Raw genomic sequence first — 57671 nt, forward strand, 5'->3', positions numbered from 1 at the left:
AGCTTTCTTGTCCCGGTTGCAGCCGGCGAAAGCGAGCCTATGCCTTTCGTTCCGTGACCGCCGTTTACCGGTATCACGACGTGGTTCGACAAGCCATCATCGCGGCGAAGTATCCACGGAACTCCGCCATCACGAGGGAGCTCGCCGTGCGATTAGCAATTCGGTTCCGCGAACAGGTCGCTGCAAATGGGGAGGCTCACGCGGTGGAGGCGACTGAAACGAAGCTGTCCGAATTGACGGAACCCATCGTAACGCACGTCCCCAGTCCGTTTTGGCGTCAATTTCGACGCGGGGGTGTGGGAACCGGAGCTTTGGCCAATCGGTTTGCGGGCGAAATGAATTTTCGATGTGGATCGGTATTGAAGACCACGCGTTCGATGAAGAAACAGGCTTGGTTGGACGATGAGGCGCGGCGGGCGAACGTGCGAGACGCATTTCGCGTGCGAACCAGTTGGAAAGAACGTGTTCGAGGCCGTGATTTTCTTTTGGTCGATGATGTGATGACAACCGGAGCGACCGCCGATGAAATCTCTCGGGTGTTGCTCGATGCGGGTGCGGCAAACGTCGATTGTCTCGTCATTGCCCGTGCGATCCGGGATCCGCACTGATTTGGACGCACCAAAGTGCCTCGGCCGCCGTAGGCTCTCTCGATGAATGACGTTCCCCGCAGATTGGCGCGGTTGGGACGAGTTTGCGGGTTTGTCGCCCGGCATTACTTGGTAAAGTTTGTCGGGCGGTTGGACGTGGCGGCGGAAACAACGTCCCTTTTCACGATGGCTTCTCTTCTTCGCAAACGGAAGCTCCTTTGGCGAGCAATTGCCACTCCGATAATCTCATCCGGTTTTCCCGCACGATGACAGAATCGACCGACACTTCTTCTGAAGATCAAATCGAAGTCCCTGCTCAGCACAAAGGTGGAGCCCGCCGCGCCGTCGTGCGTGGGTTGGGAGTCGTTCTGCCTCCACTGTTGACGATCGTGGTATTGATCTGGGCGTGGAATGCGATCGAAAACTATGTGCTGCTGCCGGTGGAAAATGGAATCCGCCGGTTTGTGTTGATTCCCGCGGTCAGTGAGACGTACGACCGTCCGCCAGAAGGCGCGATCATGAACGACGCTCCGGAAGGATCCGTCGGGGGCGGTCAGCAGCGAGGTTTCACCTACAAGGGGTTGTCATACGTTCCCGATCCAACCGGTCGACGCTATTTACCGGGATATGTGGTCCAACGTGTGGATTCGGAGATTGACGCGTTTGGTCCATCGGCTGTGCCGCCCAACAGTGCGAATGCGTACTGGGACCGGTTCGTGCAACTGCAATACATGCCGCGATCGGTGGTGGTGCCGGTCTTTTTGATCCTGTTTTTCATGCTGCTGTATTTCCTCGGGCGATTGTTCACCGGAGGAATCGGCCGTTGGTTTGTGACCACGTTTGACGCGGCAATCCTGCGCATTCCGATCGTCAACAAGGTTTACGGAAGCGTGAAGCAAATCACTGACTTTGCATTCGACGATCGCCAGATCGAATTCAACCGAGTCGTTGCGATTCAGTACCCTCGCGATGGCATTTGGTCGCTGGGATTTGTAACCGGCAATAGCATGCGAGAGATCTCGGAAGCCGCCGGCGAACCGACCTTGAGCGTGTTGATGCCCACCAGCCCGATGCCGATGACGGGGTTCACGGTCACGGTGCGTCGCAGTGAGGCGATCGACCTGAATCTCACCATTGATGAAGCGTTGCAGTTCATCGTCAGTTGCGGTGTCGTGGTTCCAATGCAGCAACGCTACGACTTGGCGGCGGGCCAATCTGCGAAACAGATCATTGTTCCCGCGATTGGCGATTCGGTCGCTTCTGAAGGTGCCACCTCGACCAGCAATTGACGGGCGAGGTCACCGGGTCGCTCAGGCCTTCCAAGGCAGTCGGCAAACTCCCCATTGGCCGCAGTTTTCATCGACCGCCACTTCAATCCAGTTCAATGCGTCGCCAAATTGCTCCTGGGTCTGTTCGCGCACGGTCTCGGCGATCACGCGAGCGATCTCTTCGGCAGTGGTGTTGATGACTGGCAATAGAATGCAGTCTTCGTTGGGGAACACCCAGCGTCGTTCGCGAAACCGGCACGTGGTTTCGGTTTCGTCTTGAGTGACAATGATCTCCGCGTGATCACTGGGCAGGATCACGTGATGATCCAAACGCTGCGTCTCTTTCAACACCGCGTCGCGAAGTGCGATGAAGTCGACGACATATCGGTTTTCGTCAAGCGGGCCTTCAACGCTGACCCTCACGCCATAGTTGTGTCCGTGAATCCGCTCGCAAATATCGCCCGCGAAAGTGATGAAGTGTGCGGCGGAGAAAACGAACTGTTCTTTGGTGACATCAACGCGAAAAGTGGCGGACATAGGAAGTCGAGTTGTTCAGAGAAAGTGGCTGAAGTGGATCGGTTCGGTTGTGGCTGGATGATAAAGCAGTTTGATTCCGACTTGGATGGTGGAACCAACGAAGTGGTGAATCCTGCGACGCGTCCCATGGTAGATTGCTGACCATTGGCAATCGAATATGTGGGGCTGAAAGCGAGTCATCGAGTGATGGACGGATGGTGGGAGTGGTTGGTCGAGATGGAATGGCAGCGAGTCATTCCCGAAGTCGTCGGCAAGGCGGCTGGAGTGTTGTTGGGGATCGGAATCAGTTGGTGGGTGTTGTTCCGCAAGCGACTGAAGTATCTGGATCGCCTGCGTCGAGGTGATTCCGATGAGCTGCTGTTTCAAGCTCATTACTTGTTGCCGGTTGATAACGACGTCGATGCAACGTCCGTCGCGTCCACGAAAGAACCCGCATCGAGAGAGTCAATTGCCAATTCACAAGGATCCGCTGACCAAGTAGTGCAGTTAATTTTTCGCAACGTTGCACCGCGACGCACGATCGATGATGCGTATGACAATCCATCCGCGAGGGAAACGTTGCGGAAACTTGCGACTCAAACCACGCTGGACGCTCCCATCGTTCCGACCGAAGGTCGCGTGGGGTTTGAGATTCTGAATGACGCGGCCAGCATTTTGACGGGCTGGTTAGCCACGTCATCGATGCCCCGACGTGTGTGGTTGTTTTGCATGACTTGCGAAGATCGAAACGTGGTTCGCAAAGAGTGCATTCGGTGTTTCTTATTTCAAGAAAACGAACTGCTGCGGTTTGCCGATTGGGAGTGGTGTCGTCGTTGCGTTCGAGTTGAGAAACCATGGCATTGGCTGCGCGTGGTGACGTTGCACCGGATCGCACGTTACTACCGCGACGAACAAATCGCGCTGCCGCAGAGTGCGGACCGCAGCGTTCCGTTTGTTGACGACCAAAGACAGCACCACCGAATCATGCGGCTTTCGTTGGGAATCAGCCAAAATGAGGTGGCAACCAACTCTCCCTGTCGGGTGGATTGGGACGACAAAGAGCCACTGTTGGTTGCGCGAGGTGTGCAGATGTTCTCGGGGTGAGCGAGTCGCGAAAGATGAGACCGATCCCACCGGTGCTCAAATTACTCACTACAATCTCGGGTTCATCAGGAGCGCACAACACCTCTCGAATTCGAGGAACACCGATGAAGCCCACCCAATCCGCCCACCTCAACGCGGCCAGCCCAATGCCGGTCCAGTCTGGCACCACTCGTCGGCGATGGATGCAAATGGCGGGAGCCACACTCGGCGTGGCTGCTGCATCGCAGTGGCAGCCCGCCACCAGCAACGCCGCCGAGAGCACGGACCCAGATCGACCGTTGAACCTCGCGATCATCGGTGTTGCCAACCGCGGTGCGTCCAACGTTGCCGGGGTGAAGTCGCAAAATTTGACGGCGTTGTGTGACGTTGATGAAAACTATCTGCAAGCGGCGTCGAAGCAGTTTCCCAAAGCACGTCTGTATCGCGACTACCGCGAAATGATTCGGGAAGAAGGCGAGTTGGATGGCGTTGTGATCAGCACCCCCGATCACCACCACGCTCCGGCAACCATTCGTGCTATCGAAAGCGGCTTGCATGTTTACTGCGAGAAACCATTGACGCACACCGTGGCCGAAGCGCGAGCGATTCGCTTGGCGGCGAAAGAGGCGGGCGTCGTGACACAAATGGGGACTCAGATCCACGCCGGCAGCAACTACCGCCGCGTGGTGGAGATGATTCAAGACGGCGTGATCGGAAATGTGACCCGCGTTCATGTGTGGGTCGGCAAAGGTTGGGGAGCCACGGAGCTTCCATCGCCAAAAGGCGAGGCACCTTCCAACGTGGATTGGGATTTGTGGTTGGGCCCCGCACCTAAAATCGCTTACACGCCCGGTCTACACCCCGCGTCGTGGCGTCGCTATCGAGCCTATGGTGCTGGGACGTTGGGCGACATGGGATGCCACTATGTTGACCTGCCGTTTTGGGCGTTGGGACTGCATTTGCCATCCAGCATCGTCGCCGACGGGGCACCACCATCGGACGACTATTGTCCAACAGGTTTGAAAGTTCGCTATCACTTCGATGCGACCGATCACCACGATGAAATTGATTTGACTTGGTACGACGGTGATCGATCGCCAAAAGAACTCGAAGGGATCTCGGTCCCTGGTAGCGGCGTGTTGTTCGTTGGCGATAAAGGAATGATGATCGCCACTTATGGCAGCTACACGTTGCTTCCCAAAGAGAAATTTGCTGACTTCAAACCCGCAGCACCTCGTATCGCTGAATCGATCGGACATCACCAAGAATGGATCCAAGCCATTCGAGGACAAGGCACACCGCTTTGCCAGTTCGATTACTCAGGGCCTTTGACAGAGACCGTTTTGCTTGGCACTGTGGCGCACCAATGCGGTCGTGAATTGAAGTTCAATGCAAGTGACATGGTCTGTGTTGGCGACGATGCCGCGACGGCTTTGTTGAGCAAGGACTACCGCGAAGGTTGGTCCGTGGACGCCGCTGCCACGGCCAAAGCCTGATTGGCACATGCACCGAAAGAGTCTCGTCACGACACCGGCTTTTGATCTGTGGCGGACGAAGAGCCGAAGCTTTCCATCACGGAATTTCGGCTGAAGTCACTGGCAGAAGGCTCGTCAGAAAATAGATCTGTCGTCATGTTCACCGATGCAGGCGACAGGTCGATGTCCAGTGGCGTCGACACCCCTCCCACCATCATCCCTCCCAAACTCCCTCCTTCTTTGATGAACGCTCCCGATTTCTCGTCGGCCGCTGACGGTCCGTCGACTCTGTTTCAAGATGGCAATCGTTTGCGCGGTATTGTCCCGCCGCTAATCACTCCACTGTCTGCGCGAGACGAACTGGACCATGCGGGTTTGGAACGACTGATTGATCATGTGATCAACGCGGGAGTGTCCGGTGTTTTCATTCTTGGAACGACCGGTGAAGCTCCCAGTTTGAGCTATCGTCTGCGTCGTGAGTTGATCACGGAAACCACGCGGTTGGTCGCTCAACGCGTGCCGGTATTGGTTGGCGTGACTGACACCGCGTTTGTGGAGTCCGTGGCTTTGGCCCGACATGCGGCCAACGCCGGAGCTGATGCAGCGGTGCTCACGACGCCGTATTACTTTCCGGCGGGACAAACGGAGTTGACGGCTTACGTCCAGAAAATCACGCCAGAAATTCCGCTGCCGCTGATGCTCTACAACATGCCAGGATTGACAAAAGTTTGGTTCGAGATCGAAACACTGCGCAAGCTTTCCGACATCGACTCCATTGTGGGTGTGAAAGATAGTAGTGGCGACTTGGACTACTTTGGCGAGTTGTGCAAATTGCGAGAAGAGGTCCGCAACGATTGGTCCATCCTGATCGGGCCGGAGGCGATGCTGCCCGAAGCTCATCGTCTGGGTGGCGATGGCGGAGTTGCCGGCGGCGCGAATGCGGTGCCGAAGTTCTTTGTCGATTGCTACCAAGGCTTGATCGACAATGACGAGGCAAAGACGGAAGTTGCGATCGAAGCGATACGGCGATTCCAAGACGTGTATGACGTGGGCAAATACGCATCGCGGCACATCAAGGCTACCAAGTGCGCCGCGTCATTGCTTGGTATTTGCAGTGATTTGCCGGCGGACCCCTTTCATCGTTTCTTTGAACCCGAGCGGGAACGCGTTGCGGAAGTGTTGCGTGACTTGGGGGTTCTATGATCGCGGCGATGGCGTTCACCGGCCTGGACTACTTTGTCTTGGTCGCCTACTTCGTTGCCATCATGGCGTTGGGGTTCTACTTCTGGGCTCGCAACCGTTCGGCCGATGACTTCACGGCGGGCGGCAGATCGTTGCCGGGATGGTTGTGTGGTCTGTCCATTTTCGCGACCTACCTGAGCAGCATCAGCTATCTGGCGTTGCCCGGAAAAGCATTCGTGTCGAATTGGAATGCGTTCATGTATTCCTTGGCCATTCCCATCGCGGCGGCGATTGCTGTTCGGTGGTTTCTGCCCCTGTATCGAGAAAGCGGAGAGGTTTCGGCTTATTCACTGCTCGAGCGTCGGTTTGGTTTGTGGGCCAGGCTTTTTGCCAGTGGTTTCTACTTGCTGTATCAAGTCGCACGCATCGGCGTGGTGATGTACCTGATGGCACTTCCCATGGCGGTGTTGTTCGGCTGGGACATCCGATTGGTCATTGTGTGCACCGGAGTCGTGGTCACGGTGTATTCGTTTGTTGGCGGGATTGTCGCGGTGATTTGGGCTGACGCGATTCAAGCCATTGTGTTGTTGGCGGGAGCGTTGTTGGCACTGGCAGTGTTGTTGATGGGAATGCCCGGAGGTCCGGGCGAAGTGATCGCCATTGCCAACGAGGCTGACAAATTTTCGCTAGGAGACACCTCGTTTGGAACATTCTCTGAGTCGACCGTTTGGGTTGTTCTAGCGTTTGGTTTGTTCGACAACCTCCGGAACTTTGGCGTGGATCAGAGTTACGTGCAACGTTACATCGCATCGAAAACGGATCGCGAGGCCGCCAAGAGTGTTTGGTTAGGAGCATTGTTATATGTGCCGGTCAGTGCGTTGTTCTTGTTCATCGGATCCTCGCTGTTTGCCTTCTACCAGGGGCATCCCGAAGACTTGAACGAAGTCAAAACGATTGTTGCCGAGCAACAGTTGATGCAGGCGGGAGTACTTCTTGATGATCCGTCTTATGGCGAACAATTGTCGAAAGCCAAGGCTGAGTTGACCAATGAGAAGTTGGGCGACCGCGTGTTTCCTCATTTCATAGCAGCACAACTGCCACAGGGTATCCGAGGTCTTTTGATCGCGGCGGTCTTCGCGGCGGCGATGAGCACCGTCTCCACCTCGCTGAACTCATCGGCGACTTTGGTGATGAGCGACTTCTACAAGCGATTGTTTCGTCAGGATTCCACGGACGCGCAACATATCTGGGTGCTTCGTGCGTCAACCATCGTTTGGGGAGCACTCGGCACCGGCATGGCTTTGGTGTTGGTCCGACTGACGGATAGCGCGCTGGATATTTGGTGGACGCTATCGGGCGTTTTGGGCGCCGGGATCGTTGGGCTGTTCCTGCTCGGGATTACCAATCCGAAGTTGAGAGGGACACCGGCGGTGTCCGTGTTCGCCGCTGGCGTGGTCGTGATCGCTTGGATGACGATTTCTCAAACGGCCGTTTGGCCTGCCGATTGGACGGACTTTGCGAATCCGCTCCATCAGTTTCTGACCATCGTCGTGGGACCAAGTCTGATGATCTTGCTGGGATGGGTGCTGGTGCGGATCGGTTGGACCGGCAATCAGGCTTCGCGAAACGATTGGAGCGACAGTTGAAGGCCTTTCAAAATATGATTCGAGGCCGCTTCATGAGCCGCTTCCGCATTGCCATTTTGGATCGCGGTGAAGATCTTCTCGTGTTCGTTGCACGTGTTTTCCATCACGTCGGCACCTTGTCGGTGCATCCAAATGCCAAAGACCCGCGTCAGGATATTGGACTGGGTCGACGTGCGAACCAGGGTGTGGTTGCCGGTCGCTTCAACCACCCGCAAGTGGAAGTTGTGATCGGCTTGGTTGAACTTGTAGGCGATTTCCTGCGTTTCTTCCGGCGACGAAGAGTTCTTTTCCTGCTCCACCAACGATCGCATGGTGTTGAATTCATTTGCAATCAGTTGAATATCTTCCGACGTTGCACGCTCGGACGCCCGAGCGGACGCAAACGGTTCGATCAGGTTACGAACTTCGTAGAGTTCTTGGATTTCCGGTTCGTTGATCGATCGGACAACCGCACCAATTTGTGGCACCAACTCGACCATGCCTTCGGTCGCCAACTGCCCGGCCGCCTCGCGAACAGGGGTCGCGGAGACACCAATTTCTTTTCCGATCGGTCCATACAGCAATCGCGTTCCAGGCTTGAATTCGCCCGAGATCAATTTCTGACGCAAGTGTTGGTAGGCACGACTGGCATGCGTTTCGACTTGGTGACGACCTGGAGTCATTGTCGCAAGAATTGGTTGGGAAGGGATGAGACGGGTGTGGGGGAAACGCGGCGGACCGCGAACCAGCCCCACATTCTAACAGCGTCGTTATCCCGATCCTATGTGTCTATAGATGCGGTTGTTTTGAGTGCTGCTCGCAGCCGAATGGTCGATCGATGCCAGGAAATGCTGAGCCGCGAGCCTCTTCTGTTGACGCAGCTTCCATTCAAGCGAGGCGACGCGTGATGCAGGAACTGACTTGTCGCCCGCTGCATCATCACCTGACCAACACGAACGTCTGGTCACATGACGGGCAATGGATCTACTACGACGTGCGGAGTGACCCGTTGGGAGCGGTCTTCGATGGTCCACAAATCGAACGCGTGAATGTGCGGACTCGTGAGGTGGAGGTCATTTACCGTTCGTCAGACAACGCTTGTGTTGGCGTGGTCACCGCAAGTCCGACAGACAACCGAATTGCCTTCATCCATGGACCTGAACATCCGACGGAAGCATGGTCTTATGCGGCTTATCACCGTCGCGGCGTCGTGATGCGGCCGGGCGAATCTGGTTTGCCCAGCAACCTTGATGCGCGAAATGTCGTGGCGCCGTATACCGCCGGTGCGTTGCGAGGGGGCAGTCACGTTCATGTATGGGACGGACGCGGCGAATGGGTGAGCTTCACCTACGAAGACCACGTGCTTGCCACTTCGGCGGGCGATACACAAACCAATCAACGCAACGTTGGGGTGTCGATTCCTGCTCCTTCGGTCGTGGTGCCAAAGAGCCATCCCAGGAATCATGACGGGACGCACTTCAGTGTGGTCGCGACGCGAACACATGACCAACCGACACCGGGTTCCGATCAAATTGCAAAGGCATACGAAGACGCGTGGGTCGGAAGCGATGGCTATCTGAACTATTCTGGCACGCGGCAGTCCAAGGCCCTCGCGTTCATTGGTGATGTGGCTGGTGATGATTCAGGTGAATGGATCCCGGAGCTTTATCTTGTCGATCTGCCCGGCGATCTGACGGTGGAAGGGGAGGGGCCGCTGGCGGGCACTGCGAGCACACGTCCGTTTCCTCCCGCGGGTGCAATGCAGCGGCGTTTGACTCGAACCACGCATCGCAAGCATCCGGGACTGGCAACTGATGTCCGGCATTGGCCACGTAGTCGCCCGGACGGCACCGAAATTTTCTGCTTGATGCGAGATGACGAGGGTGTGATCCAATTGTGTGGTGTTTCCACCGCGAACGGGAGCCTTCGGCAAATCACATACGGTTCTGAATCAGTGGCATCCGCGTTCACCGTGCATCCCAGTGGCCAGTTTGTCGCGTGCGTGATTGGCGACGAAGTGTGTGAAGTGACCTTGGATGGCGGCGTCAGTCGCTGTTTGGCAAGGCAAGACGCTGACCAAAGGTTTCTGCCCTTCGCGGTGGTGTACAGCCCTGACGGAAAAAAGGTGGCTTTTGGTGCTGCTGCAAAACACGGCGAGGATTGGTGGAACCAGGTTTACGTCGTCGCCCGAGAATGAACAACTGCAGGAAAACAAAGTTGAAGAAAACGTCTGCACATACTCTGAATACCCCACTTGAGAAAATGACGATGAAAAACCTCTGCCGATTTTTTGCAACGAAGAAATTGGTCTTCGCGGCCTTGATGTTGTCGAGCTTGTCACCATCCGATGTCCACGGCGAAGACTCACCCAAACTTGTGCCTTTGGAATACAACCATCCAGGTTTGGAAGTTGACCTGGGAGTTGGTTTGTGGGCATACCCGTTGCCGATGGACTATGACGGTGATGGTGACTTGGATCTGGTTGTTGGCTGCCCGGACAAACCTTCCAACGGCACTTACCTGTTCGAGAATCCGACTCAAGATGCCTCAGTGAAGAAACCCGTTTTCAAATCGCCCGTGCGAATTGGCCGGGGATTTCACAACATGATGGCCAGCCAAGTGAATGGCCGAACAAGGGTCGTGATTCCCGGAAAGTACTTTGAGCAAAATCCAGCGACCGGCAAGTTTGATTTTGATGAGCCGCAAAACATCGCCGCTCCGGCCAAACCGCTGAACGAACCGGGGGCTCGGATTCGCGGCAACATGTGGCGGTACGTCGACTATGACGGCGATGGCGATCACGATTTGATTGCCGGGGTAGGGGATTGGTCCGATTTGGGATGGGACCACGCCTATGACGAGCAAGGCCGATGGCAAAATGGGCCGCTGCATGGCTATCTGTTCTTGATGCGCAATTCAGGCGATGACGCATCACCGAAGTTCGAAGCTCCCCGACAATTGAACGGCGGTGAAGAGCCAATCGATGTTTATGGTTGGCCCTGTGCCAGCTTGGTGGACTTCGACGGCGACGAAGATTTGGACATCATCGTCGGGAACTTTTTGGATTACTTCACCTACTTCGAGAACGTCGGGACTCGGAAAGACCCAAACTATGCCAAAGGCGAAGTGTTGTTGGACGAGGAAGGGCAACGTTTGACGATGCACTTGCAGATGATCACCCCAACCGCAATCGATTGGGATCAGGACGGGGACGCGGACTTGATTGTTGGGGACGAAGACGGACGCGTCGCGTTGATCGAAAACACAGGCGAGCTTCGCGATGGAAAGCCGGTCTTTCGCAAGCCAAGCTACTTCCGACAGCAGGCGGACACTCTGAAGTTTGGTGCACTGGCAACGCCTTACATCTCTGATTGGGATCAGGACGGAGATGACGACATCGTTTGTGGCAACACCGCCGGGAACATTGGATGGTTTGAAAATCTTGGTGACGGTGAAAATGGTTTGCCGAAGTGGGCGGCGCCCGTTCTGCTGGAGGTCCGCAAGCAAGACGGATCAACGGAGCCCTTCCGAGTTTTGGCTGGCGACAATGGGTCCATCCAAGGGCCTTGCGAAGCCAAATGGGGCTACACCACCTTGAGTTTGGCAGATGTCGATGGGGATGGAGACGACGACATTGTTTACAACTCCATCCTTTCAGAGGTTGGTGTTCTTCGAAACGACTCAGGGACCCTTGTCGAGCAAGACCTTTCCTCCAGTCCCATCGAATCACCGCCGGCATGGTACGAATGGAAACCGTCCACCCACGGTTCGTTGACTCAGTGGCGAACGACGCCTGTCGCACTGGATTTTGATGAGGACGGTAGTTTGGATTTGGTGCTGATGGACCAAGAAGGTTATCTGACGCTGCGTCGATCATTTGGGAAAGCCGAACGAATCTTCGTCGATGAAGACGGCTATCCCATTCGATTGACATCCGGCACCGCGGGACGATCGGGGCGAGTGAAGGTTGCCGTTGCGGATTGGGACAATGATGGACGCACCGACGTGTTGATCAACTCCGAGAATGTCACCTGGTATCGCAATGTGGCGGATCAAGACGAACATGTTGTTCTCAAACGCATCGGCAATCTGGCTCGTCGAAACGTGGCCGGGCACACCGCCAGCCCAGCCGTTTGCGATTTCAATCGAGACGGCAAGTTGGATTTGATTGTTGGAAGTGAGAATGGACGGATCTATCACATTCACCACGACGACTGCATTTCGTTCGAGCCGGATCAGTTGGCCGGAAACGTCCGGTTTGATCGAGCGAAGCCGGCCAAGGTGGACCCGCAAGAACCAATTCCAGCGGATGCGATGACCTATCGTTCGTCGCGCGGGAACATTGCGGCGTGGATTGAACGCCGTGGCGATTCTGGGAAGCCCGATTTGATTCGGTACCGATATCACGATGGCATGAAATGGTCCGGTCCGATCACTGTCCTGTGGGGAGCACCCAGTCGATCGTCGGTCGCCTATTTCGACGTGAGGTTCAGCAGCGAAAGCAAAGACGATGAAATTGTTTTGCAGTTCAACGTTGCGATGGATTATGAAAAACGTGAGGTCACGATGGTCAGTTACGATCGTGGGCGAACCTTCCGACAACCTGAGTGAGCAGGTTGCGTTGGAAGTCAGGATTGTTTCTCGATTGCTGTCATTGAAGTGAAAGTTGGTATGTCTCGCATCGCTCTTGGATTGGACTTTGGAACGGAGTCCGTTCGTGCCATTTTGGTTGACGCCGAAGGGAACGAACTCGCTTCGAAGGTCGACGCGTTTCGACACGGGCAAATCTTAGAGTGTTTGCCGGGTGGAAAAGAAACCTTGCCTCCTCGAACCGCGTTGCAATGCCCGGCGGACTGGTTGGAATCCGCTTCTGTCGCGACCCGAGACGCGGTGGAATCGGCGGGGATCACGCCGGAAGAAGTGGTGGGCGTCGGTGTCGATTTCACCAGTTGCACAATGTTGCCGACCAAGATCGACGGGACGCCGCTTTGCGAACTGGATGAATTTCAGGCTCGTCCGATGGCGTGGCCCAAGTTATGGAAGCATCACGGTGCACTGACGCAAGCCGAACGCATGACGGAGCTGGCTCGAGAGCGGGGCGAATCATTCTTAACGCGATACGGTGGAACCATTGGTTTGGAATGGTTCTTTCCGAAGATGTTGGAGACGATCGAAACGGATCCCGACGTGGCCGAAGCCACCGACGTTTGGTTGGAAGCGGGCGATTGGTTCGTTTGGCAACTGGTCGGCGTCGAGGCGGCTTCGCTCACACGTTCCACCTGCCAAGCAGGCTACAAGGCGATGTGGTCGGCGGACGAAGGCTACCCATCGCAGGAATATCTCGCCGCGGTGCACCCTCGATTGGCCGAAGCGGTCGCGAATCGGATGCCCGGCCAGATGCGGTCGCCCGGTGAACGCGCGGGCAACCTTTGCCAGGCAATGGCGTCAAAGTTGGGCTTACCAGAGGGCATTCCGGTTTCGACGGCAATCATCGATGCTCACTCGGGAGTTCCCGGTGTCGGCGCGGCGGAAACCGGAACCTTGGTGATGGTGTTGGGCACTAGCAGTTGTCACATGTTGAATGCAACCAACATGGTCGATATCCCCGGAGTCGCTGGTGTCGTGAACGGAGGAATTCTTCCCGGATTGTATGGCTATGAAACGGGACAGGCGGCGGTGGGAGATTCCTTCGCTTGGTTGCTCAAATTGCTGAACCTCGATTCGTTTGATCAGCTTGCGGATGATGCCTTGCAGTTGCCGCCCGGTGCGGACGGCGTGACCTGTCTGGATTGGCTCAACGGATGTCGAACGCCGCTGATGGATGGAAATGTTCGCGGTGCATTCACCGGATTGGGCATGAATCATGGGCCGGCGCATTTGTATTTGGCAATGATGGAAGCGTCCGCGTTTGGTGTCCGCTGGATCATCGAGCTGTTGCGAAACGGTGGGGAATCGAATGATGCCGGTGAAGGAGTTGCGGTCGACCAACTCATCGCCACCGGCGGATTGCCGCACCACAATCGAGCTTTCGTTGAGGTTTACGCAGATGTCCTTGGCATGCCTATCGAGATCCATCCATCGACGCAGGGACCGGCCGTCGGCGCAGCGGTGCTTGGGATGGTGGCCGCCGGAAGCGAAGTGACCGGATTCACGAACATTGCCGATGCCGCTCGGTCGATGGCTGCTGTGCCAGAAGCAAAGCGTGACCTGGTGTTGCCTCGTCCGGAACGTGTCCAGGCGTACCATGAGCTATACCAACGCTATCGAAGACTGGCCAAGGCTGTCTCCGAAAATCAAATCTGAATGAAACGCATTTGATAAGTTCGCGACCCAACGTTTTGATGTTGAACCATTGAGGAATCACCCATGAAGAACCAAGCACTCACTAATTGTCTGTTGACGTTGGTCGCAATGATCACTGTCTTCACCAAGCCGGTTGCGGCGGACGATTCTTTCATCGCGATGACTTACAACGTGCGGTATCTCAATACTCACGACCGCGAAGATCTTTGGTCCGTGCGTCGGTCGAAGGTCGCCGAAACGATCGAGATCGCGGATGTTGTTGGCTTGCAGGAAGTGACGGCCGAGCAACTTCGCGACGTGCAAGCTGCGACGCCGGATTGGAGTTGGTACGGATTGGGTCGGGATGATGGCAAGGAAGGCGGCGAGTTTGCTCCTGTCGGATATCGACACGCCCTGTTCGAGGCAATGGACCACGGAACGCTTTGGTTGTCGGATACGCCGACGGAGGCTGGGTCGAAGGGGTGGGATGCAGCGCTACCACGAACGATGACCTGGATGGTGTTGCGACGCAAAGTGGATCGCAAAGAGTTCTTGGTCATCAATTCGCACTTTGATCACCGCGGATCGAAGGCTCGCGAAGAGTCGGGCCGATTGATTGCGAAGGAGGTGGGCCAGCGGGCTCAAGGCCGTCCAACGATTGTGATGGGCGACTTCAATGCCAACCCCGATTCGGCTCCGCTTCGGGCGCTGCAATCAGGCAGCGAAGTTGCGTTGAGCGACGCTCGGGAAGTTTCGGTGACTGATCCGGAAGGACCGACCGGCACTTGGAACGGATTCAAAGCGATTCAAGCGGATCGTCGTATCGATCACATGTTGGTCAGTGACCAAATTGTGGTGCAGCGGTATCGGGTGTTGGACCCGAAAACCGAGGCAGGGCGTTTTGCAAGTGATCACCTGCCGGTGGTGATTCATGTTGGTTGGAAATGAAATCGACTGCGACTCGCCACAAAAAAATAAGCCCGCTCGATTGAAGCGGGCTTTGGTGTTTCGGGAAGTTGCTGCAGTGATCAGCTGAAGTCGGGCAATCGGACCAGCTCGCCGCCCTTCAACGCTGATTCGTGTGCACACAAGCCGGTGCAGGTCCAGTTGGCTGCTGTCGGAGCGTTGGGCCACGGATCGCGATCTTCTTTCACCGCCGTCACGAATTCGTGCACCATGTGTGGGTGCGATCCGCCGTGGCCGCCGCCTTGAACGAACGACAAGTGTTCGGCGTCGTGAATTTCGGCGGGCAACGTGAAGCGACGAATCGGTTCTGGGAGCAAGTGAGCGAAGTCCGGGATTTCGATCTTCTCTGGAATCTCGTTCTCTGGTTTCTTTGCGGTGTGCAGCACGTGTGGCTCGTCTTCAATCAGAGTCCACTCAAAACTGCGTTTGGTGCCGTAGACGTCAAAGCTTTCGCGGTATTGACGAGCCACGTCGAACAAGAATCGCCAGATGTGAGCCGTGATGTCGCTGTCCTTCAATTTGATGTGGCAGCTTTCAACGGCAAACTTGCTGCCCGACTTTTTCGCGATGTCATCACGAACGGTGCCAGACCCAAAGCAGCTCACGGATTCAGCCAAAGCGTTGGTCAAACCGAGGCAAGGGCTGACGACGTGAGTCGCGTAGTGCATGGGAATCATCTCTTCCCAGTAGCTCGGCCAGCCGTCCATGTCTTGCGGGTGCGAAGCCGCCAGATGCTGGATTTTTCCAAGCTCACCCTTTTCGTACATGTCTTTGATGAACAAAAATTCGCGGCTGTAGACCACGGTTTCCGCCATCATGTATTTCAGCCCGGTTTCCTTCACTTTCTCGCAAATCTGCTGGCATTCTTCGATGGTGGTGGCCATCGGAACGGTGCACATCACGTGCTTGCCCGCGTCGAGGGCTTTCAGTGACATCCAAGCGTGATCGGCGATGGGACTGTTGATGTGCACGCACTGCACCTCGGGATCCGCCAAGACCTGATCGTATTCGGTGTACCGGCGTTCAATTCCGAACTGATCACCTGTTTTGTTGAGTTCCGCTTCGTTTCGTCGGCAAATGGCGACGACTTCCGCGTCCGGGTGAGCTTGGTAGATCGAAATGAACTCCGACCCGAATCCCAGGCCGACCATCGCCATCTTTACTTTGCCATCACTCATCGAAAGGGTTTTCCTTTGCCGTCGAATCTACTCATGGGGTTGGATTGGCCCGTCAGTATAAAGGCCCGTTGCGCGGAAGCCACGAGGAAAACAGAAGCCGGGTTGTGTTATTTCACGGGCTCGGCCTGCACGCTCGGGCTCGCACCTATCGAAATAGAAACAGCGTTTGCCGCTCACGGGTGAGGCATCGTGGCGTGAGTGTCATGAGTCGCATGCAGACTGTGCAACGAAGTCGTCAGCACTCACTGATGTTCACCGCCAATCCGCCGCGAGAGGTTTCCTTGTATCGGGCTGACATGTCCGCACCGGTGCGTTTCATCACGCGTATCACTCGGTCGAGCGAGACGAAGTGTTTGCCGTCGCTGCCCATCGCGAGCCGACTGGCATTGATTGCTTTGACGGCTCCCATTGCGTTGCGTTCAATGCAAGGCACTTGGACCAGCCCCTTGATGGGATCGCAGGTGAGTCCAAGGTTGTGTTCCATGCCAATCTCGGCGGCTTCTTCGGCTTGATGGGGTGTGCCGCCGAGAGCTTCCGTCAACGCACCGGCAGCCATCGAACAAGCCACACCGACCTCGCCTTGGCAACCAACTTCTGCGCCGGAGATTGAGGCGTTGCGTTTGTAGAGTGAGCCAATCACCGAAGCGGTGAGTAAGAAGCGATGGACGGTGGTGTCGTTCACATCCGGGCAGAAGCGGACCAGGTAATGAAGAACGGCCGGGATGATGCCAGCGGCTCCATTCGTCGGAGCCGTGACGACTCTTCCACCCGCCGCGTTTTCTTCGTTCACGGCCAACGCAAAGAGATCAACCCAATCCAGCAGGCAAAGAGGATCGTGATCGGTTGGCGTTCCTCGTTCGGTGAGTTTGCGGAACAAGTTGGGAGCGCGCCGTTTCACGTCCAGTCCGCCTGGTAGCGTTCCTTCGGTGTGGCAGCCTTTGTCAACGCACTCCTGCATCACTTGCCAAATGTGTTGAAGGCCATCATGGATTTCTTGTTCGCTTCGAAAGCTCACCTCGTTCTGCAACGCGACTTCGTGAATCGCGAGGCCGTGTTGATCGCAGTGTTCCAGAAGTTCGCTGGCAGAGGTGAACGGGTACGGGACGTTGTCCATCTGTGGCGAGTCCTGGGAAGGAGCTTCACCTTCTTGGACGACAAAGCCACCACCGATCGAAAGATAGGTTTGTTCGAGCGAAGCGGACCGAGAGTCGCTTTTTAGAAACGCCGAGAAACGCATCGTGTTGGGATGCAGATTCCGGTCCGTTCGCCGGTGAAAGATCAGGTCGGTGGACTCATCGAATGCAATGGGCGTGGTGCCACCAAGCGGCAATGTTTGCGACTCGCGAATGGATTGGAGTTTGGTCGGAATGGTTTCGGTGTCGATTTGGTCTGGGACTTCACCGCACAATCCCATTAGCAACGCCACGTCGGTTTGGTGCCCAAGACCCGTCAGGGCCAATGAATTGTAGAGATCGACTTGAACGCGGCGGACGTGTTCAAGCTGGTGGAGCGATTTCAGCGTTTTCAGGAAAGACTCCGCGGCGCGCATCGGCCCCACCGAGTGAGAGCTGGACGGGCCAATGCCGACTTTGAACAGATCAAAGACGCCGAAGAAAGGGCCGAGAGGCGGAGACACACCTGCCGAGGTCATCATGGGCGAAGAGCGACGGTTGCATGGGAAGAGAATGGTGAGGCGACGGTGTGGGGGCCCTCATCATCTCACAAAAAAAGCCCCGTCAAAACTGGTGTTCTGACAGGGCTTTTTGCTTAGCGGAGGACACGGGACTCGAACCCGCAGCCCCTTACGGGGTACCTCAGTTCCAGTGAGGCCGCTCACCAATTCGCTTATCCTCCGAAGCGGTTCAGCAGTGTCGTTGATCCGCTCGTTTTTGGCAACCGTGCCTGATCAAGCCAGTTTGGCACCGGAGATCAGTTTGAGGAAGCCTTCGTTATCATCAAATCGACCGAGTTGTTTGGTCAATTGTTCCATTGCATCGACTGGGTGCATTTCGCTGAGTGTGCGACGCAGCATCGATACGGTTTCGTAGGTTTCTTCATCCAGCAAAAGTTCTTCGCGGCGTGTGCCGGATTGCGAGATGTCGATGGCGGGATAGACGCGACGATCGGCCAAGCGGCGATCAAGAACGACTTCCATGTTTCCCGTTCCTTTGAACTCTTGGAAAATGGCATCGTCCATTCGCGAATTGGTGTCGACCAAACAGGTGCCGACGATGGTCAGCGAGCCGCCTTCTTGGAACGCACGCGCGGTCGCGAAGAGTTTCTTCGGAACGTCCATGGCTCGGATGTCCAAACCACCGGTCCCGGTCGCTCCGCCGCGTCCTGACTTGCCAACCCATTTGTTGAAGGCACGAGCCAGACGCGTGATCGAGTCCAGCATCAAAAAGACGTCTTGTCCCATTTCGGCCAAACGCTTGGCTCGATCGATGACCAGTTGACTGAGTCGGACATGGCTTTCGATGTCCATGTCGAGACTGCTGGCGATCACCTCACCGCCGCGAATGCTGCGACGCATGTCGGTGACTTCTTCCGGGCGTTCGTCGATCAGCAGCACCATCATCGTCAGTTCGGGATGGTTCGTGGAAATGCCTTCCGCGATGTGCTGAAGCATGATCGTTTTGCCGCTGCGAGGCGGAGCGACGATCAGGGCACGTTGGCCTTTGCCCAAAGGAGCCAGCAGATCGATTACACGGTTGGTCAGCGGTAGCTTTCCGTGTTCAAGTTTGAGTGACTCTTCAGGGTTGATCGGGGTCAGTTCATCGAAGTTGCTGACGTCTGCGAAAGATTCCGGAGACATGCCGTCGACGTCAAGGATTTCGCGAACGCGAGGTCCTTGTTGGCGTTTGGCCTGTTGCACCATGGTCTTGAGCATCAGGCCTTGTCGCAGCCCGAATTTCTCGATCATCGTTCCGGGAACGAATGGATCGGTGCGTTCGCGGGAGTAATTGTTTTTCGGGCTTCGAAGAAAACCGTAGCCGTTGGGGTGCAGTTCCAGGATGCCATCCCACTCTTCCAGCGGTGCATCACTGACGAAATCCGCTGGTTCCCCATTGTTGCCGCCGTTGCCACCGCCACCGCCTCCACGGCGTCGACGACGGGAGCGTGATTTGCCCCCGCCACCACCTTGGCCTTGACCGCCATTTTGGGAACCAAAACCACCTCGACCACGCGGGGCACGTTTTTTCTTCGCCATCTGTTATTCCTGTTGCCGTTCACCAGAATCCACGCGGGGATCAATTGGGTTTGTTCGCCGGGAAGGATTCAATCGATCCGTCCTCTGGGACTGAGCCCAGGAAGGCATCCAAGCACCAACTCGCTTCGGCAACCAATCAAGAGTAACCGCGTTTGAAATACGAGGCCTTATGCGTCGAAGGTTGCGGTAACACCAACAACGCGACCGTTGGACATTGCTTGTGAGTCAAACTGCGTTTGAGTCGAACTCAATGCGACAGGCAATTCCTTGCCGTGGGGAGATTCCCGTGGGGCGAACCCTTGGTACGCCTTGATAAACACAAATTTGGCGAGGCAAACGGATTCGACGAATTTGTCCAATCCAACCCCTGCCCGTCATGCGGAGTGGCGACCCAATGTTCAAATGATCTGCTAAATCGACTCGTACGAGGGCTTCTTTCGAGAGCGAATGTTACCGCAACTGAAAAGAAACCGGCCTCGCACCACATGATTCATTGGGGGGCCAGATGAAGGGGATGCAGTGTTGAAAAAGCTCCTTTGCGAACGCTTTTTCAGGGGCTGAACCACCCAACTTTGTAGCGAACTATAGGCCCTCTTCGTCGCTTGTCAAGGGAGTTTCACTCTGGGGTGACTTGGCAAGTCGAACCGCCACACGGCCGGGAATGGGCTGCCAGGGCCGTCCAGGCGAATTCGCCAGCACTTCAAAAGTTCGCAGGTGGAGTCTTTTTGACTCGTTTTCCTCGGCTGGCGCGCCCGGCGTGCTAACTTTTGACTGCCTGGGCTATGTGATTGGCCATTTGTTCACGTTGTATCGAGTTTTTTGATGAGTTCTTCCTCAAAACAGAATTCCCCCCTGGATTCTCCGGCGCTGAAGCGTCTGCTTCGTCAGGGGCTGATCGGAACGGCCGGACTAGTGCTGGTCTGCGGCGGTTTGCTCGCGGTGTTTTGGTTCTACATGTTTTGCCGCATCGAAGTTCCCAGCGGCCACATCGCGGTGCTGCTGAAGAAAACCGGTGCGGAGATTGAGAACGACATGGAAGTGGTGCCCGAATCCGAATTCGGGAACTACAAGGGGCTCCAAGAAAAGGTGCTGACCGAAGGCCGGTACTTCTACAACCCATGGAACTGGGAATGGGACATCGTTCAACAGGTTGAGATTCCCGAGAACCGACTTGGGGTTCGCATCCGATTGCATGGTGACGATCTCGATTACGGCAATCTGATTGCCTACGACAACCGGCAAAAAGGCATCGCCGCGGAGGTGTTGCGTCCTGGTCGTCACGGTTTGAACGCGATCGTGTACGAAGCCGGTAAACCTGTTCCCACCTATCGAGATAACTATGTTGAACTGGTGGAGCTTCACGAGCCGATCGTGATCCCAGCCGGTTTCAAAGGCGTCGTCACGCTGTTGTCAGCACCGCTGGCCGACGATCCCAATCAATTGATCGTGGAAGAAGGACGACGTGGGGTCCAAAAGAAAACCCTCGATCCCGGTGTCTATTACATCAACCCCTACGTCCAACGTGTGAATCTGGTTGATTGCCGAAGCCAACGTTTCAATCTGTCGACGGGTGGAGAGATGGGGTTCCCCAGTCGCGATGGATTCTGGGTTCGTTTGGATGGTCGTATCGAATTTCGAGTGGACCCTGAGCGTGCTGCCGAGGTGTTCGTGACCTACAACGATTCTGGCAACGACAATGGTTTGGATGCCCGAGTCGAGGAGGAGATCATTGAGAAGATCATCCTTCCTAATGCTCGTTCCTTCTGTCGTCTGCGAGGCAGTGACAACTCCGGTCGCGATTTCATCTTGGGCGACAAACGGCTCGCTTTCCAAGAAGACTTTCAGCAGACGTTGGGAGAAACTTGCCAGCGTCAGGGCATTGAGATCATCCAGGCACTGGTCACTCGAATCTCGCCGCCCCAGCAAATCGCATCTCCCGTGCGAGATCGACAAATTGCGACTCAGCAAGCTCAGCAATACGTGAAAGAAATTGAACAGCAAGCCAGTGAACAGCAACTGAAGATCGAACAGGAAATGGTCAAACGCAAAGAAGCGTTGGTCGAAGTCGATCGCGAAGTCATCAAACTCACGACGGAGGCCATGCGACAACAAGAAGTGGCTGTCATTGAAGCCGAGCAACGCAAGAAGGTCGCTGAGGTCGAGCTGGCCGCCGCGAAAGACCAATCCGAAGCCATCTTGGCTCAAGGGAAAGCCGAAGCCGAAGTGATCGGGTTTGAGAACGAAGCCGAGGCCGCTGGATGGGCCAAGTCGGTGGAAGCCTACAACGGCAACGGTGACGAATACGCCCGCTGGGTGATGCTTCGCAAGTTGGCTCCGAGTTACCGACAGATGATGGTCAATACCGCGGACAGTTCGTTGATGAACATCTTCACGGAATTCAGTGGTGGTGCGAACGACAAGGCCGCGGATGTCACGCAAAATGCCAGCAAAGCCAACAACCAAACCAATTCAGGAGAAACCGAATGAACCTTCGTCGTCATAAATCTTGGATTGGTTTGGCGTTCAGTGGTCTGTGGATCCTGGGCGGTTTGTACATCGCGTTTCTGTGGTTCGTTTGTCGCGTTTATGTTCCCGAGGGACATAGTTTGCAACTTCGATACAAAGGGCCTTTGGTTTTGACCGCCCCCGAAGCCGCTCCCAACCGACTGGCCGCCGAAGGCCAGGTTGGTGTGCGAGCGAAGATGAAGGGACCTGGGCGGCATTTTTACAACCCAATTTATTGGCAGCGAAACGTTGTCCCCGACGTGGTGATCTTGCCAGGTGAAATTGGCGTGGTGACTTGCAAAGTGGGTGACAGCTTGCCGCAAGGTGAGTTTTTGGTCGAAGGCGACTTGGACGGTGAAAACCAGGCCATCCACCGTGGCATTTTGCGAAAGGTATTTGGACCCGGTCGCTACCGTGCCAATCCATATGCCTTTGAATTCAAAATCGTCAAACGGGAAGTGAAGAAATTCGGCAACCAAGAGAAGCGAAGTGGTTGGGTGGAAATTCCAACGGGACATGTCGGCGTGGTCACTTTGCAAACGAACAACGCCGAGGCCGGGTTGGTCAAGGGCGTTCAGTCCAAGGTTTTGCAGCCAGGGTTGTATCCGATCAATCCGAGCGAGCAGCAAATCGACGTGATCAATGTTGGGTTCAACGAATCGAGCATCGCGGTCAGTCAACAAGTCGATGCACAGGGGAATTCCTTGCACGATGAACATGGTGAGCCGTTGGCAATCCAGGACACCGGAATCAATTTTCCGAGCAACGATGGCTTTGACATCCAACTGGACTTTTCAGCGATTTGGGGCGTGATGCCTGAGAACGCCGCCCAGATCGTTCGCGTCTTTGGAAACTTGGAGGCCGTCGAACAAAAAGTCATCGAGCCGCAAAGCGAAAGCATTTGTCGCAACAATGGATCGAAGATGGGAGCCATCGAGCTGTTGATTGGAGAGACGCGAGAGCAGTTCCAAACCGATGTTAGCGACGACTTCATGAAGGTTTTGGCCGATAAGAAGATCTCGATGCTGTACGGGTTGGTTCGGCACATCTACATCCCCAAGAACGTTCGTGAACCAATCCAGCGAGGCTATGTCAGTGACGAGCTGAAGCTAACGCGCGATGAGGAAACCAAGACGGCGAGGATCGAAGCTGATTTGCGTGAAGCGGAACGCAAGGTCGACTTGGAAGCGGAACGCGTCCAAGTGGAAACTGAACGTCTGCGAGCGGGTGTCCTGGCGGAAGGCGAGAAGGAGGCCAAAGAGATCGCGGCGGAAACGGAACGGCTGGTCGCCCAGATCGATCGCGAAACGGCGGAGTTGGAAGCTCAGCGTTCAGTCTTGCTGGGGCGTGCCACCGCCGAGTCAAAGCAGATGTCCGCGGAAGCGACGGCGGACAAGTTCCGTTTGGCTGTTCAGGCGTTTGGTTCACCGACGGCCTACAACAAATGGGAATTTGCCGAGCAGTTGCCGACTTCGTTGGACCTGAAAATGTTCTACGCGGGCGAAGGCACCTTGTGGACGGATCTGAACAACATCCAGCCGACTCTGCCGGTGAAACCCACATCGAAATGACCTGATTCGGGTTGGTCGGCATCTCCGGACGGTCGCTCCGTCTTCCTGGTGTAATTCAAAAGATCTCAACAGCCATCCGCATCGCTGCGGGTGGCTGTTTCCGTCGATGCCGGGAACGATCTCTCGCAATTTCTGCCGCACCGGTTTTCGATTCGCCGCGTATTGCTGTGGACCGATCGGCCCGAACGGGTATCTTCGACCGGGAATTCGCGACCTGCGGGGTTGCATCACACCGGCTTCGGCGAATGCAGTTTTGAGTAGGTCGCGAAATGCCGTTTCACCCTTCGTGACAATCTTCCGCGACAACATCGATGAATGATCTGAACGAACCCGCTCTGTCAGACACCAACCAGGCCTCGACCATGGATGGAGCACCGCCGCACCGAGAGTTGACCGAACGCATTGCGTACGCTAGCGAGCCGTTCCAGAAAATTGTTTCGCAGGTCAATCAGGTCTTGGTGGGGCAATCGCACTTGGTCGATCGCATGTTGATCGGCTTGCTGACGGGAGGTCATCTGCTGATCGAAGGTGTGCCAGGATTGGCGAAGACGACTGCGGTGGCGAGTCTTGCCAAAGCGATCAACACGGGATTTCAGCGTTTGCAGTTCACTCCCGATTTGTTGCCCGCCGACTTGATCGGAACGCAGGTTTATCGACCGCAGGACCAAACGTTTGTGGTTCAGAAAGGTCCGATCTTCTCCAACTTGATTTTGGCGGACGAGATCAACCGTGCTCCGGCCAAGGTGCAGAGTGCATTGTTGGAAGCGATGCAGGAACACCAAGTCACGATTGGTGGCGAAACGTTTGCGTTGCCGGAACCCTTTCTGGTCATGGCGACTCAAAACCCGGTGGAGCAGGAGGGCACCTACGCCTTGCCGGAGGCTCAGACGGATCGATTCATGCTGAAGGTCGTCGTGGAATATCCCACGCGAGACGAAGAGTTGCAGATCTTGCGTCGTATGGGAAAGACGGCGGCCAAAATGGAGGTGCAATCGGTTGCCAGTCCCGAGCAGATCCTGGCCGCCCGCGAAGTGATCGATGAGATTCACGTGGATCAGAAGGTGGAGGAGTACATCGTGGACTTGGTGATGGCGACCCGTTGCCCCGAGGCGTATGGATTGCCGCTGGAAGGATTGATTCAATTCGGTGGATCCCCGCGTGCGACCATTAACTTGACGCTCGCTGCTCGCGCCGCGGCGTTCCTCGCCGGTCGGGCTTATGTGTTGCCAGCCGACGTCCGCAGCATCGCGTTGGACGTGCTTCGGCATCGGGTCATGGTCACTTACGAAGCGGAAGCCGAAGAGTTGTCCAGTGCAGCCATCGTTCAGCAGATTCTCGATCACATCCCGGTTCCTTGAGCGATGACCCCCAGCGAAATACTTCGAAAGATTCGCCGGATCCAGATTCGAACCAGTCACCGCGTGGATGAAATGCTGGCGGGGACTTGGCACTCTGCGTTCAAGGGCAGAGGCATCGAGTTCGAGGAAGTGCGGCCGTACCAGGTCGGCGACGATGTTCGCACGATCGACTGGAACGTGACGGCGCGACAGGACGCACCTTTCGTCAAATTGTTCCGCGAGGAACGCGAACTGTCGGTGCGTTTGTTGGTTGATTGCTCGGCGTCGTTAAATTTCGGCACGCAGTCCCAGACCAAACGAGAATTGGTCACGGAATTGGGGGCAACGCTGGCCATGTCCGCAATCAAAAACAACGACCGAGTCGGTTTGACCTTGTTCAGCGACCAAATTGAAAAGCACCTGCCCGCTCGCCAAGGTTCTCGGCACGTATTGCGGTTGATTCGTGAACTGCTCACACATGAACCAATCGGTGAAGGGACGGATCTGAACATGGCATTGGAACACCTGCAGAGGACCGCGAAACGTCGCACGGTGGTGTTTTTGATCAGCGATTTTCAATCGGATGACTTTGACCGATCGCTGCGTGTTGCCAGCCAAAAACATGACGTCATTCCCGTGGTGGTGTCAGACGCACGCGAGCAAACGATGCCCTCGGTCGGATTGGTACCGCTTCGAGACAATGAATCGGGACAGGTACGTTGGTTGGACACGTCCAGTCGTCAGCATCGAAATTGGTACGAGCAAATGGTTCGCGATCGTGCGGAGCAGCGCGATGCGTTGTTCCGACGTTATCGGTTGGAGCCACTGCACTTGCATACGGGAGAGGACTTGGGCGAACCGCTACGTCGCTACTTCCATCGACGGGAGGCACATTGATGAAGGAACGAAGAGGTCGAAGGAAATGGGCAAGTGGGGGAGTGGCTCAATTCGTGTGCGTGATGACCATGTTGGTCGTCGGGACTTCGCCCGTCGATTTTGTCTCGGCATCGGAAGTGGTTCAGGAGCAAACGGAAGGTCCGATCCAATCTCGTCTGTTGGTCTCGGAGTCCGAAGCATTCATCGCGGAACCGGTCCACGTCGAGCTGGAGGTGATCGCACCGCGGGAGTTGCAAATCGTCTTTCCTGAACTGGGAGATCGATTGGGACCGTGGGAGATTGTTTCACGATCAAGCTTGATGGATCTTCCTCATTCTCAGGGCAGGCGATGGTTGTTGCGGTTGGAGTTGGAAACTTTGGAAATGGGATCCATCGAGGTTCCCACGTTGGAGGTGCAGGCTTTTCCTCGCAGCTTGGAACCGGAAGAGTTCGATCGCGATGTTGACTGGGATCAAGCTCGCCTGCTGACCACGGAGCCGGTGCAGGTGGACATTCAAAGTTTGTTGTCACCCGATGCGGATCCCACGAAACCGGAGCCCATTGCCGGAGTCATGGACATCCCAGCGGAAACACCAGCGAAGCAATCTCACGTCTTCGCGATTGTGGCACTGGGCGGTGGAATTTTGGTCATGGCGATCTTAGCCGCGTTGGCCATCGTCAAAATGAAGAGGCGTCGTGAAAACGACTGGAGACGCTGGGCGAAGCGGCAGGTGATAGATCTGAAGTCCGATTTGGAAGCAGGAACGATTTCTCCAAACGATGCGTTGCTGAGTTTGTCGCGAATGGTTCGAGAGACGATTGCTTGGCAGATGGGCACCCAAGCCGCGGTGGATTCAGAAACAGCGGTTTCCTGGTTGCACGAATGCAGGGATGAACAAACCAAATCGTGGGAGCATTGGTTTCAGCGGTCGGACGAAGTTGCTTTCGCCGGTGCGGAGGCAACCGGGGAGGAGGTCGACGCGTGGGTGAGCGAGGTCCTGCAATGGTTGCCAACGTTGTCTTCGCCGGATGACAGGTCTCTTGTGGAGGCTTCGAAGTGAATTTTGCTTGGCCGCATGCGCTTTGGTTGTTGATCCTGGTGCCGGTGATGGCGTGGTGGTTGTGGCGACGCAAAGGTGTCTCCGCGATTGCGTTTAGCTCGGTATCCGCCATGGAAGGTTTGGCGCCTAGTTTGCGTCAACGAATGGTTTGGTTGCCGAAGGTGCTGACGTTGGTGATTGTTTCGTTGCTGATTGTCGCACTGGCTCGGCCCCGGGAAGGTCGCGAACAAACGGTGTCGGAGACCGAAGGAATCGCGATTGAGATGGTCATCGACCGCAGTGGAAGCATGCGTGCGATGGACTTCCGGATCGATGGGGAGCCAGTGGATCGGCTCACGGCGGTCAAGAATGTTGCGAGCAAATTCGTCTTGGGAGAGGACGGGCTGGAGGGGCGCTATAGCGATTTGATTGGTTTGGTCACGTTTGCCGCGTACGCGGACGCGGTCACGCCGCCCACCTTGGATCACTCCTTTGTGGTTTCTCAATTGCAGCAGTCCAGCATCGTCAATCGACGGGATGAAGATGGAACCGCCATCGGCGATGCGATCGCTTTGTCGGTTGAGAAACTCAACGCATTGGATGCACGTCAGCAGCGAAAGGTGCAAAGCAAGGTGCTGATTCTCTTGACGGACGGTGAGAACACGGCGGGGCAGTTGGATCCCGTCCAAGCGGCCGAGTTAGCCGAAACGATGGGAGTCAAGATCTACGCGATTGGGGTGGGGACCAATGGCCGGGCTCCGGTTGCTGTGCGAGATCCGTTCACCGGTCGCAAGCGGTTGCGGTACATGGAGGTGAACATCGACGAAGAAACGCTGACGAACGTGGCTGAGTTAACCGGCGGCAAATACTTTCGTGCCACGGACACGGATTCTTTGGATGCGATCTATCGAGAGATTGACCAACTGGAAAAGACCGAGGTCGAGACACGGCAGTACGTCAGCTATCGCGAATTGGCGGTTCAGTCGTGGCGTTACGGGGCCGTGCAGGTTCCGCCTTTGATCGCCGTGGCGATGGTGCTGATGTGTCTGCGATTGGTTGTTGAACATTTGTGGTTGAAGGAGCTGGTATGAACGACTCCGAAATCCAATGGGGGAATCCTTCCGCGACGATTTGGCTCGTCGCGGTTGGATTGGCGTTGCTCTTGATCGTCGGTGCGTCGGCCTGGCGACGTCGGGCTTGGCGACGATTCATGGGGACGCAGGTGTCTCCGCCGAGCGACCGTGTCAAACGTGGGCTGTCCGCGTTGTATGTTTTGGCCGCGATGCTGTTGATGTCGATTTCGCTGCTGGATTTGCGATGGGGAAAGGCATGGGAAGAGGTGCCGCAACGCGGAATCGAGGCGGTGTTTGTGTTGGATGTTTCTCGCAGCATGTTGGCGGAGGATGCATCGCCAAATCGCTTGGATCGAGCGAAGCAGCAGATCAGTGATATGGTGGACGAGATGCCGGGCGACCGCGTGGGATTGGTCGTGTTCGCCGGAGAAACTCGCCAGGTGTTGCCGTTGACGCGTCACGTGGAGGACTTCAAGCAAACGCTGGAATCCGTCGGCATGCAATCCGTTCGCCGTGGCGGTTCGCGATTGGGGGATGCGATCCGAGTCGCTGCGGATGCTTTTTTGGACAAGACAACGGATCACAAAGCCATGGTGATTTTGACCGATGGCGAGGACCAGGAAAGTGACCCGGTGGGATCAGCGAAGCGCGTGCACGAAGAGAAAGGCATTCGCATCTTCACGATCGGATTGGGGGACATGGTCGACGGTTCGCGAATTCCGGATGTGGACCCTGAAATGCCGAGACGGCAAAGCAGTCGCTACGTGAAGCACAAAGGTCAAACAGTGATCTCAAAGATGAACGGAGCGATCCTGAAAGAAGTCGCCGTCCAGTCAGACGGAGCGTACATTCCTGCCGGGACGAAACGTGTCGACATGTCCGACGTGGTGCATGGCTACATTGCCAACGTCGATGACGCGGATCTGCAGACCGCAAAGATCAACGCTTTCATCCCCCGTTTCCAGTGGTTTGTTATTCCCGCCTTGTTGATGTTGGGATTGGAATGCTTGCTCCGCGGATGGTCACCAAAGCGTGAGACGGTGAGTGTCAAACGCCGGAGTGGCCATGCGACGGCTCAAGCCGCGACGGTGTTGATTTGTCTGTCACTGATCGGTGGCAACATGGTTGTTGCGCAAGACGACGGGTTCACAGGGGAGCACTTGGATCGTCTGGGCAGAGCGTCTTTCAATGAAGGCGTGCAGGAGTTTGAATCAGGAGAGTATTCCGCCGCGGAAGAAAGCTTTTCGAAAACGGTTGCGTCGGCGGATAGCGAACTTGCGTTGCGTTCGCGGTACAACCTTGGGAATTGCCATCACACACGTGCCATTTCCGCTATGCAAACGGAACCCAAGTCGGCGATGGAATCGTTGGACGTGGCGATTGCAAATTATCGCACCGCGATTCAAGTGGGCAGGTCATTGCCCCGTGGTTCTAACGATACAGCAGATCCAGCACAGGGAATCTTGCTGATGGCTCGCAAGAATTTGGAGCTTGCGATGCGTTTGAAAAAAGAGCTGGAAGACCAGCAGCAACAGGGCGGCAACTCGGACGATTCACAACAGGAGAATGACTCGCAGCCATCGAACGAGGAGCCTTCGGAGGGAGAACAGAACAACGAAGATCAGTCAGCGTCCGGTGATCAGGACCAGAGCGATTCATCGGGTGATCGCGGAGAATCTCAGTCCGAAGACTCCGATGGGGCTTCCGAAGAGCAGTCGTCTCAAGAGCAAGGCGATGAGCAGGGCAGCGAAGCATCCACGGATCCGCAGTCCGACCAAGGACAAAAGGAGGGCGACCAAGACGCTGCCGATGATGTGCCTCCTGACGAGAATGGCAAAACGGATTCGGAGGGGCAGTTGCAGTCGCGGGATCCATCTGAGAATGAGCAAGATGACGGCAAAGTGGGGGCGGAAGCCGCGGAAGGCAATGCGGTGCAACAATCCATGACGGTGGAAGAAGCTCTGAAAATGCTGCAAGCCGTTCGCGATCGCGACATGCTGCGGCGATTCGAAAAGGAGCAGCGAGAGCGGTCCCGACAAATTCCTGTCGAGAAAGATTGGTGAGATTGATCATGGCATGTCATTCAAGGTTGCCATCGGTGTATCGAGTTGCAGCACGCTCGTCCGTTGGCTGGCAACGACAGAGAATGTTACGTGTGTTCGCGGTCGCTCTGGGCGTGGTCTGGTTGCTGCTGCCACAGGCCGAGACTGGTGCAGCGGAAGTCTCCGCGAGGCTATCGTCCAAAGAAGCCTACGTTGGGGCACCGCTGACGTTGCAAATCGATATCGAAGATGCGGCCCGATACGAGTTGCCCGAGTTGCCTGAAGTCGCGGGGGTGGAGATCCTTCGCAAGGGCGCGCCACAACAGAGTCATCAGGTTTCTGTTTTCAACGGACGCATGGTTCAACGCACCAGTGTGACGTTCTCTTATGAAGTCACGCCAACGCGAGCCGGTTCCTATCGAATTCCGTCGATGAACATCCGCGCGGATGGTGAGATTCATGAAACCGAACCGCTTGAGTTCGTTGCGACCGTCAGTGAGACCGGTGACCTTTTGTTTGTGGAACTGGACGGCGAAGAGTCTTCGGTCTACGTCGGTCAGCCGATTCAACTGACGTTGCAAATTTGGATTCGTCCCTATCGTTTGGAAGAGCAGAACCAAAATCTGTCCGAAGGGGACATGTGGTCGATGAGGTCCAGGCAGTCTCAATGGGGCGACTTCGCCGATGTGTTGGAAGAGATGGCACAACGTCGGCAACCTCCAGCCGGCCGGTCAGTTCTGCGAGAGGACGCGTCTGGCCAACAACGAGAGTACTATCTGTACGAAATCGAGGCGGAAATCTATCCGAAGAAACCCGGCGAGGTGGACGCTGGCGGGGTGAAGGTCGTGCTCGACTATCCCACCAAAATCGGACCCGTGGCACGTCGGGATCCTTTCGGGATGGGCTCGCCATTTTCCGGAGTGTTTGGCGATGACTTTTTCGGCGCACCCTTCGGACGCGAGCAGTTGGCGGTTTTGAATTCCCGGCCGATTGAGGCCGATGCGCAAACAAGTTCGATCGAAGTTCGTCCGATTCCGACCGACGGTCGTCCCGATGGGTACAACGGGGCGGTGGGGCAATACCGAATCCGAACGCAAGCCAGTCCGGACTCGGTGGAGGTTGGGGACCAAATCAAACTTAAAATCGGAGTCACAGGCAGCGGCCCCATGGAATTGGTTCGATGTCCAAAACTATCGGCTCAGTCCGATTTGACCGCGGACTTCAAAGTCTCGGACCAACCTCTTCCGGGGTTCGTTCAGGACAACATGAAGGTGTTTGCTCCGACGATTCGTCCAAAGCATGAAGGTGTGACTGAAATTCCGCCAATTGAATTTCATTTCTTCAATCCGGAAACGGAGTCGTTTGAGGTTGTGAAGAGTGAGCCGATTCCGATCCGGGTGCGACCTTCTGAGAAGCTGAGTCTGGATTCGATTGTTGCAAATGGCCGACGAGGTGGTGGTCAAGCGGAAGAGGCCAGCGGGGCAGGGCAGGGCGGTTCGGATGCGAATGGTTTCCGAGCAGATGGGATCTGGGATATTTTTAAAACGTCAGATGCGATCGAAAGTGTTCCGGTTCGGAATGCTCTTCCGCTTGGATGGTTGCTGGCGGTCTGTCCAGGCTTGGTCTGGATTGGTTTGGTTGTTTGGCAAAGTCGTGGACGCTGGATGACTTGGTTGGCTCAGTGGAAGTCACCCGCCCGGAAAGCGGTGTTGGCGATGGAGCAAGCGGACGACGCATTCACGATGGGGGAGATCATGAACGAGTATCTGCGACGTCAATTTGGAAGCGATCGCAAATCCTCGAGTTGGTTGTCTGGGGTCGGCGGAGTACGAGTCGCGGGTGCGTATGGCTTGGCAGCAGAAGTGGAGTCGTTTCTGAATCGTTGCCAGTGTCGAGAGACCGTGATTCCGCCAGAGTCAACAGCCGCAATTGAGGAATTGCGTTTTCGCGGCATGGCATTGATCGAGCAATTGGAAAAACTTCGGCTGCAAAAGCGTCCGTCTCGAAAGTTCTGCGCGAAGCCAGTCACCGCTCTGCAGTCACAGAGCGTCGCGGGGACGTTGGCGTGGGTGCTAGCTGGATGGTCCTTGGTCTCGGCGGGCAGTGTCGTCGCAAGCGAATCGGATGAAAGCTTGGCATTGGATCCGCCATCCATGTCGGTGTTGTTTCAAGAAGCCAACCAAGCGTACGAACGCGGAATGCAGACGTTCGAGCAGAATGAACCGGGGAGCTCCTCCACGAATGATCCGGTTGGCCATGCTGACTCTGGGCAGGCGGTTGCAAAGTCGGAGTTCTCGCTGGCCGCCACACGCTATCAAACACTGGTCGATGCGGGAGTTGAGAACCCGCAGTTGTATGCGAACTTGGGGAACGCCTGTCTGCTGTCGGGGCAAATTGGACGAGCGATCGTGGCCTATGAACGTGCGCTGAAGTGGAATCCGGAAAACGATTCCATTCGCACGCGTCTTTGGTTGGCTCGCGATCAGGTCAACCGCTCAAGCGATTCCCACACGTCGTGGAAGTTGCAACTACAGCGAACCATTGTGCCGGTGCTGTTTCGGTATTGGGGGGCGAGTCGGTTGCGATGGAGCATTGTCAGTTTCGCATTGGCGTTCTGGACCCTTATGATTTTGATGCGGCTCCGAACATTGACGCCCGAATCACGTCGCATGACACGTTCGGCCGCGTCCATCTTCGCGATGAGTGCTGTTTTAGGTGGCGTCGTTTGGTGGCTGGCGACTTCTGCGGTATCGGACAAATCCACCGGATACATTGTGGCTGATGAGGTCACGGTTCGAACGGGAGACGGCGAAGCATTTCCCTCCCTCGTGGACTGGAGCGAGACCGATGGATGGTCAGTCCAGGTCGTTCAATCGCGAGGCGATTGGGTCCTCATTCGCACCCCGTCCGCGACAGGTTGGGTTCCTGCGGACACGATCGCATTCGAGGCAATGGGCGAATTCAAGGCAATGGGTTTGGGTTCGAGGGCAGTCGGCGCGAGTGGGGCGTAAGGCAAATCGGGTGGATGAACAGCCGTGAGTTTGGAGTGCCCCGGTCATTCTCTTGATCGCGTCTTGATTTCACCTGGCCGGGCAATGCCGGTGTGGGGTCGGTACACTGTTGGAAATGCTTTTCTTTCCTTGGTAGACAGGATGATCCGAATGTCACGTGGGCGGTTACGTATTCAAGATGGAATCCTGGTTGTCGCTTCGGTCTTTCTAAGCATCGCACACCATGCTTCTCATTTGGTCGCCGATGAACCGGACACATTGTTCTTTGATGACTTCGACGGAAAGGTCGACGAGCTTTGGGACCCGTTGCGACCGGACCCCAATCGCGTTTCGCTGACCAGCCATCCAGGCAAACTCACGTTGAAAACACATTTTGGTAGTCTCGGTGGCAACGCGTTGACTCGTCGAACTCCGCTGACACGAAATGTGTACTTGGTCCCCAACCCCGTTGAAGATGATGGCGATTTTGCGGTCACGACCTGCATTGAGTCTTTCCGACCGGTCAAGAACTTTCAGCAAGTGGGTTTGGTGATCTACAACGATGACGACAACTATCTCAAGTTCGACTACGAGCACAGCGGAAGGCATGCTGGGTTCAAGCACATGCGGGAGAAGGACACCTATCGGTTGGTCGATACCGATGAATTCATGGAGCCTGCTGATCGGCTTTGGTTGCGCGTGATCAAGCGGGGGAATGTCTACGAGCGAGCTTTCAGCACGGATGGCGAAAAGTACAAAGTCATCGGCGCCGCCGTTTGGGGCGACGGAAGCCCTCAGCAAATTGGGATTTTGGCTTGCAACGGATCGCTGCAAGGGCACGAAATCGAGGCTCAGTTCGACTTCGTCCAGATTCGGAAATTGACCGTCGCTGAACGCCAGGAACCTGTCCATTTGCAGCGGCAGAAACTCGCCGGAGCATGGGATGTGGTTTCGACAAAAGTGAATGGCATCGAAATGGCCGAAGGACCGATTACCGAGTTCAACTTTGATGGTGGCAATGTTTCGTTTGAAACCGAGGGTGAGCTCACCGAGGTCGACTACTTGCTGACCATCGATTCGGATCCAAAGGGATTCACGTTGGCGTCATTGACGAGAGACGCGAAAGAACCTGTCAACGGGATCTACTCCATCGAAAAAGATCGATTGATCCTGTGTTTGTCGCTTCCACCCGGTTCGCCGGCACCGACGCAATTGGAAGCGAGAGAGAACGACGGACGCATTTTGCTGACTCTGCAACGTAGCAAATGAAAGCATCCGGTTCGAATGACACTGGACTCGTTCACGAAAGCGTGCCAATGACTTCGGCAACGCTTTCGGCGTCGATTTCAGCCAAGGCATTTGGCAGTTGGTCGATCAGCCGGGTGGATACGGTCGGGTCGTAGTAATTGGCGGTACCGATCTGAACGGCCGATGCTCCGGTGACCAGAAACTGCATCACGTCGTCGATGTTGGCGACGCCACCAATTCCAATGATCGGAATCTCAACCGCTTGGCGAACTTGGTGCACGCACCGCAACGCGATGGGTTTGATGGCGGGTCCACTGAGTCCACCCATCCCATTTCCAAGGATCGGCTTGCGTTTCTTCCAGTCAACCGCCATTCCAAGCACCGTGTTGATCAAGCAAACCGCGTCAGCACCTCCATCGGCGGCACCTTGAGCAATCTCTGCGATGCGAGTGACGTTAGGCGTGAGTTTGGCCAAAATCGGCACGTCGCAAGCGGCACGCGCGGAGGTAACGACTTCGCGGCAGGAGTCGGCATTGGTGCCAAAGTCGATGCCGCCGCTGACATTGGGGCAAGACAGATTCAATTCAATCGCGGAAACACCATCACATTGACCCACGCGACGTGCCAGTTCGGTGAAGTCTTCGACCGTGCGTCCAGCAACGCTGACGATGATGGGAGTTCCCAGGCCAGCCAGGTACGGCAGGTGGTGTTCGAGGAAGGCATCCACCCCATCGTTGTCGAGCCCGATCGCGTTGAGCAGGCCGGCGGAAGTCTCAACCGTTCGCCACGGTGCGTTGCCAACGCGGGGTTCGGCCGTGATGGTTTTAGGAAGAATTCCACCCAGTTTGGGCAGGTCGACAATTCCCTGCATCTCGCGGGCGTAACCAAACGTTCCCGACGCCACCAAAATGGGGTTGGGAAGCGTCAAACGTCCGAGCGTGGTTTGCAGGTTGGTTTGCGTGATTGTCATGTTGGTTAAAGCGCGAGCAAGCGGTGATGAATTTGATGAAGCAGTCGCCGAGCAACGTGTTCTTTGGTGCCTTGAATGTGCTCAATCACATTCCCCGATGGGTCGAGCAACTCGACTTGATTTTCGGCGGAGTTGATGGCTTCCGGGCCATTGCTGACCATGAGATCGCAGTGTTTGCGTTCGAGTTTGACGGTGGCCCGAAACCGTCGGTCATCGGTTTCCAAAGCGAACCCAACCACCCACTGATCCGAACGTTTATTTTGTCCCAACGTCGCGATGACATCGGGTGTTTCGATCAGTTCCAGTTGCAGAGGTTCACCTGTCTTGGACAGCTTTTGCGATGAGACGTGTCGGGGCATGTAGTCGCAGGGGGCGGCCGCACCGATGGCGCCATCGCATCGTTCAAAGGCTTCCCCGGCGGCCTGCAGCATTTCTTGGGTGGTCAGCACGTTGATCAGCTCAACGTCCTCGGGATAGTCCACGGACACGGGGCCGGAAACCATCACAACATCGTGTCCCAGATCCAACGCGGATTGTGCCAGCGCTGCTCCCATCCGACCGCTGGATGCATTGGTGAGATAGCGAACCGGGTCGAGATATTGCCGAGTGGGGCCTGAGGTAATCAAGATGCGGCGGCGATTGGTGGGCGCGGAAGCGTCAGTCACGGCAAACGTCCCAGTTCTTGCTGGACGGATTGAATGAGGGTTTGAAGACGTTGCCCAGTCAGATTCATTTTGGCGGCAGCCAACGCGAACAGTCGTTTTTCCGCTTCGGCAAATTGGCCATCGGCGGCCATCATGCGAATCAAGTCTTTCAGCAAGGCTTCTCGAACACCTGCGTCGGCAGGTAATTGAAGTTTGGCTTCATCGCTAATGCCAAAGGCGAGGGCGTCTTCCAATTCCGATTCGTGAAGACCCAATTCTTCACAACGATCGGCGATCAGGTGGACTTCACGGTGGCTGAGCGAGCCATCCGCAAATGCCATGACCACCAGGTTGCGAAGGTGTTGTTTGTGTTGTTGCGTGTTCTTTTCGAACGCCGAAACCACTTCCTCCACAGAATCGGAAGGGTCGGGATCCGAAGGCGGGGGCGTGCTCATCGTTCGATCTCGTACTCGGCAATTTTGCGATAGGCGGTCGCGCGGCTGATGCCCAGCAATTTCGCGGCTTCGGGGACGCTGCCGTCGCAACGGTTGAGTGCTTTTTCGATCAATCGCTTTTCCCAAACGTCGATCCGCAGCGTGTCGATTTGCGTCAATCCGGCGTCGCGTAGTCCGAGATCATCCTCTTGGATCATCGGTTCATCGGCCATGACCACCGCGCTGTCGATGACATTGCGAAGCTGACGCACATTTCCAGGCCAGGCGTAGTTTCGCATGCGTTCGCGAGCGGTATCGCTGAGCGACAAATTGGGACGTCCGTGTTGGCGTAGGAAGTGGTCCAGGAAGTGATCCATCAGAACGTCGATGTCTTCACCGCGTTCACGAAGAGGCGGGACAACCAATTCGAAAACGCTCAGCCGGTAATACAAGTCTTCGCGAAATCGGCCATCTCGTACGAACTCGGTCAGATCGCGGTTGGTCGCGGCAATCACCCGAACGTCCACGCTGACTTGTTTGGTGGCACCCACGGGCAAGAACGGATGTCCTTCGAGGATCCGCAACAGTTTGGCTTGGCCTTCCAGGCTCATCTCGCCAATTTCGTCGAGGAACAGCGTGCCTTCGTTGGCTTGTTGAAACAAACCGTCATGATCGTTGTCGGCACCGGTGAAGGCACCTTTCTTGTGCCCAAACAGTTGGCTTTCCAGCAGGTCTCGCGGGATGGCGGCACAGTTCACCGAGAGCATCGGGCGGTCAGTTCGGTTGGAAGAACGGTGCACGGCGCGAGCAACCAACTCTTTTCCAGAACCACTTTCCCCGCGAACCAAGACGGAGCCGTTGGCCAATCCAACACGCGCGATGCGTTCCTTCAAACGCAACATGGATTTGCTGTTGCCAATTAGTTCGCCTTGGTCGGCGTTCCGATCGGCGATGCGTTGGTTTTCTAAACGCAGATTTTCAGTCAGGGTGGATTGGGCGATGCCCTTGGTGAGCAGGCTGCCAGCACCAACGGTCAAATCCACCAAGCGTTCGTCGTAGGGAGCACCGCTGCGATGCAGAACCAAAACGCCCAGCGAGGTTTCTCCGTCCAGGATGGGCACCATCATGCATGCGTCGCTGCCCGCTTTGCCGTTGCCCTCACCGTTGTCACTGACAAACGGTTTTTGTTCATTGCACACGTGCCGCAGGCGACCACGATCGAGTTTGATCGGTTGTGAGTCCTTGGGGAATTGCCGGCGTATTTTCCAACGACCTTCGCCCAGATCCGCGACCAATGTGACCGTCTCGGATGCTGTTCGGTCGAGCAGCAATTCCAGCGTGGTGTTGATGACTTCGTCGGCACGTTTTCCGCCCAGCAGCGAAAGACTGAGTTGGTACAGATCCAAAAGGTCGTCCGGGTGATCGACCACTTGTCCGGGTTCGCGAACCCGATCCGGTTGACGCGATTGATAAGTTTCGAGGTCTTCGTAAACGGTTTGTGAGAGCGCGTCGTCGGCGAAGGAATCTTCGTCGAGGTTGATCATCTGCATCACCGTCTTGCCGATCACGACTTGGGTGTCGTTGTTCAACCGAGCGGTGCTGACTTTCTTTCCATTGACCAGCGTGCCGTTGCGGCTCTCTGTGTCGCGAAGATGCCAAGTGTGGTCCTCATAGTACACGACCGCGTGAAAGCGACTGCTGTTGGGATCCGTCAGCATGATTTCACACCCGGCGGCACGCCCAATGTGCATTGGGCGTTCCGGATCCAAAGGGAATTGGGTTCCCTTTTCGTTGCCGTCTTGAATGGCGAGGTAAGCAACCATCGTTTCAAGTTGTGTGAAAGTTGGTGGAGGACGGGGATGAATCGTTGGCTCTGAGAGCGGCCGAAAGTTGTTTCAGTGCGACGGGTGTCGGCTGCGTTGAAAAGCCTGTTGCCTCCCACCAGCTTTGCACCACGGACGCTTGGGAAGGTGAGACTTCGGATTGCCACATCGACATCGCTTTTTCGATCGGCAGCGTTTGGCTGTTGATCATGCCCGCTTCGTTGGCTTCCGACAAAATCAGCGGAATGATCGCGGTGGTCCATGGCAGTTCCGAGGAACCGCCGCTTTCACCTGTGGCGGTGTCACTGTTGGTTCGCGTGCCACTGCTGCTGTTGTGCGTTCGGGTGTGTGACGTGATGGCCATGCAGGTCAGTTGGTAGACCAAACGCAGCCATTCGGGCACCTGAGGATCCATGTCGGTGAGCACCGCTTCGATCCACACGCTGGCCTGTTGACCACTGGCACCGGCGGCTCCGTGAGCAATCGGCGTGACCGCGTGAACGCTGACGCGTGACGGCCACCAATCGGTCGGCGGTTGCCCATTCCAAATGGCTTTGCCGACGGAACGGACCAAGCCGGGGCCGTAGGACTCGTAAGCTTGTTTCAGGGGGGCATACCGCAGGCGAAGTTGATCCGCCAGTCGCGGAGAACGGGTGGTGAAAGCACGCTGGCATGTTTCCAAGCTGCGAAAAATCGCCAGCGCGGTCTGGTCGGATTGCAAATCCGAATGGCCGCCGCGAATCAACGCGATCTCACAGAGGGCGGGCGAGAGATCGACATCGCTGTCTTGAGCGACGATCTCGTCGACCATGAATTCCCAAACCAAATTTGGATCGATGGACGCATTGATCAAACGTGTGGTGATCGAACGCACCGCCGGTTGGATGGCTTGCTGCAGGGAAGCATCCTTTAATTCGCGTTGGCGACCGACCCACTGCACCGTGCGCAGAAGGCTCAGGGTGGTGGAGGGAATCCACTGCAGTTTCACCGAATCATTCCTCCTGCAGGTGTTCCGCGATCCACTGTTCCAGCTCTTCAAAATCGACTGGAGGAACCTTGGAAAGGTCCGGTCGCAATTTCACCGCGTCACGAATGTAGACGTGTTGGATTTCTGATTGCGTCTTGGTGGTGTTCCAATGCAAAAGCACGCGAATGCATCGTGGCAGGGATCCATCGACCGACACCTCGTAACCGCACAGCAAGGGGACCTCCAACCAACCGAGTTGCCGAGCGGCCAACGCGGGGAATTCGCTTTGCAGATCTTTCGTGACGGTGAATGTTGCGCTGGCCAAGTCCGCCGAATCGATTTCATTGCGGCGAATCATCAGCGCCAGCAACTGAGTGGTCGCTTTGAGAATTTCTTCGCGGTTGTCTTGCTCGACGGTGGTGGCCCCGCGAACTCCCCGGCACATGGTCATTTGGTTGCAAATCCTGTTTTGAGACGAGCCTCTTCGTCCCGCTACCATAGACTCGATCTCAATTTGCGACTACTGGGGTTGGGTTCACTTGAGCTTGGAATTCCCGTGAAACGCTGGGTTCTGGCCATGACTCGGCGGGCAGAATCGCGGTAAGTTGAGGCCGTCCCGACTCGGGGCTCCCACTTTCTCTCGCGTTTCACAGGCAAGCATCATGTTTCAGAAATTGGCACGGACGTCGCACGTCGCACCCGGACACTTGTTCCCGAGTATTGCGTTCACGCTGCTGGTGAGCTTCTTTGGGCTGGTCGGATGCACCGGCACCTCGTCGACCACGACGGTCGATCCTGATTTGACCGAATCGGAATCCACCGGAACGGTCACTATCGAATTTGTGCTGGAAGATGGCACCGAGAAAACGCACGCGATCGAAGACGTTGCCAGCGGAACGACGCTGGAAAGCTTGATGCGGGATCTCGACGAACCGAAGATGGAGATTGGTGGCGAAGGAACCACCGCGTTCATCCATTCAATCGATGGTGTGTCCACCAGTGCCACACAGGGATGGACTTACACGATCGACGGCGAGTTCGCGAAAACGGGAGTTGGGACCACCAAGCTTGAACCCCCAACGACGGTGCGTTGGAAGTTCACCACGTTCGAAGAGGCAATGGCGGATCAAGATTGATCCGCCTGTGGCCATGGTCAGGCAAGTCCTGACCTGCGTTGTTGTTTGAGCCTGGGATGGAACGCTCAGCGTTGGACGCGGGCGTTGCCTTTCCAGATGCTCCAGACTTGGTCTTCGTCGGCGGGTTGGCCGTAGTCGGTGTAGAGCGTTGCGGTCAAAGCGCCGGTTGCCCAGCCAAACTGCGAACTCTTTTCCGCGTCCCAGCCTTGCAGGACGCCGTACAGCAAACCGCCGACAAATCCGTCGCCGCCGCCGATGCGATCGATGACGCCAATTTCACGTGGCTCGATCACGGCGAACTCGCTGCCATGCGAAACGATGGCACCCCAGTGGTGCAGGTTGGCGCTTTCGACTTCACGCAGGGTGGTCGCGAACAGAGTCGTGTCGGCGTATTCCTTCTTGACACGATTGATCATCTCTTTGAAGCCATCGATCTTGGCCGAGATGTCGTTTCCGCCTGCTTCCGGGCCTTCCACGCCTAAGCACAATTGGAAGTCTTCTTCGTTGCCGATCAGGATGTCGGACAAGCTGGCGATTTCTTTGAACTGCTCCGCCAGCAATGTTTCGCGGCCCTTCCAAAACGACGCGCGGTGGTTAAGGTCAAACGAAATTCGCGAACCGTGTTTTTTAGCAGCGCGAGCGATCTCCAAGCAGAACTCGCTGGTCTCTTCCGACAGGGCCGCGATCAAACCCGACAGGTGAACGATCTTGGCGCCTTCGGTTCCGAAGATTCGATCGAGATCGAAGTCTTTGACGTTCAGCTTGCGGCCGACTTCACCGGCACGGTCGTTTTGCACGCGCGGTCCGCGCGAGCCCCAGCCACTGTCGGCCATGTTAATTTGGTGACGAACGCCCCAGGGGTTGTCTTGAACGAACTCAGGGCCCTCATAGTCCATGTGCCGGCCGGCCAAGTCGTCTTTGATGAAACGAGCGACGGGGCTGTCTTTTACGAACGCCGTCAGAATTTTGACGGGCAGACCCAAGAACGACGAGATGCTGCCGACGTTCGATTCAGCACTGGTCGCTTGCATCTTGAACGTGTCGCTGCAGTGGAACGGTTGATGATCCGCTGGCGTCAATCGAATTCCCATGCTGGTGGGAATGATCATGGCGTATTTGGCGTCGCTGCGAAGTTCAATCATGGGATTGTGTGGGTGGGGAAAGTTGGGATGAAGGGTGAGTCGCTATTGGCGGACCGTCGAGCTGGAATCGTTTCCGAACCTGCGAATTCGAATTCTGGCGGATCCGGCTACGAGTGTGGCTAGCAGTCGTTGGTCGAGGGCTAGATCGTGACGGATGCGAAGCCGCCGTCGACCGCGATGTTCTGCCCGGTCACAAACGAGGAGGCTTTTCGCGATGCCAACCAGATCGCCGCTCCGGCGAGTTCCTCTGGTTTGCCAAAGCGAGCCATTGGTGTGTGCCCGATGATTTGGCCGCCGCGTTCGGTGTACGAGCCATCGTCGTTGTAGAGCAGTTTGCGGTTCTGTTCGGCTGGGAAGAAACCGGGGCTGATCGCATTGACCCGAACGCCGGTGGTGGCCCATTCGCGAGCCAACCAAAGCGTGAGGTTGATCACAGCGGCTTTCGCGGCGGAGTAAGCCACGACGCGAGATAACGGAATGATGCCCGACATCGATGCGATGTTGATGATGCTGCCGACACCGGCTTCGATCATCGCGGGAGCAAACACCTGACTGGGAAGCAGGGCTCCGCCGACGAGGTTCAGGTCGAACACGTGCTGCCAAGCTTCGCGAGGCAAACCGCACACGTCGCCGCCGGGTGGAATGGTTGCATCGGGGTGGTTGCCGCCGGCCGCGTTGACCAACACGGTGGGCGTTCCGGCCCATGCGGTGATCGCGTCACGGGCTTCCGCCAAAGAATCCGCCTGCATGCCATCGACGGCGAAGAATTTCGCGTCGCCGCCCGCGGACGTGATGGTTTTGACTTTCGCCTCCCCACGTTCCGCATTCCGTCCCAAAACCGCGGTGCGAGCGCCCGCGGATCCGAGTGCCTGGGCCATGTGCCCGCCGAGTTCGCCCGTGCCGCCGATCACGACAGCCACATCATCGTTGAGATTGAATAGATCGTTCATAGTGGCGGTACTTTACTCGCAACCTGAGGCAGCGAACAGCACGCGAAACGACGAAGTTTTCGCCGGGACGCCACATTCAAACTATGGAGATTCCGGGCAACGAGTCGAGCGTCGCGTCACCTCCGGAAGTGACCGCAAGGGAAGGGTGAGGGAAGGTGATCTCGGGCCTAACCTTGTCGACGCCAATCGACCAAGTGGACCTCAACGCTCCGGTACCCGTTGAATTCGTTGATGACGGGCCGATAGGCAATTTCGATGGGGCCGTCGTGTTGGTTCAGAGGTTCGCACCAATCCGCGGCACCAAAGGCGACTCCGCGAATGACACGTTCGCCTTGTTTCAGACGCACGGACAAGTGGTTTTCGCCTTTTCCCATTTTCTTGGCCGGTTCGCTCAGCCGAATATCGCGTCCCATCAAGACTGGCCTGGGGTTTCCAGCTCCAAATGGCGCCATCGTTTCAATTTGCTTCATCACTTGCAGATTGAGTTGCCCCAGCGGAGCTTCCGCGTCAATTTGGATTGCCGGCACCAGTTCACGATCGGACCATTGTTTGGCAACCGCTTCGCAGAAATCACCTCGAAAAGCCTCGATGTCCGATTCGCGAATGGTCAGCCCGCCCGCCGCCGGGTGGCCGCCGAAACGGACCAATCTGTCCTCGCATTCTCGCAAGGCGTCGTAGAGGTTGATTCCTGTGCCGCCGACTCGACCGGATCCCGTTGCGTCCACTTTGCCCGCGGTGTCCAGCGACAGGATGATCACTGGTTTGGCGTATTTCTCTGCCAGTCTGCCGGCGACGACACCGATCACGCCGGTGTGCCAGCCCACTCCGGCCAATACCAACGCGGGATCGTTTTCCGGATCGAAGTCTGTCTTGGCTTGTTTTTGTGCGGCGAGTTGCACGCTTCTCTGCAGCGTGTCGCGTTGGCCGTTGAGTTGATCGATGTACTGCGCGAGTGCCGCGGCGCGTTCGCCGGCTTCAATCGTTAGTAGCTCAATCCCCAATTGGGCTTGGCCCAATCGGCCCGCCGCATTCAAGCGAGGTGCCAGCGAAAAGGCGATGTTTTCGGTGGTCAATTCACTAATTTGATCGAGCTTTGTGAGCTTCATCAGTTCCCACAAACCCGGCAGCGGTTCGGTTTGCATCACCCGCAGGCCGTGATTGACCAGCACTCGGTTTTCGTCCAGCAGCGGAACGACGTCAGCGATGGTTCCAATCGCGGCCAAGGCCAGCGACTGCATCAGGAAACGCTTCATCGGCGGCGTGACTTTTTTTTGCCCGCAGGTTTCCTGGCACAGCGCCCAAGCCAACTTGAACGCGACCCCGGCGCCACACAGTTCACCAAATGGGTAAGCCGTCCCCGGCAATCGCGGGTGAACAATCACGTCCGCATCGGGAAGTTCATCACCCATTTGATGGTGGTCGGTGATAATCAGCGAGACGCCGAGCTCTCGGCAAACCTGTGCACAATGCAGGCTGGAAATTCCGCAGTCGACCGAGATGATCATCTGCTTCCCACGAGCCACCAATTTGCGGATTGAATCCTCGTTCAGGCCGTAGCCTTCTTCCAGTCGGTTGGGCACGTGATAGCTGACGTCGGCTTTCAGCAAACGCAGGCAGTTCACCAGGATTGCTGAGCCGGTCATCCCGTCCGCGTCGTAATCGCCGTAAACGACAATCGGCGTTTTGGACTGAATGGCCGCTTGGATTTTTTCTGCGGCGGCAGGCACGCCGGGCAGCAACTGCGGGTCGCGCAGGCTGGTCAGTTTGGTGTCCAGAAAAGTCGAGGCGTCATCTTTGGAGTAGACGCCACGGCTCACCAGCAATTGGGCGACGACCGGCGGCAGGCCCGTGGTGCGAATCAGTTGTTCGACCAACGGGGCATCGTGAGGAGTGATTCGCCATTCCCGGTTCGTTCCCGACTCACTGGTCTGGTTGGAATCAGAAACCGTGCTGGAATGCGAACTCAAATCGACCGTCGTCCTTGAATAGAGTCAGCCTGAGAAGCTTACTTTTTCTTCTCAGTGTGCCAGGTGTGCTTGCGCAAGCTGGGGTTGTACTTCTTCAAACGAAGCTTTTCTCCGCCAGGCTTTTTGCGGAGGGTGTAGTTGTATTGTCCGGTTTCTTCGCAGACCAGGAAAATGGTTTCTGCTTTTTTCTTGCTCTTGGCCATCAGACGCGCCGGCGGGGGTGTGTCAGGGGAAATGAAATTTTCGAGCCCCAGAGTATGACTTCCTGGGGGCGATTTTGGCAAGCCATCATTTTTGGCTGGAATTCATGCGGTGGTTTGGGTCAGCGACAACGCAAACCGGCGTTTCCGGGCGACTGAAAGGTCATCGAGCCGATTGCGTGTTTCGCCGGAATGGTTGGAGGCGTTTCCAACGTTCCGCCTACATTGCATCGTCGACAAATTCGCCATCGGCACGGTTGCCCAGGTGAGCGAAAACGTCGGGGTCGATGCTTTCAGAAAGAAAGCGAATCGCCCCATCCGCAAAGCAGAATTGAGCCCCGCCTCGGTGTTCACTCGCGAATCCGCCAACCTGTTGTGCGGGTGGTTCGTCCATCGAGCGGCCGAATGGGTCGGAGGAACCACCGATCATGGTTCCTGTGTTTCGCAGCGACGCGCGGGTTCCCGATGCCCACCCGAGCGATTGGAGAGAAGGCAGGTGTTCGCCAATCAGGATGGTGTGGCTGCTGCCATCGTAGATCTCGCCGTATGTCATCTCGCTGTTCAGAAACAGCAGACCATTGTTGTCCTCATCGATTTGAACCTCGGTTGAATGATGACAGCCCGCGTAATTGGTTAGCCCCGCGGTTTCATCTTCGTTCTGACTGAATGGAAACGAAGGGCAGAGGAAGGTTGCAATCTGGTAAGAGCGGACTTTGGCGTTGTCGGCCGAGTAAACACTTTGGCTCGTGTCGAAATCATCGGCGGCACCCTGCTGCTCGATGTACGGAAGCAGTCGCACCAGAAAACTGATGTGCTCACCGACCGGTTCGCTGACGATGGGGCCGTCCGGGTTGGTGGTGCCCGCCGGCAAGTGCTCCCACGAGAATTCATAGTTGTGGGTGGCCAGTCCCAACTGGGCGAGATTGTTGGAGCAGCTCATTCGCCGCGCCGCCTCGCGAGCGGCTTGGACCGCGGGAAGCAACAGTCCGACCAACACGCCGATGATGGCGATGACGACGAGAAGCTCAACCAGCGTGAAAGCGCGTGGCTTTCTCGATGAATGGATGGAAACAACGTTGGGCGATGTCATGGCGGTGGCCTCGTGTGGAAGGTGGAGACAACGTGAAGGGCGGGGGAGAGTGATGGGGAACATGGTTTTGATGCATCGGGGTTGGCCGGCTCGCCGTGCCAATCGACCGAGGCGTCTCATTCCGGTGGTGTTTTGGTGGTGGGGAGTGTCCACGTGCGAGATCGTTGGATACGCCGTGAGGAACTCGCGTCGGGGGATCCAGCGATTGGTGATCCAAGAATGACTGTGACTTGCAACGAAACAGCCGACTTGGATGAGTTGGGGGAGCCAGAGTCCGTTTCGGGAAAAATCGCGATCTGGATTTCCGCGTTGTCTTCCTTTTTCAATGCGTCGCTGACTATCCAGGTTTCGCCGGTGTATTCCGAGTTCGCACTCAGCGATTGGTGAGCTCGGATCAGCCCCGCTTCCAAAAGCCATTCGGCCTGTTCAACGCGACGTTCATGCTGTCCTTGGCGACGACTGGCCAAACTGCTTTTCAGCGATGTCATGACCAGCGACATCGCGATTCCAAGGCAAACCAAAACGTAGACCAACGCGGTCCCGCGGCGGGTTGGGGTCTGTGGCGATTTCAGGTTCATGGCAGGACCTCAAATCGTGCGTATCGATTTAGCTCCACCTGCAGCAGCAAGTCGTTTCGCGGAATTGTGTCGGTGTTCCGAGGTGGCCGCACCGAGCCGTTGGAAGACTGATCCGTCGATGGTGCCGGATGGCGGCTGGTCAGCGGCGTGTTGCTGGAGCGTTGAATCTGCAACGTGATGGAGTTGGACATATCTGAACGAAGCCACTTCACCAACGATCCGGGGGCAACTTCGAACACGTCGGTTCGTTTCGTTCGCGTGCTGATTTGCTCGGTTCGCTGGATCAAGGAGTCTTTTGCTTCGTACAACACATTTCCCGAGTTCAGAGAAAGGGTGTTGCCCTGGATCGAGGCATCCGCGGCGAAGCGGACGTCTTCACGAAACATTCGCGACAATCGTGACAAGTTGTTTTGATGGGAGGCTCGTGATTGCATCTGTTTGGACAACTTCATGGATTGATGAATCCATCCGATGGAGATGGTGATCAGGGACGAGAGAACGGACATCACGATCAGCAATTCGACCAGCGAGTGCCCTTCGCGTTTTTCGCCGAAGGAAATGCGACGATGAATTCGAACACGAGTCCTCATGGCGTTTCCTCCGTTTCCGAAACGGCTGCTTTCGCATCGTCGTTGTCGCTCGGCAACGGTTGCTCGAAGGTCCAAGCCACCAATTCGACCGGGACGCCCGGGTGATCGCGATCCCAATTCAGGCTCAGTTCGATTCGTTGACCCAACGAGTCGCTCACCAGTTCTCCTGATAGCAGCGGATTGGGAAGCATGTCTCGCAACTCATCGGATGCTTGAAGCTGCGACAGTTGCGTCGGAAGTTCTTTCGTCGGCACCGTGGTGAGTCGCTCCATTTCGCCAGCCAATGCCCAGGTCGCGGTTCGTTGTTGATTTGAGTCCTTCCAAACCCGATGGATCCGAAACGTCAACGAGGTCACGACTGACATCAACGCAATCAAGATGGAGGCTGCGACGACCAATTCAATCATCGTGAAGGCGGTGCGTCTATTCGTTCTCTGCTGTTGAAGCATGTTGGGTTTCATGCGAGCCCCCGGACCAAGTTGATGAGCACGAGGAAGACTGCGAAGGCGGACCAGGCGACGACAATCGCCAGCAGCAGGAGGCTGGCCACGGAAATCAGTCGCGTGAAGAAATGTTGACGCAAAGTCCGGCGGTTGAACCTGGCCTCCGCAAGCCACCTCAGCAGCCAGGCTTGGACCGCACTGGATCCCGCGACGGACAGGGCTCTTGATTCGCGAGACGTGAGGATCTGCTCGTTGGCGAGCGTGATCCACGGGTCCGCACCTTGTTCAATCAAAGTGCAGGACGTGGCCAATTGCCGACGCACCCTCGGGATGTGGTGGCACTTCGACAGGGTTTGCAAACCCGCGGTGATCGGGCGACCGGAGTCCACCACGATTGCCAACAATGAGAGGAGATTCACCGACGGCGGAACAAAACGCTCGTGCCATCGCATTGGATTGAATCGGTACGGTTGAGGTTCACGACTGAATAGAAGTCGCCCCACAATCACCATCCCGAAGATGGCAATGCCGAGGATCAGCACCTCACCCGCTCGATTACTGACTGCGATTAAGGAACTTGTGACGGCGGGAAGTTCTAGCCCGAATTCCTCAAACATGCGTTCGAAGGTGGGCATGATAAAGATCAATAAGAACGACAGGATCATCCACGCGATCAAGAAACCAAGCATGACGCGAAAAAACTCTGATCGGGGGCTGCGCCAACCGGAGTCGGATGTTTCTGGTTCGAGCCCGGCATCTGAAAGCAACGCGTCGTAGGTTTGACTCAAGGTGCCCGTTTCGCTGGCGAGTCGAATGGCCATCAGGGCCGACGGCGGAAGGATTCGCGGTGTTTGTTCCAAGGCATCCGGGACAGGAATTCCGGTGTTCAGCAGAGTTGCTAGATGATTCATCCTGGCCGCCACCGGGCCTTTGAACTCAGCCGCCAACAGCTCCACCCAAGTCGCCGCCGATTCGCGTTTGACATGGGCGACCGATAACACGCGAACCAAAGAACGGTGGGGAACCGAAGAAAGTGCGAGCAGCCCGTCGGGGATTTGGTTTGACGAAGGAACGGCTGCGTCCATCTCGCTGTCGTGTTGGATGGGGCGTTGATTCATGTCAATCCGCTCACGAGTTGAACCAAAGGCATGAACAGAGCAGTCATGACCCATCCGGTGATGCCACCAATGAGGAGGACGACAAGCGGTGTGAGCCAGACGAGAAGGTCGCGGCGTTTGTGACGCTCTCGGTCTTCGTAAAGCTTGCCCACCTCGCGAAGCAAACTGGCTTGCTCCTCCGGCGATGGGCTCTGCAGTGCGCGAATCATCAAGTGCGATGGTTTGCCGCGAACATGGGTGATGCCGGACAACGGGGCACGACCGGATTTCAAGCTGGCGAGGCATTCCTGGCTGACGGTTCGCATGAAGCGTGCTGGGCTGGATTCGCCCGCAATCCGATAGGCGTCTGCTTTACTCAATCCGGTTTGCAGCAACAGAGCGACGTGTTCGGCCCAGGAAGCCCAGGCCAAGCGAGTGGGTGTGAACAGTCGTTGCCCCCAACGAATCCACGGGGATGCTTTGCCGGCACGGTGGCTGAGAAGTCGGGCAGATGCCGCAATGACCACCAAGATGATGATGCCGAGCAGAAGCCAGGCACCATAGGTTTGCGTGAATCGAGAAACAGCGAAGACCGTGCGCGTCGGCAGCGGCAACGCTAGCCCAAAATCGTCCATCATCTCTTCGAACGAAGGGACGAGGAACACACAGATCAACATCAAAATCGCGATGCTCGTGATCGACAATACAATGGGGTAGGCGAGCAAGACCCAAAAGCGATTTCGTGAAGGTCGTCGTGAGATCGAACTCTCCCAGCGACGGACAGAGTCTTCCAATTTGGAGCTGGTCGAAACCCATTCCTCCGGCGATCCCTCGTTGTTCGTGGAAGCGGCAGGACGCGGGTCCTCCGGTGTCGCACCCGTCAATTCAGTTTGATCCGAAGTCTCCGCTTGCACTCTCGGCAAATCCAACAACGGACGGCAGATCGCCAACGCGTCCGCGTGCGAGAGAACATCGTTGGCGGTGACCGGTCGGTCGAACCAGCGACTCATCAACTCCATTTGTTTCGCGACGCTGCCAACGGAGTTTTGAGCCGACTGGTGCAGCTGCAAAGCAATCATCGATTTGCGTTGCAATAAATCGTCCAGTGCGTTTCGAATCTGTTCCACGGTCGCTGAACCTGTGTCAGGTTCCGGGGGAAGATCGAAGGTGTCTGGTGGGTTGCTGGGAAGCGAGCTCATGCGCAGGTCTCCTCGAGAGACGACGCTTGTCCGGGCTGGCTCGTGGGATCAACGAATCGATCTGCAGCGATGGAATCCTTGGCAACATCCTTGACGACATTTTTGTGCAGCGGATCGAAGCGTTCCGACACAACCGGGGAGAACATTCGCGATGGTGGGTGCTGCGTGGGCAGGACACGCGTGGGCTGAGAGAGGTCCTCGATCAACGAGATCAACGGGTGAAAAATTGCGAGGCTGTAGGCCAGCACGCCGGTGCCGCCGATCGCGGCGGTGAGCAGGAGCGGCAAAACGACTCGCAGCACATTGATCCGATTCGAAGCAGACGTTTGGAAATGGTTTGCCAAACGCATCAATGCTGGTTCGCCGACCGACTTGGCATGCCGGCCTCGCATGGTGTTTTCGATTTGAAGTCGCGTGCTTCGTTCGCTGCCGATGAGTTCACAGCTCAATCGAACGGCATCGTCCATGGGAACGCCTGATCGAGTCATCCAGGCAATCAAACGCATGGCCACCGAGGTGGCTTGGTCACGGATAAAAGCCGACCCACCAAGACGCCGAGCCCATCCCGAGACGCCACCCGTCACCCAAAGTCCAAGACAAACCAACACAAAGGCGATGGGGGCGATGGTCAGCACCGTCGGCAGAACGGAGATGATTGGATCCAGCCGGGCGGTGTCAGGCGTTTCGGGCACCAATGCCATGTCGCCTCGCAACGCGTTGACGTTTGGTGCCACAAACATCAGGTAAAACGCGAGGCCCGCGTAGCCAAGAAATGCGAGGACAACCAAGTAGATCAGAGAACCCCAGAGGATTCGCGAGAGTCTTTGTTCTGACCGATCGTTGTGCGTCAGCCCGTCCAACACAATTTGCATGTTGCCACAACGAGAAAAAATTTCGCGGGCAACTCGATACCTCGCGGGCAATTGCGAGGCGGGAAGTTTGCGAAGCAGTTCGAGCTTCTCCAGCGTCAGCCTACCGCTGTGATGTCCGCCGCTTCCCAGATGAATCGGAATTTTGACCATGACGGCGGCTGCCAATCCGTCGTCGAAGACCGACCAGTCGATTGGCGGATCTTTGTCATGCCCATGGGGTTCTGTTTCACCAGCGTTCACGGAGTCTTCTCCGTTTCGCCAGTCGCAAAACGGATCGAAGAGGTGGAGTTGGGACGTTGAGCTTCCATGATTTCCATCAACGCCCAATCCAGCGACTGATTGGTCATGGAAGAACGCATCACAGCTCGGTGTTCCACTTCTTCACTGGTCATCCGTGGCAGTGGTGCCATGGATTGCAGCGATTGACCGACCCAGACGAATGATAACGTGGCCGCCAATCCCAAACCAATCATTCCCAGTAGGGGACCCGTTTGTTTGCGCTGTTGGGTTTGCTGACGGACTTTCTCCAAGACCCTGGGGCGCAGTTCATCCGATGGGCGAACATAGTTTCCCGCTCGCTCGATCCATTCCTCGATGGAACCATCCCCATGGGAATGTTGTTGCAAGTCATTCATGGCTGGGCACCTCCGCATCGAGGTCGATTCGCAGCAGATGGGTCAGCTTTTCCATGCCGTATCGGTAGCGGCTGGCAGAAGTGGACAGGGTGATCTCCAGGACGTCAGCAATTTCAGCAAAGGTCATCTGTTCCCAAATCTTCAACACGATGACTTCGCTTTGTTCCATGGGCAGCTTTCGCAAGGCTCGCCACACCGCACGGATCGTTTCTTCTTTTTCCAATTCGTCGACACGTCGCACGGTCAACAAATCAGTGAGATTCTCGACGATGTTCCAACGTGATTTTCGACGAGCGATGGCCAGCGATTCGTTGCGGACCATTCGCAGCATGTAGTTCCACGGCTGGTTGGTGTCGCGGACCATGCGAGGGCATTGGGCCACTTTGACCAGCACCGTTTGCACGGCGTCTTCCGCGTCATGTTGGTTGCGAGTGACCGTGGTTGCGAATCGAACCAAACGCGTCGACGTCAGGTCGATCAGTCCCGCGATGGCGTCGCCTCCCTGCGCGACCATGTGGTCGAGGCAGCGAGAAACTCGATTCGGAAAGGGGGTGGAGTGGCTCATCACAGAGACGATGCGCGGAGCGGCGAGTTTTGTTTAACAAAGTCACAGAAAGTGGTCGGAATTCTCATCGGCGGTCACCGAGGGCGGGTTCCAGGCCGCAGACCAATCCTGAGTATGAACAAAAAACGCTTGACCTGCTTCTTGAGCGGTTGTATTAATGAATCAACACAAGGGGTCAGTTGTGCAGATTCATTTATCCGACGACGGCGTTCCGCTGTACCAACAAGTCGTGCAGCAGATTCAGCATCGCATCTTGTCCGGCCAGCTCGCCGGCGGTGCTGAGATGCCCGCCATTCGAACGTTGGCGGAGCGGTTGAGGGTCAATCCCAACACCATCGCGCGAGCCTATCGCGAATTGGAGCAAGCGGGATTGGTGGAAAAACGGCGAACACGGGGCACGTTTGTGACTTCGTCGCCCACCGCCATGTCATCGCAAAAGAAACGCGAGGCGATCGAGCCCGCGATTGATCAATTGATCGTCCTGGCCCGGGGGTTGGGCGTGGATGGCAAAGAATTGTCGCAGTGGGTGCTTCGCCGCGACGAACACATGCAACGCCAACGGGGAGAGCAGTCATGAGTGAGACGCGAAACGATACGACGTCGCAGGCGGTGGTGGTGAAAGGGCTGACGCAGCGCTTTGGCGAGACGTTGGCCTTGGACGACGTTTCCTTGTCGATTCCACAAGGATCCGTGTTTGGATTGTTGGGGCTCAACGGTGCCGGAAAGACAACCTTGCTGCGTCACTTGTTGGGTTTGCATCAGTCGCGAATTGGCGAGGTGAGCGTCTTGGGATGCAGCCCCATCAAGGACCGCGAGCAGGTGATGCGGCGGATCGGATACTTGTCGGAAGAAGACAGCTTGCCAACGTGGATGCGAGTTCGTGATTTGACTTCGTTTTGCCAGTCGATCTACCCACGATGGGACGAGGCTTACGCGAAAGAGTTGTGCGATTGGTTTGAGCTCTCACCGGATACCAAGTTGCGTTCACTGTCCAAGGGAGGACGAGCTCGCGCCGGTTTGATCGCCGCGATTGCCCATCGTCCCGATTTGTTGATCTTGGACGAACCCGGCAGTGGCTTGGATCCGATCGCTCGCGACGACATTTTGCAAGCGATCATTCGCACCGTCAGCGTGGAGGGACGCACGGTGATCTTCAGCAGTCATTTGCTGGAGGAAGTCAGCCGGGTATGCGACGACGTGGCGATCGTTCATCGCGGACGTTTGATCGAATCGTTGCCGATCCGTGAGATCGATCAGCGATACGAAGAATGGATTCTGCGACGCACGGACTCGTCTGGCGAACAGGCTGCCTGCCCGGTTTCGGACGCGTTTGGATGGCATCAAGAAGATCGCGAATGGTCGATGGTGTTGCCCAAATCAAGTCATGCCCAATCGATTCGCTTGCCAGATCCATGGCAACGCATCGAGACACGGCACGTGACGTTGAAACGATTGTTCGAGGCTCGCGTGCGAACGCAACGGTCGTCTGGTCCTGACGCATTGGGATCCGGACAAGAGGGGCCTGAATCAGCCAGTGAATTATCGGAGTCGTTGTCATGAGTGCCGTGGCAACAGGACCGAGTTCCATCGGTGGTCAAGAAGCGATTCGCGGTGGCTTCACACAGGATTGCCAGGCCGCATTTCGGTTGCTGTGGGCGAGGTGGGCTGGCGTGGCGATCTCGTTGTGGACAGTTTCCGTCATGGGCGTGTTGTTGGTCGGCTTGATCCGGCAATTGTTCATCGGTGATTGGCTTTTCGCGTCCAATGCGTGCGTCCTGGTGATGATCGTCACCCAAGCACCGCTGTTACTTTGGTCCGTCTTTGCTGTCGATTGGTGGGGCCCAGACATCAATCGCAAGGCATCCGGATTTGACGCGTTCCTGCTTCGCAGTCCCATTCCGTCCTCGCGATTGATGGTGGTCGCCGTGCTGGCGCGGCATGTCGCGATCGTGATCTCGTTGATGATGTTTGCGATCTCCATCGAAATTTCGCAAACCAGCAATGAGGAGCATTGGTGGGGAATCTATCCGGCTCTGTTGGTTTCGCTGGGGACGGCGTCTTTGTTGGTGTTGGCTTTCTGCTGGCGACCTTTTGCATGGGCGGGAACACGGGTGCTGTCCTTGTTGGTGCTGATTCCACTGGTTTACGTGATCAGTGTCTGGCCATTCGCAGCAACCTCCCCGGGACATCCGCGATTCTTGGTTTGGGGATTCCTTCCGTGGCCCCTGTTGCTGCTTTGGGCCGCTGCACTCGCGTTGGTTTATCAATCACTCGAATTGGCGAGGTCCAACTCTTACGGCTTGGACGACCGAGGGACCTTGGTTGCCACGCTGCGCGGTTGGTCGAGCCGGATCGCTGACCGCGTTTTGTCGATCGGGGGCTCTGGTCAAGCGTTTGCCGAAGGGCGGGCGCTCCGCTGGTTTGAGTCTCGGCAAACCCGGTCCAGCCGCTGGTCCATGGTGGCTTGGATTGGCGTCCCATCGCTGGTGTTGCTCGGGCTACTGCCACTCAATGCTGCGTCCGTCGTTATCGCAGCTTTGATTGTGTTGACCTACACCGAGCTGTCGATTGCGGGTGGATGGAGCGAAATGCACGGGGCCAATCGAGGAGGGCAGGGCAGGGCGATGCCATTGTTGTTGGCCGTCAGTCCCGTTTCACGCGAACGATTGGCGGGCGTGAAGATCCAACAAACGCTTTGGCTGGTCTCGACCGCATCGGTGGTCACCTTTGGCGTCTTGGCCGTGTTCGCGGTGCCGCGTCAGTGGAACGTTTGGAAACATTGGGCGGAAAGCATCCACGTTGGGCCACCGGGCGACGCTGTTTCCACGGGAGTTGGCGTTTCGCTCGCGTTGGTCTTGTTCCTGTTTGTTTCGTTGGTCGGTCGTGGGCTAGCGATGTTGTGGTTGTCGTTGATGTCCAATCGCAAAGTGACTTATAGCGTCGTGATTGCCGGTTGTTTGCTTGTGATGCTGTTCACGGGAAGGTGGGTGAGCTGGTTCATCGCTCAAGAGGAATGGGAGGTCATGCTCTACGAACTGCGACAAGGCTTACAGCGAATCCCATTTTGGATGGGGGTCTTGCTGGTCATCAAATCGGTCGCCGTGATTAGTGCTGCGATTTTGGCGATCAGGCAACCCGGACGATGCGGGTCGTGGGTGGCGAAAACGACGCTGGGCTGGCTTTTGTGTGTGACCGCGGCGTCGCTGGGATTGCTGTTTCTATTGCCCGCCGAAATTCATCTCAGTGAGACTTGGCCGCGATGGCGATTGGATTCATGGATGGTTTGGGCGGCAACGATGTTGATGTTGCCACTGGCAAGACTGTTGATTTTGCCTTGGGCCGTTGGGAGAGACATTCACCGTTGATCATTCGAGTGCATCGGCTGATTGATTGCGAAGAGTGAAACGGCCCGTCGATCCAAGCTCGCTCCGGTTCCGGACTGCGAATTGGGGATCAAATGCCCGCACCGAACCTTCAAGCCTGATGCGGGGCTGTCAGAGATCAGGTTGGCTCCATCCAAATCCGCGAAATCGAGCAGTGGATTCAACTGTGCAGCACCGCTGATTCCAACGGGCGATTCGACCATGCAGCCGATCATCGTGTGTTTCCCCTTGGCTCGGGCTTGCTCCAGCATGCTTTTAGCAGGCGTCAAACCACCGCACTTGCAGAGTTTGACATTGATCCCGTGGAAGAACTCGAAGCAAGTCTCCAGATCCGATTCCGTTTGGCAGTCTTCATCAGCGATGATCGGCAAAACGGATTGTTCAAACACACGTTGCTTGTCAGCGTCGGTCGCGGATCGCGGCAGCGGTTGTTCGATGAATTCCACGTTCAGATCGCGGAGTTCATGGGAATACTGGATCGTTTGTTCGGCGGTCCAGGCACAGTTTGCATCCACCCGAAAGATCGCGTCGGTGCAGCTTCGCAATTCGCGAACGAGGTCCAGGTCGTGCTCGGTGCCCAGCTTGATTTTGTAGACCGGCCAACCCGAGTCCGCCGCAAGCTTTCGTTTCATCACTTCGATGGTATCGATGCCGATTGTGAAGCTGGATTTCAAGCTGTCGTTCCAAGTCAGATTCCACCGGTTCCAAACCGGTTTTTTGATTCGACGCGCGTGCCAATCGTGGCAGGCCATGTCGATCGCCGAGAGCGTGAAGCGATCGTCGCCCAATCGTTCGGCCATGATCGACCAAGCTTCTTCGGGAGTGTGATTGAAACAGACCGCCAAGTCGTCTTGAGAAAGCGAACGCAGTTGATCGCTCATCGCTTCGAGCGTATGGCCGTAGTAGTCGTTGGCGGTGACCTCACCCAGGCCCACGATGCCGTCGTGTTCAATCTGGACCAGCAGGCTTTCTTGGTGAGTGATCGTGCCTCGCGAAATGGTGAATGGATCGCGGAGGGGAAGCTGAATTGGGTAGCACTGCAGGTTCATCTCTCAGCCTCTTGCAGCGATGGCTGTGACAACAGTTGTTGCATGTTGGCGGGCTGTTCAGAGAACAGTTCCTGGCGAAGCTGAACCGCGGCGTGGATCAGTTTGTCGGCTCCATCGCGATAGACGTCGCAGGCCGGCAGCCCGAATCGGTCTTCGGCGCGTTGGATCTCAAGGGCGGCTTCCGCCGCGGACTGGCGACGCGTGTTGACGGAGACCCCGATGAATTGGGTGGGGCCTCGCAATTGAGCGATCTGTTTGATCGCTTGCATTTGTTCTTCGGCGGGTGGGATCGGGCATCCGTCAAAGCCTTTGACTTCTTTGCGAAGAGCTTCGTAGCAATAGACCAAACCCTGAGGCACGCATCCGTGAAGGAGCCCCAGCGTCACCGCGGAGTAAGCCGGATGAGAGATGCTGCCTTGTCCCTCAATCAGCAAGAAGTCCGCCGAATCATTTTCGCGAACAAGGTGTTCGATGGCTCCGTTGACGAAGTCCGAAACGACGCAGTCGGCGGGAACGCCTTGGCCGGAGATCATGATCCCGGTTTGTCCGGTCGCCAAGAACTTTGAATCGTGGCCCAGAGCACGCAGCCCGCGGTCCATCTCCACGGTCGTGACCATTTTGCCGATGCTGCAGTCCTGGCCGACGGCGTGGATTCGAAGGCATTGCTCGCGGAACGGTTGCCCGGTGGCGGTTTCCTTCCAGTTGTTTTTGCGGACATCGATCAGGTTCGCTCCCGTTTGTTTTGCCAGTTGGACCCAGGGGGCGTGGTCCGTCAAAAAGTCATGCAGGCCCGAAACCACATCAATCCCTTGTGACAATGCCGCCTCGATTTGAGGTTTCCAGGCCGCGGGGAGTTTGCCACCGGGAGGAGCGATGCCGATGTAGATCGCGTCGCAATCCAACGACGGGCTCCAAGATTCCACCACCGGGACTTGGCCCACACCGAACAGGTCCGCCGACGTTTTGCCGGCGTGTTCCCGATCGACGACCACCGCGATGTCGGAGGTCCGGTAGCGAAGCAGGCTGATCGCAGTCTTTGCTAGGAACGCGTTGGAGGCACCGTCAGTGAGGAGAGCGATGCGGCGATGTTCAGTCAGCATGGATGTTTTCCTTCAAAGCGAGCGGGCACGACCAGAGCGAGTCAAAGCGTTATCGCTGAGTGGCCATTGTGTATGAACCGAGTTTTCGATGGAAAATTAGCCGGTCATTGCTGGCGTGAAGAATATCAGTGAAATAGTGTGGCGTCTTGCGCCACTGCGTAAATCATTTGCGAAATGGCGCAAGATCGAGATGCCTCTTGAAGAATGTCACCACGTCGACTCATTGAATGATCCAGCGATGAATACGGGCGATACAAAACCACGACGCCGTACGCGGACCGTCCCCGACCGCAACGTTGCGGTCTTGGTGGAGACGGATGACTTGTGGGGCAGATCGGTGGTCAAGCGAATCACCGAGTTGGGGAGCCAGCATCGTTGGCGGTTTTTGCTGGCTCCTCGCGACAACCAACATCGACTTCGGTTGCCTCGGCGTTGGAATGGCCAGGGCGTCATCGCGTCGATTCGTGACAGGTCATTGGCGACTCACTTGAAAGCGTCCGGTCTGCCGGTCGTCGACGTTTCAGCGATGTTGCCTTTGGAAAAATGGTTCACGCGAGTTTCAACCGATGACAGGATCCGCGCGCAAATGGCGGCGGATCACTTGTCCGATCGAGGTTACCGAAGTTTCGCGGTCTATGCGCCGCCGATTGGCCGATACGCTCCGCAACGAGCCTTGGAATTTGAACGGTTGGTACGGAAGCGAAATTGGCCGTGCGAGCGTTTTCTTTCTTCGCGGGGACGCACCGGATGGGGCGAAGAATTGGTCGGGATCGAACGTTGGT

General features: G+C 56.4%; 50 protein-coding genes and 1 tRNA gene (2 of these 51 cut by a window edge). 24 read left to right on the forward strand and 27 right to left on the reverse strand.

From position 1 onward, the window contains the following. Together LOC70_RS14550 and LOC70_RS14555 are read left to right on the forward strand one after the other, a co-directional pair. On the forward strand, window positions 1–608 hold the 3' portion of the coding sequence (locus LOC70_RS14550; protein ID WP_230254638.1) for a ComF family protein. 232 nt of this gene lie to the left of the window's left edge; only the last 608 of its 840 coding nucleotides appear in the window; the start codon falls outside the window, past its left edge; it ends in the stop codon at window positions 606–608. A 245-nt stretch (window positions 609–853) separates the two neighbouring features. After that, window positions 854–1876 (forward strand): DUF502 domain-containing protein, encoded by a 1023-nt coding sequence (locus LOC70_RS14555; RefSeq protein ID WP_230254639.1) that lies wholly within the window; start codon window positions 854–856, stop codon window positions 1874–1876. A gap of 21 nt (window positions 1877–1897) precedes the next feature. Here LOC70_RS14555 and LOC70_RS14560 read toward each other — a convergent pair whose 3' ends face one another. Then, entirely contained in the window at window positions 1898–2392 is a 495-nt protein-coding gene (locus LOC70_RS14560) for a 6-pyruvoyl trahydropterin synthase family protein (RefSeq protein ID WP_230254641.1), read from the reverse strand. A gap of 144 nt (window positions 2393–2536) precedes the next feature. Here LOC70_RS14560 and LOC70_RS14565 point away from each other — a divergent pair, with 144 nt between their 5' ends. From LOC70_RS14565 to LOC70_RS14580, 4 genes are all read left to right on the forward strand, one after another. Further along, on the forward strand, window positions 2537–3475 hold the full coding sequence (locus LOC70_RS14565; protein WP_230254643.1) for a hypothetical protein: 939 nt from the start codon (window positions 2537–2539) through the stop codon (window positions 3473–3475). Between the two features lie 104 nt (window positions 3476–3579). Then, window positions 3580–4950: a Gfo/Idh/MocA family protein gene (locus LOC70_RS14570; RefSeq protein WP_230254645.1), complete on the forward strand. Its 1371-nt coding sequence runs from the start codon at window positions 3580–3582 to the stop codon at window positions 4948–4950. Window positions 4951–5172: 222 nt separating this feature from the next. After that, window positions 5173–6132 carry a dihydrodipicolinate synthase family protein gene (locus tag LOC70_RS14575; RefSeq protein WP_230256151.1) on the forward strand — a complete coding sequence of 320 codons (960 nt, stop codon included), beginning with the start codon at window positions 5173–5175 and terminating at the stop codon, window positions 6130–6132. A gap of 8 nt (window positions 6133–6140) precedes the next feature. Further along, window positions 6141–7757 carry a sodium:solute symporter gene (locus tag LOC70_RS14580; protein WP_230254647.1) on the forward strand — a complete coding sequence of 539 codons (1617 nt, stop codon included), beginning with the start codon at window positions 6141–6143 and terminating at the stop codon, window positions 7755–7757. Here LOC70_RS14580 and LOC70_RS14585 read toward each other — a convergent pair. Next, window positions 7724–8419, reverse strand: a complete 696-nt coding sequence (locus LOC70_RS14585; protein ID WP_230254649.1) for a GntR family transcriptional regulator — start codon at window positions 8417–8419, stop codon at window positions 7724–7726. The genes LOC70_RS14580 and LOC70_RS14585 overlap by 34 nt on opposite strands. A 155-nt stretch (window positions 8420–8574) precedes the next feature. Between LOC70_RS14585 and LOC70_RS14590 the strand changes: the two genes are divergently transcribed. The 4 genes from LOC70_RS14590 to LOC70_RS14605 all read left to right on the forward strand — a co-directional run bounded on the left by LOC70_RS14590 (window position 8575) and on the right by LOC70_RS14605 (window position 14966). Continuing rightward, window positions 8575–9933 carry a DUF3748 domain-containing protein gene (locus LOC70_RS14590; protein ID WP_230254651.1) on the forward strand — a complete coding sequence of 453 codons (1359 nt, stop codon included), beginning with the start codon at window positions 8575–8577 and terminating at the stop codon, window positions 9931–9933. A 125-nt stretch (window positions 9934–10058) separates the two neighbouring features. Then, entirely contained in the window at window positions 10059–12347 is a 2289-nt protein-coding gene (locus LOC70_RS14595) for an FG-GAP repeat domain-containing protein (RefSeq protein WP_230256152.1), read from the forward strand. Window positions 12348–12407: 60 nt separating this feature from the next. Then, on the forward strand, window positions 12408–14039 hold the full coding sequence (locus tag LOC70_RS14600) for a ribulokinase (protein WP_230254653.1): 1632 nt from the start codon (window positions 12408–12410) through the stop codon (window positions 14037–14039). 63 nt (window positions 14040–14102) lie between these two features. Further along, on the forward strand, window positions 14103–14966 hold the full coding sequence (locus LOC70_RS14605; protein WP_230254655.1) for an endonuclease/exonuclease/phosphatase family protein: 864 nt from the start codon (window positions 14103–14105) through the stop codon (window positions 14964–14966). A gap of 80 nt (window positions 14967–15046) precedes the next feature. Here LOC70_RS14605 and LOC70_RS14610 read toward each other — a convergent pair whose 3' ends face one another. The 4 genes from LOC70_RS14610 to rho all read right to left on the reverse strand — a co-directional run bounded on the left by LOC70_RS14610 (window position 15047) and on the right by rho (window position 19373). Beyond that, window positions 15047–16162 carry a Gfo/Idh/MocA family protein gene (locus tag LOC70_RS14610; RefSeq protein ID WP_230254657.1) on the reverse strand — a complete coding sequence of 372 codons (1116 nt, stop codon included), beginning with the start codon at window positions 16160–16162 and terminating at the stop codon, window positions 15047–15049. A gap of 235 nt (window positions 16163–16397) precedes the next feature. Then, window positions 16398–17816 carry an L-serine ammonia-lyase gene (locus tag LOC70_RS14615; RefSeq protein WP_255716117.1) on the reverse strand — a complete coding sequence of 473 codons (1419 nt, stop codon included), beginning with the start codon at window positions 17814–17816 and terminating at the stop codon, window positions 16398–16400. Window positions 17817–17933: 117 nt separating this feature from the next. After that, a tRNA-Ser gene (locus LOC70_RS14620) sits at window positions 17934–18016 on the reverse strand. 52 nt (window positions 18017–18068) lie between these two features. Further along, window positions 18069–19373, reverse strand: coding sequence for a transcription termination factor Rho (gene rho, locus LOC70_RS14625; RefSeq protein ID WP_230254659.1), 1305 nt, complete (start codon window positions 19371–19373; stop codon window positions 18069–18071). A gap of 822 nt (window positions 19374–20195) precedes the next feature. On the opposite strand from rho, the gene LOC70_RS14630 reads away from it, so the two are divergent. The 9 genes from LOC70_RS14630 (at window position 20196) to LOC70_RS14670 (ending at window position 34076) form a co-directional block, all read left to right on the forward strand. Continuing rightward, the gene (locus tag LOC70_RS14630) at window positions 20196–21860 is read left to right on the forward strand and encodes an SPFH domain-containing protein (protein ID WP_230254661.1); all 1665 of its coding nucleotides are present in this window, start codon (window positions 20196–20198) and stop codon (window positions 21858–21860) included. Continuing rightward, entirely contained in the window at window positions 21857–23449 is a 1593-nt protein-coding gene (locus tag LOC70_RS14635; RefSeq protein WP_230254663.1) for an SPFH domain-containing protein, read from the forward strand. The genes LOC70_RS14630 and LOC70_RS14635 overlap by 4 nt, the downstream gene beginning before the upstream one ends. A 311-nt stretch (window positions 23450–23760) precedes the next feature. Continuing rightward, complete coding sequence (locus tag LOC70_RS14640; RefSeq protein ID WP_230254664.1) at window positions 23761–24807, forward strand: AAA family ATPase; 1047 nt, start codon at window positions 23761–23763, stop codon at window positions 24805–24807. A 3-nt stretch (window positions 24808–24810) separates the two neighbouring features. Continuing rightward, window positions 24811–25683, forward strand: a complete 873-nt coding sequence (locus LOC70_RS14645) for a DUF58 domain-containing protein (RefSeq protein WP_230254666.1) — start codon at window positions 24811–24813, stop codon at window positions 25681–25683. Between the two features lie 41 nt (window positions 25684–25724). Then, window positions 25725–26723 carry a hypothetical protein gene (locus LOC70_RS14650; protein ID WP_230254667.1) on the forward strand — a complete coding sequence of 333 codons (999 nt, stop codon included), beginning with the start codon at window positions 25725–25727 and terminating at the stop codon, window positions 26721–26723. Further along, a complete protein-coding gene (locus LOC70_RS14655) occupies window positions 26720–27793 on the forward strand; it encodes a vWA domain-containing protein (protein ID WP_230254669.1) in 1074 nt (357 codons plus the stop codon). Before LOC70_RS14650 ends, LOC70_RS14655 begins: the two co-directional genes overlap by 4 nt. Continuing rightward, window positions 27790–29838: a VWA domain-containing protein gene (locus LOC70_RS14660; protein WP_230254671.1), complete on the forward strand. Its 2049-nt coding sequence runs from the start codon at window positions 27790–27792 to the stop codon at window positions 29836–29838. The genes LOC70_RS14655 and LOC70_RS14660 overlap by 4 nt, the downstream gene beginning before the upstream one ends. Before the next feature lie 83 nt (window positions 29839–29921). Continuing rightward, entirely contained in the window at window positions 29922–32828 is a 2907-nt protein-coding gene (locus tag LOC70_RS14665) for a BatD family protein (protein ID WP_230254673.1), read from the forward strand. 234 nt (window positions 32829–33062) lie between these two features. After that, window positions 33063–34076, forward strand: a complete 1014-nt coding sequence (locus LOC70_RS14670) for a DUF1349 domain-containing protein (protein WP_390889073.1) — start codon at window positions 33063–33065, stop codon at window positions 34074–34076. A 31-nt stretch (window positions 34077–34107) separates the two neighbouring features. Here LOC70_RS14670 and LOC70_RS14675 read toward each other — a convergent pair whose 3' ends face one another. The 6 genes from LOC70_RS14675 to aroH are packed head-to-tail and all read right to left on the reverse strand — an operon-like array spanning window position 34108 to window position 39344. Next, window positions 34108–35025: a dihydroorotate dehydrogenase gene (locus LOC70_RS14675; RefSeq protein WP_230254677.1), complete on the reverse strand. Its 918-nt coding sequence runs from the start codon at window positions 35023–35025 to the stop codon at window positions 34108–34110. 5 nt (window positions 35026–35030) lie between these two features. Beyond that, the gene (locus tag LOC70_RS14680) at window positions 35031–35690 is read right to left on the reverse strand and encodes a phosphopantothenoylcysteine decarboxylase domain-containing protein (protein WP_230254679.1); all 660 of its coding nucleotides are present in this window, start codon (window positions 35688–35690) and stop codon (window positions 35031–35033) included. After that, complete coding sequence (locus LOC70_RS14685) at window positions 35687–36124, reverse strand: TerB family tellurite resistance protein (protein ID WP_230254681.1); 438 nt, start codon at window positions 36122–36124, stop codon at window positions 35687–35689. Before LOC70_RS14685 ends, LOC70_RS14680 begins: the two co-directional genes overlap by 4 nt. Beyond that, entirely contained in the window at window positions 36121–37926 is a 1806-nt protein-coding gene (locus LOC70_RS14690) for a sigma 54-interacting transcriptional regulator (RefSeq protein ID WP_230254683.1), read from the reverse strand. Before LOC70_RS14690 ends, LOC70_RS14685 begins: the two co-directional genes overlap by 4 nt. A 4-nt stretch (window positions 37927–37930) precedes the next feature. After that, a complete protein-coding gene (locus LOC70_RS14695; protein WP_230254685.1) occupies window positions 37931–38914 on the reverse strand; it encodes a hypothetical protein in 984 nt (327 codons plus the stop codon). A gap of 4 nt (window positions 38915–38918) precedes the next feature. Then, window positions 38919–39344, reverse strand: a complete 426-nt coding sequence (gene aroH / locus LOC70_RS14700) for a chorismate mutase (protein WP_230254686.1) — start codon at window positions 39342–39344, stop codon at window positions 38919–38921. 211 nt (window positions 39345–39555) lie between these two features. On the opposite strand from aroH, the gene LOC70_RS14705 reads away from it, so the two are divergent. Then, complete coding sequence (locus LOC70_RS14705) at window positions 39556–40029, forward strand: DUF4430 domain-containing protein (RefSeq protein WP_230254688.1); 474 nt, start codon at window positions 39556–39558, stop codon at window positions 40027–40029. A gap of 65 nt (window positions 40030–40094) precedes the next feature. On the opposite strand, the gene LOC70_RS14710 is transcribed toward LOC70_RS14705, so the two are convergent. The 13 genes from LOC70_RS14710 to LOC70_RS14770 form a co-directional block, all read right to left on the reverse strand. Next, window positions 40095–41171, reverse strand: coding sequence for a sugar kinase (locus LOC70_RS14710; protein ID WP_230254690.1), 1077 nt, complete (start codon window positions 41169–41171; stop codon window positions 40095–40097). A gap of 140 nt (window positions 41172–41311) precedes the next feature. Beyond that, on the reverse strand, window positions 41312–42121 hold the full coding sequence (locus LOC70_RS14715) for a D-mannonate oxidoreductase (protein ID WP_230254692.1): 810 nt from the start codon (window positions 42119–42121) through the stop codon (window positions 41312–41314). Between the two features lie 167 nt (window positions 42122–42288). Further along, a complete protein-coding gene (recJ, locus tag LOC70_RS14720) occupies window positions 42289–44088 on the reverse strand; it encodes a single-stranded-DNA-specific exonuclease RecJ (RefSeq protein ID WP_230254693.1) in 1800 nt (599 codons plus the stop codon). A 38-nt stretch (window positions 44089–44126) separates the two neighbouring features. Further along, window positions 44127–44291 (reverse strand): 50S ribosomal protein L33, encoded by a 165-nt coding sequence (gene rpmG, locus LOC70_RS14725; RefSeq protein ID WP_230256154.1) that lies wholly within the window; start codon window positions 44289–44291, stop codon window positions 44127–44129. 217 nt (window positions 44292–44508) lie between these two features. Further along, complete coding sequence (locus LOC70_RS14730) at window positions 44509–45378, reverse strand: DUF1559 domain-containing protein (protein ID WP_230254695.1); 870 nt, start codon at window positions 45376–45378, stop codon at window positions 44509–44511. A gap of 116 nt (window positions 45379–45494) precedes the next feature. Continuing rightward, window positions 45495–45956 (reverse strand): hypothetical protein, encoded by a 462-nt coding sequence (locus LOC70_RS14735; RefSeq protein ID WP_230254697.1) that lies wholly within the window; start codon window positions 45954–45956, stop codon window positions 45495–45497. Then, a complete protein-coding gene (locus LOC70_RS14740) occupies window positions 45953–46546 on the reverse strand; it encodes a PulJ/GspJ family protein (RefSeq protein ID WP_230254699.1) in 594 nt (197 codons plus the stop codon). Before LOC70_RS14740 ends, LOC70_RS14735 begins: the two co-directional genes overlap by 4 nt. After that, a complete protein-coding gene (locus tag LOC70_RS14745; RefSeq protein WP_230254701.1) occupies window positions 46543–46995 on the reverse strand; it encodes a type II secretion system GspH family protein in 453 nt (150 codons plus the stop codon). The genes LOC70_RS14740 and LOC70_RS14745 overlap by 4 nt, the downstream gene beginning before the upstream one ends. An 8-nt stretch (window positions 46996–47003) precedes the next feature. After that, window positions 47004–48107 (reverse strand): type II secretion system F family protein, encoded by a 1104-nt coding sequence (locus LOC70_RS14750; RefSeq protein ID WP_230254703.1) that lies wholly within the window; start codon window positions 48105–48107, stop codon window positions 47004–47006. Continuing rightward, window positions 48104–49285, reverse strand: coding sequence for a type II secretion system F family protein (locus tag LOC70_RS14755; protein WP_230254706.1), 1182 nt, complete (start codon window positions 49283–49285; stop codon window positions 48104–48106). The genes LOC70_RS14750 and LOC70_RS14755 overlap by 4 nt, the downstream gene beginning before the upstream one ends. Then, window positions 49282–50397 (reverse strand): hypothetical protein, encoded by a 1116-nt coding sequence (locus LOC70_RS14760; RefSeq protein WP_230254708.1) that lies wholly within the window; start codon window positions 50395–50397, stop codon window positions 49282–49284. The genes LOC70_RS14755 and LOC70_RS14760 overlap by 4 nt, the downstream gene beginning before the upstream one ends. Further along, window positions 50394–50792 (reverse strand): hypothetical protein, encoded by a 399-nt coding sequence (locus LOC70_RS14765; protein WP_230254709.1) that lies wholly within the window; start codon window positions 50790–50792, stop codon window positions 50394–50396. Before LOC70_RS14765 ends, LOC70_RS14760 begins: the two co-directional genes overlap by 4 nt. Further along, window positions 50785–51357 (reverse strand): RNA polymerase sigma factor, encoded by a 573-nt coding sequence (locus LOC70_RS14770; protein WP_230254711.1) that lies wholly within the window; start codon window positions 51355–51357, stop codon window positions 50785–50787. Before LOC70_RS14770 ends, LOC70_RS14765 begins: the two co-directional genes overlap by 8 nt. Window positions 51358–51514: 157 nt before the next feature. On the opposite strand from LOC70_RS14770, the gene LOC70_RS14775 reads away from it, so the two are divergent. From LOC70_RS14775 to LOC70_RS14785, 3 genes are read left to right on the forward strand one after another with little or no spacing between them, the layout of a single operon-like run. Then, the gene (locus tag LOC70_RS14775; RefSeq protein ID WP_230254713.1) at window positions 51515–51934 is read left to right on the forward strand and encodes a GntR family transcriptional regulator; all 420 of its coding nucleotides are present in this window, start codon (window positions 51515–51517) and stop codon (window positions 51932–51934) included. Beyond that, on the forward strand, window positions 51931–52917 hold the full coding sequence (locus LOC70_RS14780) for an ABC transporter ATP-binding protein (RefSeq protein WP_230254715.1): 987 nt from the start codon (window positions 51931–51933) through the stop codon (window positions 52915–52917). Before LOC70_RS14775 ends, LOC70_RS14780 begins: the two co-directional genes overlap by 4 nt. After that, window positions 52914–54722 (forward strand): hypothetical protein, encoded by a 1809-nt coding sequence (locus LOC70_RS14785; protein WP_230254717.1) that lies wholly within the window; start codon window positions 52914–52916, stop codon window positions 54720–54722. The genes LOC70_RS14780 and LOC70_RS14785 overlap by 4 nt, the downstream gene beginning before the upstream one ends. On the opposite strand, the gene LOC70_RS14790 is transcribed toward LOC70_RS14785, so the two are convergent. Both LOC70_RS14790 and LOC70_RS14795 read right to left on the reverse strand, forming a co-directional pair. After that, on the reverse strand, window positions 54713–55789 hold the full coding sequence (locus tag LOC70_RS14790; RefSeq protein WP_230254719.1) for a dipeptide epimerase: 1077 nt from the start codon (window positions 55787–55789) through the stop codon (window positions 54713–54715). The two genes, LOC70_RS14785 and LOC70_RS14790, sit on opposite strands and share 10 nt — an antisense overlap. Then, window positions 55786–56889, reverse strand: coding sequence for a DUF1611 domain-containing protein (locus LOC70_RS14795; protein ID WP_230254721.1), 1104 nt, complete (start codon window positions 56887–56889; stop codon window positions 55786–55788). Before LOC70_RS14795 ends, LOC70_RS14790 begins: the two co-directional genes overlap by 4 nt. Before the next feature lie 190 nt (window positions 56890–57079). Between LOC70_RS14795 and LOC70_RS14800 the strand changes: the two genes are divergently transcribed. Further along, window positions 57080–57671, forward strand: partial view of an AraC family transcriptional regulator gene (locus LOC70_RS14800; protein ID WP_230254723.1) — the 5' end (the start) only. 641 nt of this gene lie beyond the right edge of the window; 592 of the gene's 1233 nt are visible here — the first part of the coding sequence; it begins with the start codon at window positions 57080–57082; its stop codon lies off the right edge, out of view.

Source organism: Rhodopirellula halodulae (assembly GCF_020966775.1).
GTDB classification, from domain to species: Bacteria; Planctomycetota; Planctomycetia; order Pirellulales; family Pirellulaceae; genus Rhodopirellula; species Rhodopirellula halodulae.

Coding starts and splice junctions, on each gene's coding strand:
- LOC70_RS14750 (WP_230254703.1), bottom strand. CDS start 48,107: ATGAATCAACGCCCCATCCAACACGACAGCGAGATGGACGCAGCCGTT.
- LOC70_RS14735 (WP_230254697.1), bottom strand. CDS start 45,956: ATGAACCTGAAATCGCCACAGACCCCAACCCGCCGCGGGACCGCGTTG.
- LOC70_RS14615 (WP_255716117.1), bottom strand. CDS start 17,816: ATGATGACCTCGGCAGGTGTGTCTCCGCCTCTCGGCCCTTTCTTCGGC.
- LOC70_RS14715 (WP_230254692.1), bottom strand. CDS start 42,121: ATGAACGATCTATTCAATCTCAACGATGATGTGGCTGTCGTGATCGGC.
- LOC70_RS14575 (WP_230256151.1), top strand. CDS start 5,173: ATGAACGCTCCCGATTTCTCGTCGGCCGCTGACGGTCCGTCGACTCTG.
- LOC70_RS14795 (WP_230254721.1), bottom strand. CDS start 56,889: ATGCTGACTGAACATCGCCGCATCGCTCTCCTCACTGACGGTGCCTCC.
- LOC70_RS14590 (WP_230254651.1), top strand. CDS start 8,575: ATGCCAGGAAATGCTGAGCCGCGAGCCTCTTCTGTTGACGCAGCTTCC.
- LOC70_RS14630 (WP_230254661.1), top strand. CDS start 20,196: ATGAGTTCTTCCTCAAAACAGAATTCCCCCCTGGATTCTCCGGCGCTG.
- rpmG (WP_230256154.1), bottom strand. CDS start 44,291: ATGGCCAAGAGCAAGAAAAAAGCAGAAACCATTTTCCTGGTCTGCGAA.
- LOC70_RS14675 (WP_230254677.1), bottom strand. CDS start 35,025: ATGACAATCACGCAAACCAACCTGCAAACCACGCTCGGACGTTTGACG.
- LOC70_RS14570 (WP_230254645.1), top strand. CDS start 3,580: ATGAAGCCCACCCAATCCGCCCACCTCAACGCGGCCAGCCCAATGCCG.
- LOC70_RS14595 (WP_230256152.1), top strand. CDS start 10,059: ATGTTGTCGAGCTTGTCACCATCCGATGTCCACGGCGAAGACTCACCC.
- LOC70_RS14580 (WP_230254647.1), top strand. CDS start 6,141: ATGGCGTTCACCGGCCTGGACTACTTTGTCTTGGTCGCCTACTTCGTT.
- LOC70_RS14645 (WP_230254666.1), top strand. CDS start 24,811: ATGACCCCCAGCGAAATACTTCGAAAGATTCGCCGGATCCAGATTCGA.
- LOC70_RS14780 (WP_230254715.1), top strand. CDS start 51,931: ATGAGTGAGACGCGAAACGATACGACGTCGCAGGCGGTGGTGGTGAAA.
- LOC70_RS14660 (WP_230254671.1), top strand. CDS start 27,790: ATGAACGACTCCGAAATCCAATGGGGGAATCCTTCCGCGACGATTTGG.
- LOC70_RS14560 (WP_230254641.1), bottom strand. CDS start 2,392: ATGTCCGCCACTTTTCGCGTTGATGTCACCAAAGAACAGTTCGTTTTC.
- LOC70_RS14665 (WP_230254673.1), top strand. CDS start 29,922: ATGTTACGTGTGTTCGCGGTCGCTCTGGGCGTGGTCTGGTTGCTGCTG.
- LOC70_RS14710 (WP_230254690.1), bottom strand. CDS start 41,171: ATGATTGAACTTCGCAGCGACGCCAAATACGCCATGATCATTCCCACC.
- LOC70_RS14755 (WP_230254706.1), bottom strand. CDS start 49,285: ATGAGCTCGCTTCCCAGCAACCCACCAGACACCTTCGATCTTCCCCCG.
- LOC70_RS14730 (WP_230254695.1), bottom strand. CDS start 45,378: ATGACATCGCCCAACGTTGTTTCCATCCATTCATCGAGAAAGCCACGC.
- aroH (WP_230254686.1), bottom strand. CDS start 39,344: ATGACCATGTGCCGGGGAGTTCGCGGGGCCACCACCGTCGAGCAAGAC.
- LOC70_RS14690 (WP_230254683.1), bottom strand. CDS start 37,926: ATGGTTGCTTACCTCGCCATTCAAGACGGCAACGAAAAGGGAACCCAA.
- LOC70_RS14610 (WP_230254657.1), bottom strand. CDS start 16,162: ATGAGTGATGGCAAAGTAAAGATGGCGATGGTCGGCCTGGGATTCGGG.
- LOC70_RS14705 (WP_230254688.1), top strand. CDS start 39,556: ATGTTTCAGAAATTGGCACGGACGTCGCACGTCGCACCCGGACACTTG.
- LOC70_RS14600 (WP_230254653.1), top strand. CDS start 12,408: ATGTCTCGCATCGCTCTTGGATTGGACTTTGGAACGGAGTCCGTTCGT.
- LOC70_RS14635 (WP_230254663.1), top strand. CDS start 21,857: ATGAACCTTCGTCGTCATAAATCTTGGATTGGTTTGGCGTTCAGTGGT.
- LOC70_RS14785 (WP_230254717.1), top strand. CDS start 52,914: ATGAGTGCCGTGGCAACAGGACCGAGTTCCATCGGTGGTCAAGAAGCG.
- LOC70_RS14585 (WP_230254649.1), bottom strand. CDS start 8,419: ATGACTCCAGGTCGTCACCAAGTCGAAACGCATGCCAGTCGTGCCTAC.
- LOC70_RS14640 (WP_230254664.1), top strand. CDS start 23,761: ATGAATGATCTGAACGAACCCGCTCTGTCAGACACCAACCAGGCCTCG.
- LOC70_RS14685 (WP_230254681.1), bottom strand. CDS start 36,124: ATGAGCACGCCCCCGCCTTCGGATCCCGACCCTTCCGATTCTGTGGAG.
- LOC70_RS14745 (WP_230254701.1), bottom strand. CDS start 46,995: ATGCTTCAACAGCAGAGAACGAATAGACGCACCGCCTTCACGATGATT.
- LOC70_RS14765 (WP_230254709.1), bottom strand. CDS start 50,792: ATGAATGACTTGCAACAACATTCCCATGGGGATGGTTCCATCGAGGAA.
- rho (WP_230254659.1), bottom strand. CDS start 19,373: ATGGCGAAGAAAAAACGTGCCCCGCGTGGTCGAGGTGGTTTTGGTTCC.
- LOC70_RS14770 (WP_230254711.1), bottom strand. CDS start 51,357: ATGAGCCACTCCACCCCCTTTCCGAATCGAGTTTCTCGCTGCCTCGAC.
- LOC70_RS14740 (WP_230254699.1), bottom strand. CDS start 46,546: ATGAGGACTCGTGTTCGAATTCATCGTCGCATTTCCTTCGGCGAAAAA.
- LOC70_RS14775 (WP_230254713.1), top strand. CDS start 51,515: ATGAATCAACACAAGGGGTCAGTTGTGCAGATTCATTTATCCGACGAC.
- LOC70_RS14605 (WP_230254655.1), top strand. CDS start 14,103: ATGAAGAACCAAGCACTCACTAATTGTCTGTTGACGTTGGTCGCAATG.
- LOC70_RS14790 (WP_230254719.1), bottom strand. CDS start 55,789: ATGAACCTGCAGTGCTACCCAATTCAGCTTCCCCTCCGCGATCCATTC.
- LOC70_RS14555 (WP_230254639.1), top strand. CDS start 854: ATGACAGAATCGACCGACACTTCTTCTGAAGATCAAATCGAAGTCCCT.